General features: G+C 38.8%; 46 protein-coding genes and 2 tRNA genes (2 of these 48 cut by a window edge). 33 read left to right on the plus strand and 15 right to left on the minus strand.

Annotated features, from left to right (window positions below; translation table 11 throughout):
- The 6 genes from odhB to QNI15_RS12315 all read left to right on the plus strand — a co-directional run.
- Window positions 1–1,389, plus strand: partial view of a 2-oxoglutarate dehydrogenase complex dihydrolipoyllysine-residue succinyltransferase gene (gene odhB, locus QNI15_RS12290; RefSeq protein ID WP_314001187.1) — the 3' portion only. 165 nt of this gene lie to the left of the window's left edge; 1,389 of the gene's 1,554 nt are visible here — the last part of the coding sequence; its start codon lies beyond the left edge, outside the window; the stop codon is at window positions 1,387–1,389.
- An 83-nt stretch (window positions 1,390–1,472) separates the two neighbouring features.
- Window positions 1,473–2,345 carry a hypothetical protein gene (locus QNI15_RS12295; RefSeq protein ID WP_314001188.1) on the plus strand — a complete coding sequence of 291 codons (873 nt, stop codon included), beginning with the start codon at window positions 1,473–1,475 and terminating at the stop codon, window positions 2,343–2,345.
- A gap of 78 nt (window positions 2,346–2,423) precedes the next feature.
- On the plus strand, window positions 2,424–3,824 hold the full coding sequence (gene lpdA / locus QNI15_RS12300) for a dihydrolipoyl dehydrogenase (protein WP_314031961.1): 1,401 nt from the start codon (window positions 2,424–2,426) through the stop codon (window positions 3,822–3,824).
- A 440-nt stretch (window positions 3,825–4,264) separates the two neighbouring features.
- The gene (locus QNI15_RS12305) at window positions 4,265–5,911 is read left to right on the plus strand and encodes a GAF domain-containing protein (RefSeq protein WP_314001190.1); all 1,647 of its coding nucleotides are present in this window, start codon (window positions 4,265–4,267) and stop codon (window positions 5,909–5,911) included.
- Between the two features lie 126 nt (window positions 5,912–6,037).
- Window positions 6,038–6,700, plus strand: coding sequence for a c-type heme family protein (locus QNI15_RS12310; protein WP_314001191.1), 663 nt, complete (start codon window positions 6,038–6,040; stop codon window positions 6,698–6,700).
- A 148-nt stretch (window positions 6,701–6,848) separates the two neighbouring features.
- Window positions 6,849–7,457, plus strand: a complete 609-nt coding sequence (locus QNI15_RS12315; protein WP_313976921.1) for an OmpH family outer membrane protein — start codon at window positions 6,849–6,851, stop codon at window positions 7,455–7,457.
- 43 nt (window positions 7,458–7,500) lie between these two features.
- Here QNI15_RS12315 and QNI15_RS12320 read toward each other — a convergent pair whose 3' ends face one another.
- The gene (locus QNI15_RS12320) at window positions 7,501–9,948 is read right to left on the minus strand and encodes a DUF3536 domain-containing protein (RefSeq protein WP_314031962.1); all 2,448 of its coding nucleotides are present in this window, start codon (window positions 9,946–9,948) and stop codon (window positions 7,501–7,503) included.
- Between the two features lie 335 nt (window positions 9,949–10,283).
- On the opposite strand from QNI15_RS12320, the gene QNI15_RS12325 reads away from it, so the two are divergent.
- Window positions 10,284–11,132, plus strand: coding sequence for a hypothetical protein (locus QNI15_RS12325; protein ID WP_314001194.1), 849 nt, complete (start codon window positions 10,284–10,286; stop codon window positions 11,130–11,132).
- 68 nt (window positions 11,133–11,200) lie between these two features.
- Window positions 11,201–11,434 carry a LapA family protein gene (locus QNI15_RS12330; protein ID WP_314031964.1) on the plus strand — a complete coding sequence of 78 codons (234 nt, stop codon included), beginning with the start codon at window positions 11,201–11,203 and terminating at the stop codon, window positions 11,432–11,434.
- A gap of 37 nt (window positions 11,435–11,471) precedes the next feature.
- Here QNI15_RS12330 and glgB read toward each other — a convergent pair whose 3' ends face one another.
- The 4 genes from glgB to QNI15_RS12350 form a co-directional block, all read right to left on the minus strand.
- Window positions 11,472–13,424, minus strand: coding sequence for a 1,4-alpha-glucan branching protein GlgB (gene glgB / locus QNI15_RS12335; protein WP_314031965.1), 1,953 nt, complete (start codon window positions 13,422–13,424; stop codon window positions 11,472–11,474).
- Window positions 13,425–13,500: 76 nt separating this feature from the next.
- Window positions 13,501–14,415 (minus strand): DUF72 domain-containing protein, encoded by a 915-nt coding sequence (locus QNI15_RS12340; protein ID WP_314031966.1) that lies wholly within the window; start codon window positions 14,413–14,415, stop codon window positions 13,501–13,503.
- A gap of 149 nt (window positions 14,416–14,564) precedes the next feature.
- Window positions 14,565–17,495, minus strand: a complete 2,931-nt coding sequence (locus tag QNI15_RS12345; RefSeq protein ID WP_314001201.1) for a response regulator — start codon at window positions 17,493–17,495, stop codon at window positions 14,565–14,567.
- Between the two features lie 285 nt (window positions 17,496–17,780).
- On the minus strand, window positions 17,781–18,068 hold the full coding sequence (locus QNI15_RS12350; protein ID WP_314001203.1) for an HNH endonuclease: 288 nt from the start codon (window positions 18,066–18,068) through the stop codon (window positions 17,781–17,783).
- A 339-nt stretch (window positions 18,069–18,407) separates the two neighbouring features.
- On the opposite strand from QNI15_RS12350, the gene QNI15_RS12355 reads away from it, so the two are divergent.
- Both QNI15_RS12355 and QNI15_RS12360 read left to right on the plus strand, forming a co-directional pair.
- A complete protein-coding gene (locus QNI15_RS12355) occupies window positions 18,408–18,719 on the plus strand; it encodes a hypothetical protein (protein ID WP_314001204.1) in 312 nt (103 codons plus the stop codon).
- Window positions 18,720–18,899: 180 nt separating this feature from the next.
- Complete coding sequence (locus QNI15_RS12360; RefSeq protein WP_314001206.1) at window positions 18,900–19,247, plus strand: DUF4348 domain-containing protein; 348 nt, start codon at window positions 18,900–18,902, stop codon at window positions 19,245–19,247.
- Window positions 19,248–19,312: 65 nt separating this feature from the next.
- Here the strand turns inward: QNI15_RS12360 and QNI15_RS12365 are convergent, their stop codons facing one another.
- The 3 genes from QNI15_RS12365 to QNI15_RS12375 form a co-directional block, all read right to left on the minus strand.
- Window positions 19,313–19,849 (minus strand): YfiR family protein, encoded by a 537-nt coding sequence (locus tag QNI15_RS12365; RefSeq protein WP_314031968.1) that lies wholly within the window; start codon window positions 19,847–19,849, stop codon window positions 19,313–19,315.
- Window positions 19,850–19,882: 33 nt separating this feature from the next.
- Complete coding sequence (locus tag QNI15_RS12370; RefSeq protein WP_314031969.1) at window positions 19,883–21,061, minus strand: tetratricopeptide repeat protein; 1,179 nt, start codon at window positions 21,059–21,061, stop codon at window positions 19,883–19,885.
- Between the two features lie 413 nt (window positions 21,062–21,474).
- Window positions 21,475–23,550, minus strand: coding sequence for a carboxy terminal-processing peptidase (locus QNI15_RS12375; RefSeq protein ID WP_313976901.1), 2,076 nt, complete (start codon window positions 23,548–23,550; stop codon window positions 21,475–21,477).
- A gap of 472 nt (window positions 23,551–24,022) precedes the next feature.
- Between QNI15_RS12375 and QNI15_RS12380 the strand changes: the two genes are divergently transcribed.
- The 9 genes from QNI15_RS12380 (at window position 24,023) to QNI15_RS12420 (ending at window position 32,598) form a co-directional block, all read left to right on the plus strand.
- Window positions 24,023–24,544, plus strand: coding sequence for a hypothetical protein (locus QNI15_RS12380; protein ID WP_313976899.1), 522 nt, complete (start codon window positions 24,023–24,025; stop codon window positions 24,542–24,544).
- 29 nt (window positions 24,545–24,573) lie between these two features.
- Window positions 24,574–25,134 carry a GNAT family N-acetyltransferase gene (locus tag QNI15_RS12385; protein WP_314031970.1) on the plus strand — a complete coding sequence of 187 codons (561 nt, stop codon included), beginning with the start codon at window positions 24,574–24,576 and terminating at the stop codon, window positions 25,132–25,134.
- Window positions 25,135–25,172: 38 nt separating this feature from the next.
- A complete protein-coding gene (locus QNI15_RS12390) occupies window positions 25,173–25,613 on the plus strand; it encodes a PaaI family thioesterase (protein WP_314031971.1) in 441 nt (146 codons plus the stop codon).
- Between the two features lie 311 nt (window positions 25,614–25,924).
- Window positions 25,925–26,596 (plus strand): sister chromatid cohesion protein PDS5, encoded by a 672-nt coding sequence (locus tag QNI15_RS12395; protein ID WP_314031972.1) that lies wholly within the window; start codon window positions 25,925–25,927, stop codon window positions 26,594–26,596.
- A 135-nt stretch (window positions 26,597–26,731) separates the two neighbouring features.
- Window positions 26,732–27,751 carry a hypothetical protein gene (locus QNI15_RS12400; protein WP_314001221.1) on the plus strand — a complete coding sequence of 340 codons (1,020 nt, stop codon included), beginning with the start codon at window positions 26,732–26,734 and terminating at the stop codon, window positions 27,749–27,751.
- 119 nt (window positions 27,752–27,870) lie between these two features.
- Window positions 27,871–28,902, plus strand: a complete 1,032-nt coding sequence (locus QNI15_RS12405) for a Ppx/GppA phosphatase family protein (protein ID WP_314001223.1) — start codon at window positions 27,871–27,873, stop codon at window positions 28,900–28,902.
- A gap of 134 nt (window positions 28,903–29,036) precedes the next feature.
- Window positions 29,037–30,824 carry a phosphate ABC transporter substrate-binding/OmpA family protein gene (locus QNI15_RS12410; RefSeq protein ID WP_314001225.1) on the plus strand — a complete coding sequence of 596 codons (1,788 nt, stop codon included), beginning with the start codon at window positions 29,037–29,039 and terminating at the stop codon, window positions 30,822–30,824.
- Between the two features lie 128 nt (window positions 30,825–30,952).
- Entirely contained in the window at window positions 30,953–31,741 is a 789-nt protein-coding gene (locus QNI15_RS12415; RefSeq protein WP_314001227.1) for an ABC transporter permease, read from the plus strand.
- Between the two features lie 38 nt (window positions 31,742–31,779).
- A complete protein-coding gene (locus QNI15_RS12420; protein ID WP_314001229.1) occupies window positions 31,780–32,598 on the plus strand; it encodes an ATP-binding cassette domain-containing protein in 819 nt (272 codons plus the stop codon).
- A gap of 75 nt (window positions 32,599–32,673) precedes the next feature.
- Here QNI15_RS12420 and QNI15_RS12425 read toward each other — a convergent pair whose 3' ends face one another.
- The 4 genes from QNI15_RS12425 to QNI15_RS12440 form a co-directional block, all read right to left on the minus strand.
- Window positions 32,674–33,738, minus strand: a complete 1,065-nt coding sequence (locus tag QNI15_RS12425) for a branched-chain amino acid aminotransferase (RefSeq protein WP_314001231.1) — start codon at window positions 33,736–33,738, stop codon at window positions 32,674–32,676.
- A 303-nt stretch (window positions 33,739–34,041) separates the two neighbouring features.
- Window positions 34,042–34,884, minus strand: coding sequence for an acetyl-CoA carboxylase, carboxyltransferase subunit beta (gene accD / locus QNI15_RS12430; RefSeq protein WP_314001235.1), 843 nt, complete (start codon window positions 34,882–34,884; stop codon window positions 34,042–34,044).
- Between the two features lie 243 nt (window positions 34,885–35,127).
- A complete protein-coding gene (locus QNI15_RS12435; RefSeq protein ID WP_314001237.1) occupies window positions 35,128–36,198 on the minus strand; it encodes a class I fructose-bisphosphate aldolase in 1,071 nt (356 codons plus the stop codon).
- 169 nt (window positions 36,199–36,367) lie between these two features.
- The gene (locus tag QNI15_RS12440; protein WP_313976879.1) at window positions 36,368–36,625 is read right to left on the minus strand and encodes a hypothetical protein; all 258 of its coding nucleotides are present in this window, start codon (window positions 36,623–36,625) and stop codon (window positions 36,368–36,370) included.
- Window positions 36,626–37,035: 410 nt separating this feature from the next.
- Between QNI15_RS12440 and QNI15_RS12445 the strand changes: the two genes are divergently transcribed.
- Window positions 37,036–39,477, plus strand: coding sequence for an efflux RND transporter permease subunit (locus QNI15_RS12445; protein ID WP_314031973.1), 2,442 nt, complete (start codon window positions 37,036–37,038; stop codon window positions 39,475–39,477).
- Window positions 39,478–39,808: 331 nt separating this feature from the next.
- Window positions 39,809–40,876, plus strand: coding sequence for a mandelate racemase/muconate lactonizing enzyme family protein (locus QNI15_RS12450; RefSeq protein WP_314031974.1), 1,068 nt, complete (start codon window positions 39,809–39,811; stop codon window positions 40,874–40,876).
- Between the two features lie 457 nt (window positions 40,877–41,333).
- Here QNI15_RS12450 and QNI15_RS12455 read toward each other — a convergent pair whose 3' ends face one another.
- Window positions 41,334–42,875, minus strand: coding sequence for a YifB family Mg chelatase-like AAA ATPase (locus tag QNI15_RS12455; protein ID WP_314031976.1), 1,542 nt, complete (start codon window positions 42,873–42,875; stop codon window positions 41,334–41,336).
- 308 nt (window positions 42,876–43,183) lie between these two features.
- Here QNI15_RS12455 and QNI15_RS12460 point away from each other — a divergent pair, with 308 nt between their 5' ends.
- The 8 genes from QNI15_RS12460 (at window position 43,184) to QNI15_RS12495 (ending at window position 49,835) form a co-directional block, all read left to right on the plus strand.
- A complete protein-coding gene (locus QNI15_RS12460; RefSeq protein ID WP_313976875.1) occupies window positions 43,184–43,915 on the plus strand; it encodes an XRE family transcriptional regulator in 732 nt (243 codons plus the stop codon).
- Window positions 43,916–43,957: 42 nt separating this feature from the next.
- Window positions 43,958–45,322, plus strand: a complete 1,365-nt coding sequence (locus QNI15_RS12465; RefSeq protein ID WP_314031977.1) for a neutral/alkaline non-lysosomal ceramidase N-terminal domain-containing protein — start codon at window positions 43,958–43,960, stop codon at window positions 45,320–45,322.
- Window positions 45,323–45,481: 159 nt separating this feature from the next.
- A tRNA-Gln gene (locus QNI15_RS12470) sits at window positions 45,482–45,552 on the plus strand.
- Between the two features lie 172 nt (window positions 45,553–45,724).
- Window positions 45,725–46,051 (plus strand): superinfection immunity protein, encoded by a 327-nt coding sequence (locus tag QNI15_RS12475; RefSeq protein WP_314031978.1) that lies wholly within the window; start codon window positions 45,725–45,727, stop codon window positions 46,049–46,051.
- 263 nt (window positions 46,052–46,314) lie between these two features.
- Window positions 46,315–46,409, plus strand: a tRNA-Ala gene (locus tag QNI15_RS12480).
- Between the two features lie 221 nt (window positions 46,410–46,630).
- Entirely contained in the window at window positions 46,631–46,873 is a 243-nt protein-coding gene (locus tag QNI15_RS12485; protein WP_314031980.1) for a hypothetical protein, read from the plus strand.
- Between the two features lie 517 nt (window positions 46,874–47,390).
- Window positions 47,391–47,954 carry a hypothetical protein gene (locus QNI15_RS12490; RefSeq protein ID WP_314031982.1) on the plus strand — a complete coding sequence of 188 codons (564 nt, stop codon included), beginning with the start codon at window positions 47,391–47,393 and terminating at the stop codon, window positions 47,952–47,954.
- 1,482 nt (window positions 47,955–49,436) lie between these two features.
- Window positions 49,437–49,835: a nuclear transport factor 2 family protein gene (locus tag QNI15_RS12495; RefSeq protein WP_314031984.1), complete on the plus strand. Its 399-nt coding sequence runs from the start codon at window positions 49,437–49,439 to the stop codon at window positions 49,833–49,835.
- Between the two features lie 71 nt (window positions 49,836–49,906).
- Here QNI15_RS12495 and QNI15_RS12500 read toward each other — a convergent pair whose 3' ends face one another.
- Window positions 49,907–50,296: a hypothetical protein gene (locus QNI15_RS12500; RefSeq protein ID WP_313976816.1), complete on the minus strand. Its 390-nt coding sequence runs from the start codon at window positions 50,294–50,296 to the stop codon at window positions 49,907–49,909.
- A 22-nt stretch (window positions 50,297–50,318) separates the two neighbouring features.
- Window positions 50,319–53,372: an FAD-binding and (Fe-S)-binding domain-containing protein gene (locus QNI15_RS12505; protein WP_314031986.1), complete on the minus strand. Its 3,054-nt coding sequence runs from the start codon at window positions 53,370–53,372 to the stop codon at window positions 50,319–50,321.
- 257 nt (window positions 53,373–53,629) lie between these two features.
- Here QNI15_RS12505 and QNI15_RS12510 point away from each other — a divergent pair, with 257 nt between their 5' ends.
- The 4 genes from QNI15_RS12510 to QNI15_RS12525 form a co-directional block, all read left to right on the plus strand.
- Window positions 53,630–54,277, plus strand: coding sequence for a cysteine hydrolase (locus tag QNI15_RS12510; RefSeq protein ID WP_314031988.1), 648 nt, complete (start codon window positions 53,630–53,632; stop codon window positions 54,275–54,277).
- A gap of 339 nt (window positions 54,278–54,616) precedes the next feature.
- Window positions 54,617–55,792: a homogentisate 1,2-dioxygenase gene (locus QNI15_RS12515; RefSeq protein ID WP_314031990.1), complete on the plus strand. Its 1,176-nt coding sequence runs from the start codon at window positions 54,617–54,619 to the stop codon at window positions 55,790–55,792.
- Window positions 55,793–55,833: 41 nt separating this feature from the next.
- On the plus strand, window positions 55,834–56,973 hold the full coding sequence (gene hppD / locus QNI15_RS12520) for a 4-hydroxyphenylpyruvate dioxygenase (protein WP_314031992.1): 1,140 nt from the start codon (window positions 55,834–55,836) through the stop codon (window positions 56,971–56,973).
- 233 nt (window positions 56,974–57,206) lie between these two features.
- Window positions 57,207–57,671: the 5' portion of a T9SS type A sorting domain-containing protein gene (locus QNI15_RS12525; protein WP_314031993.1), read on the plus strand. The gene runs 1,905 nt beyond the window's last position; 465 of the gene's 2,370 nt are visible here — the first part of the coding sequence; its start codon is at window positions 57,207–57,209; its stop codon lies beyond the right edge, outside the window.

The raw sequence follows: 57,671 nt of genomic DNA on the forward strand, positions 1-57,671 counted from the left end.
TTACATATTGTAGTTCAGGAAGGTGAAACTATTTCGATTGATACCTTGATTGCCCGTATTGATGAAGCCAATGGACAGCCAAAAGCTTCTACACCTACTGCTCAGGCTACAGCTCCTGCTGAAGAAGCAAAGCCGGCAGCCGCTACAGGACAAACTGTAGAGATGAAGGTGCCTACCGTAGGAGAATCAATTACGGAAGTAACCATTGGTACATGGCATAAAAATGATGGAGATCAGGTACAGCTAAATGACCTGCTTTGTGAAATTGAGTCTGACAAAGCTACTTTCGAACTGACAGCTGAACAGGCAGGTATATTACGTATTGTTGCTACTCAGGGAACTACTTTGCCTATTGGTGGTCTGATCTGTAAGATTGAAGTAACTGCTGGCGGATCTCAGCCTGTAAGTCAGGCTACTGCTACTCCTTCACAACCAGTGCCTGCTGCTCAGACTACTCCTTCTGGAGATAAAACCTATGCAACAGGTACACCTTCACCAGCTGCTAATAAAATTCTGGCAGAAAAAGGTGTGAAACCCGAAGATGTTCAGGGTACAGGCGTAGATGGTCGCATTACAAAAAATGATGCAGTGAATGCACAGAAACCAGTAGCGGCCAACAATGCGCAACCTCCAGTATCCAAACCTGCTGAAAAAACTTCAGCTCCAAAACAACCTGTGGTAAGTGGTGAACGTACTGACCGTCGTGAGAAAATGACGTCTTTGCGTAAAACTGTAGCTCGTCGTCTGGTGGCTGTGAAAAATGAGACAGCTATGTTGACTACATTCAATGAAGTTGACATGAAGCCAATCATGGACTTACGTGCTAAATACAAAGATAAATTTAAAGAGAAACATAGTGTCGGTTTAGGCTTTATGTCATTCTTTACCAAAGCATGTTGTGTAGCTTTGCAGGAATGGCCAGCTGTAAACGCCATGATTGATGGAGATGAAATCGTATACCATCAGTATGCTGACATTTCAATTGCTGTATCCTCTCCCCGTGGGTTGGTAGTACCAATCATTCGGAATGCTGAACAAATGAGTTTTGCAGAGATCGAAGCGGAGATTGTACGTTTGGCTGGTAAAGCAAAAGAAAATAAACTGACGATTGATGATATGACAGGTGGAACATTTACCATCACCAACGGTGGTATCTTTGGCTCTATGTTGTCAACTCCAATCATCAATGCTCCTCAAACTGCTATTCTGGGTATGCACAACATTGTGGAACGTCCTGTAGTAGTAGAGGGACAAATCGTGATACGCCCTATCATGTATCTGGCACTGAGTTACGACCACCGTATCATCGATGGTCGTGAGGCTGTAAGCTTCCTGGTGCGTGTAAAACAACTCCTTGAAGATCCTACTCGCTTGTTATTAGAAGTCTAACAGATAGGCTGCTTTTGAGCCATACAAGGTTATCTGAATCTTGTATGGCTTAATTTTTCTATACTATCCCTCCTTTAAATAAGATGAAATATTTCTTATTGCTTTGTCTGGTACTACCTCTGTTTCTGATTACTTCCTGTAGTGATGATCGTAATACATTGAGTCGCTCCTGGCGAATCATGAAAGTAGAAATGAAAGATATAGAACTCAAGCGTAATAGTAAGAACCGTAATCTTATACAAGATGCGACTATTCAGGATAAGCTCGATTCCATCTTTAAAAACACGTATATCCGTTTATATGAAAGAGGAGACTACGCTATCCTTTTTCAGGGAGGAGATTATGTATCCAAGAACTGGACTTATGACTATAAAACAGAACAGATAACTCTTGTAGGGAATACACCTATGGAGGAATATGTTTTTAAAAAAATAGATTCAGGAAATAATTGGATGCAAGTAGAATTAACTCTACCCAGAGATTTCAATATATCTGCAGATTCTCCTGAGTTTATAATAGGAAAAGTAGCCTTGTTATTTTCTGAAGATCACAAGTATGAAGAAGGGGAGATGGATTTATTAGATCCTCATAGAAATGAATGGCGGAGAAAGCCCCATAAAAAAGCTACAAAGGAAGAGATTAGAAAGAGCCTCGTTGAGCAATTGTCTTATATACTGGATTACTTTCAACTGGTTGAGGATAAAAAGCAAAGTTATTTTGAGCCTCGTCTTTTCCAATCTCCATTAAAATTTTACAGTCATGGTTTGGGGGTGCCTTCTGTTAGCGCTTGGCCAGAGCGGTCTTTGAAAATATTTTATGATCAGGAAAACGCTCTTACTGCACAACAAATGTTGGGAGATGCGCTTAATAGTACAGGTGATTACCCCAGAGGAAAAAACTTTATAGAAGAATACAAGGCAGTTATAGAAAAAATGCGGCTGTATTTAGAAAACTGAAAGGATTTTTCTAATAAAAACATATTATTTTTACGAGATTTGTTCATTCTTACATTCTACATTTTTAATTAAAAACATATGGATTTTGATGTAATTGTTATCGGCTCCGGACCAGGAGGGTATATTGCGGCTATCCGTTGTGCTCAATTAGGCATGAAAACGGCTATTATTGAAAAGTACCCAGCACTAGGTGGTACCTGTTTAAATGTAGGATGTATTCCTTCCAAAGCATTACTTGATTCTTCAGAACATTATTATAATGCAGCTCATTCATTTGCTCAGCATGGAATCGCTATTAAAGACATGCAACTGGATTTTGGGCAAATGATCAAAAGAAAAGAAGAAGTGGTTGGACAGATGACCAAGGGAGTAGAGTTTCTGATGAACAAAAACAAAATTACTACTTATATAGGGTTTGGATCTTTTGTAGATAAGAATACTGTAAAAGTAAAATCTAATGATGGACAGGAGCAACAGATCTCGGCCAAAAATATCATCATTGCGACAGGGTCAAAACCATCGTCATTCCCAAGCATGCCAATTGATAAAAAGCGGGTTATCTCTTCTACCGAAGCATTGAAGTTACCTGAGGTTCCCAAACACCTGATTGTGATTGGTGCTGGTGTGATTGGTGCCGAGCTAGGCTCTGTATATGCTCGTTTGGGTGCTAAAGTGAGTTTTGTAGAGTTTGCTGCTTCCATGATTCCAACCATGGATGGCACAATGGGTAAAGAGTTACAGAAATCAATGCGTAAACTAGGTGCAGATTTCTACTTTAGTCACAAAGTAACCTCTGTAGAGAATAAAGGAGACAGTGTAGTTGTACGTGCAGAAAATAACAAGGGAGGATTGCTGGAGCTGGAAGGCGATTATTGCCTGGTGTCAGTAGGGCGCCGTCCTTATACAGATGGTCTGGAACTTGAAAAAGCAGGGTTGAAGACAGATGAAAGAGGCCGGATCGCTGTAAATGATCATCTTCAGACAGAAGTTTCCAATATCTATGCTATTGGAGATGTGATTCGTGGTGCTATGCTGGCACATAAAGCGGAAGAAGAAGGTGTGTTTGTGGCAGAAACAATTGCGGGACAGCATCCACATATCAATTATCTTCTGATACCTGGAGTCGTCTATACATGGCCAGAAGTGGCAGCAGTAGGCTATACTGAGGAAGAATTGAAAACAAACGGAACTCCTTATAAAGCAGGTACTTTCCCATTCAAGGCTTTAGGCAGAGCCCGTGCCAGTATGGATACCGATGGTTTGGTAAAAGTATTGGCTCATGCGGAGACTGACGAGATACTGGGTGTACACATGATAGGTGCTCGTGTAGCAGATATGATAGCAGAAGCTGTAGTAGCTATGGAGTTTAGAGCTGCTGCAGAAGATGTAGGTATCATGTCTCATGCTCACCCAACATACACAGAAGCATTCAAAGAAGCTTGTCTGGCTGCAACTGGAAATCGCGCACTAAATATTTGATTTCCAAAACTGTATCCTTTCTATGGATGATATTTTTCTTATAGTTTGAAACAGTTGTTAACAGTAGCAAAAAAGTTTTCCGTGTAAGAAACTTCTTCTTTTTAAAACAGGTAAGTTATTCTGATATAGCTTACCTGTTTTTTTATTTGTGTGTAGTGGCTTGTTTTTCAGTGGTTTATATTGATTGGTGCCAGTTGCTAACTTTGAGAGGTGCGATTAGCAGGAGTTAAGAATTTACTTTTTAATAAGCTGAGTTTGTTTGTTTTAGCATACAATAAGAGAGGCGTTTCACTTTTTGATGATATTGATAAGGCAAACTTACACGTTTCAAAACGTCTGATTTTAAGGACAGATTACTATTATCTAAATAATAATGATATTTCGGATAGGAAAGAAAATTATGAGCTATATAATATTAAAATCAACTGTTTCAGTCTGTCATGAATATTAGAGATTTGTCTATTCGGAAAAAGTTAATTGGAGGGTTCTCACTGCTTACAATCATGTTTGTTGTCAATGCAGTGATCAGTCTTTGGACATTAAACAAAAGCGCTTCTATTATTCAACATAATATTGAAGTAGCTGATCCTTCAACGTTGGCATTAAGAGATTTGCGGAATGTTATTATCAGTTCCAAAGGATACATTACCAACTGGATTTATCAGCAAAGTAACCAGGAAGATAAGGATGCACTGAAACAGTTGCAGGCAACAGCCTATCCGAAAGTAAAAGAAAGTATTAACGCTCTGAAAAAGCATTGGCCTAAAGCCCAGCAGGGTTTGGTTGATAGTGTATTAGCTCAATACGATACGGTTGAGATAAAAGAGAAACAAATCATGACAGATTTGGCTGATTTCGAAGATTATGAGAAGGATGGCGGTATTGTTAAATTTAATGCAACCACAATTCTTGAAACAGAAGTATTACCAATCTCTCAGAAAGCACTCGAAATGCTGAATCGGGTTATTGTTGATAAGGGGAAAGAAGCTGTATTGTCAGATGAAGACTTATTAGGAAACTTCTCTTCTGTAAGACAGGTAGTGATGATTTCAGCTCTGATCGTTATTCTTTTTGCTATAATTGCAACAATTGTATTAAGCCGTGATATAGTACTTCCTATCAATTATGTACGAGGGATTATACAAAAACTTAGCTTAGGTGAACTTCCCGATAAGCAAAATCGCAAATTTAATCGTGATGAAGTGGGCGAAATGGCTGATGCTGTAGAAAAGCTGGCAAATGGTCTGAGAGAAACTTCATTGTTCGCAGAAAATATCGGAAAAGGTAATTATAAAGTAGAACATCAACCTTTGAGTGACAAGGACGTACTAGGTAACTCTTTGATTAACATGAGAGATAACCTGAAACGTGTAGCTGAAGAAGATAAGCGTCGCAACTGGGCTACAGAAGGTTTGGCTAAATTCGGAGATGTATTACGTAAAAATACGTCTGACCTGGATGAGTTGTGTGATCAGATTATGTCTGGCCTGGTAAAATATACAAATGCGAATCAGGGAGGTCTTTATATTATCAATGACGAAATTCAGGGTGTAGAACCTTATCTGGAACTGAAAGCATGTTATGCCTGGGATAAAAAGAAATATCTTGAGCAGAAGATTTATCCAGGAGAAGGTTTAGCCGGACAAGTTTGGCAGGAAGCTGAGTATGTGTATATGACAGAAGTTCCTACAAATTATATTACCATTACTTCAGGTCTTGGCGAAGCTAATCCTCGTAGTATTCTGATTGTGCCTCTGAAAGTAAATGATCAGGTATATGGAGTATTAGAGATCGCATCATTCAATGATTTTGCTGATTTTGAAATTGAGTTTATCGAGAAGATGGCAGAAAGCATTGCTTCAACACTTTCATCAGCCAAAGTAAATATCCGTACACAAAAACTTCTTCAGGAATCAACTATCCTTACTGAGCAAATGCGTAGTCAGGAAGAGGAGATGCGCCAGAATATGGAAGAGCTTATGGCTACTCAGGAAGAAATGGAGCGGAAACAACATGAATCTGCTCAACGTGAAGAAGAATTACTGGCAGAGGTTCAGTCGCTTAAAACTGAAATGCAAAGAAGATAGAATTCTATATACCAATACTGAAAGCGTGGGAGTTATCTCACGCTTTTTTTGTTTTCACATATTCATGCATATGAGTGAGAAAACATACTAATTTTGCAGTCTATTTTTGTTAAACTGATCATGTATATGAAGTATATCTGTGGGATCTTTGTGGGCTTTTGTGTTGGTTTGGTAGCTTGTAACACCGGAACCAAACTAGATAATAAAAAAATTGCGGAAGAGATGAAGAGCAGGAAGGTACTACATATTACGCCTATCCAGCTGACAGAAAATACTTTTCGGGAAGGCAAGAAGACGGCAGATTGGTTAGATAAGCGATTAGTTAGCCAATTGGAAAGGTTCTCTGACAAAAAGAATCTTGTCGAATGGAGTTCTGTTTGTAATGTTCGGTCTCTTGGAGTAGATTCTTTGAAAAAACAATATGGTATCTCTATTCAACGGTTAGCCCTACGAAATAGTCCGGAAAAACTAGCTATAAGCAAAACTGCTCTGCAAGTGTGGGATGCCTATCGTTACAATGCAGAGAAAAAACTACCAATGGAAGCAAACGTACAGCAGGAAGACAATATATATATGCTATATTCACAGCCTATAGCCTTAGCTAGTGCAACCTGTCTTCAGTGTCATGGTGCAGTTGGGAAAGAACTAAGCAGAAAAGATTTTGAAGCATTAAGAGCTTCCTATCCCTCTATAGATAGCCTGACAAACTATACATTGAACGAACCTATTGGGATATGGAATGTTTTATTCCCCAAAAACAAGCTGGCACAGCCACTGGATATAAAATAATACCTTAGAAATAAGTTCCTCAACGAGTTCGTCTATTCAAATTCTGATATTTGAGTTTGTCTCTTTATCTTTGAACAGTTTTAACCTTTATTTCTTTCCTGTAGTGCATTTGCATGCAGATACTACACTATTCTAAAAAATATTGCTCATGAAAAATTTATCACTTGGATTAAACATTGTTTTGTTGGTTGCGGTAGCAGTCTTATATTTTTTACACTTTAAAAAATCAGATACTTCCGGAGGAGCTACTTTGGTAGATTTGAAGAAGGATACCCTCTCTTCTGCCGCTGCTGCTGAAATTGCGTATGTAAACACAGATACTCTGATGGCTAAATATGAGTACTACAAAACTACATTAGATAACCTGAAAAGCCGTAGAGAGAAAATGGAGCAGGAAGTAAGCGGAAGAGCACGTTCATTACAGAATGAAGTGGCTGCTTACCAGAGAAAAGGCAATTCTATGAGCGTAGAGCAGCTTCAGGCTGCTGAGCAGAACCTTCGGATGAAAGATGCTGAACTAAGACAATATAGCGAAAAGTTAGCCAATGACCTGGCTAAAGAAGAGCAACAAAAGACAGATGAATTACTTGAAACGATATCTGTGTATCTGAAAAAATATACTAAAGGCAAGCCTTACAAATATGTATTTGCGTATACCAAAGGTGCAAGTGCTATTTTGTATGCACAAAACAACCTTGACATTACACAGGAAGTACTGGATGGCTTAAATACAGAATACAAGGCAACACAAAAATAAAATGAAAAGAGGCTGTTTCATAAAAGGAACGGCCTCTTTTGTTTCAGACAATTCTAACATCCAGAAGCTCCCCCAGCTCTGTAAAGTATTTTATCCATCGCTGAGCTGACAAATCTCCCTTCCTTGCCAAATCCCTCATTTCGCCATAATAACGGTTGCCAACAAAGAAATAGATATTTTGTGATATCCAGAGGTCTAATGTCATCGGAAACTGTTTTAACTCTCGCATCCACTCCGCCAGATATTTTACCTGATCCAGACTAGGAGTAGACTCCAGCTCTTTCATAAGGAGATTTAATCGTTTTACGGCTGTAAAACCAACTGTATCCGGATTAGGTTTGATATGCCACCGTTTTACTTCCTTAGCTAGCCTTCTCATCTCATCCATATTGGGGCGCTCAGATTCAAACAAATCCCGCAGATTGGCTTGTACTACTACCTCAACAGTTGTTTTAAATACGCCTGGTAGGGACGAATCTGTCGTATTCATCAGATTCATCATATGATAATTATGCTCATAGATTTGTCTGAATGAGTTTTCGATAGATTCCAGTGTGTTTTGAGTAATCTTTTTTAATACTCTGTGTTGGTCATCTTTTGAGAGATAAGGAAGAGAAAATAGCTCCGTACCGAAAAACTGATCCATGGAATGAATGACTTCTCCTATGTGTCCAAGAGAAAAAAGCTCACGGACAACCCGATGCATTTCCATAAACTCCTCAGAGGGCATATTTTCCCGTGCATGGGCAATAATGGTTTGCTGGCCCAGATATAATACGGCAAAGCTCACTACACTTTCTTCCATTGTCAGTGTAGAGATTACTTTTGTTATTCCAAGTGCTAGCTTCTGAAGTCCAGCTTCCAGCCGATCGTATACTTCACTTTCAAAAATATAACTGTTGGCAGTTTGATGATCTGGCTCCTCTTCAAAAAGGGAAATGATAGCTTGCTGTGCACAAACCCGGGTCATTGTCAGTCGTGCAGGTTTTACTTTTCGTTCATAGATAACTGCTGCATTTCCAAGTTCAGATACATTACTCGGAACCAGTAAGAGCTTTTCCAGAAATTTCTGCTCCAATAAGGAAGGTGTATTTTTAGGCTGTATTTCTTCTGCCAACTGGATGGCTCTACTGGCATATTGTAAAATTTGTATAGTCTCAATTCCGGATACTTCATCAAAGAACCACCCACAACTGGTATACATCAGCATTGCCTGACGCTGCATTTCAAGTAGCTTTACAAATACTATTTTATCTGCCTGACTAGTGTTTGGGCTCAGATGTGTTGTGAGAAACTTGTGTAGTGACTCTTGTGATCGGTTGAGAATTACATTAATATATTTGTTTCGGATATCCCAGGGATCTTTGACAAAGGTTGCCATTGCCTTGGTATACAAAGGAATTAATTCATCGCGTAGCCAATCCAGTGCTTGTCGCAATGGTGCTCTCCATTCTTGGTTCCAGTGAGGATTTCCCCCTGAGTTACATCCACAATTGTTTCTCCACCGTTCAACCCCATGAACGCAGCTCCAAGAGCTGTTTTCGAAGATCTGTACTTCCTGTGTAGGAGGAAATTTATCCAAAAATTCGCCGTAGTTGGTAACTCTGGCCAGATTATGAGTTTCAATATGAGTCATGCAGTAAGCTAGTGCCATATCCCCATGTCGGTGATGATGGCCATAACTTTCACCATCTGTCGCAATATGCACTATCTGAGCCGACTCCTGGTCATGTTCAGGAAATGCCTGTACCAAACGATCTGCAAAATGTTTACCATTTTTGAGCAATCCCTTAAAGGCCACATCCTGGGATACCAATCCATCATAAAAGAATAGCACAATAGATTTTCCGGAAGGAAGACGATAGAGGTAAGGAATACGGGGATTGATTCGGTCTCCCGATACATCAGTCCAGTGTTCGGTACCTATAACTCGTACAGATTTGGCCTGGCGCGGTGCCAGAATGGTAAATCTGATATTATTTTCTGCAAGAATCTCAAGTGTTTTGGTATCAACTGCTGTTTCTGCAAGCCATATGCCCTCAGGCTTTCTCTGAAACCGATATTCAAAATCACGTATACCCCAGATTACCTGTGTGCGTTTATCCTCGTGATTGGCCAGAGGCATTATGATATGATTGTATACCTGTGCCAAGGCCGAGCCATGTCCTGAAAAATTATCTAAACTTTCTTTGTCTGCCTGGAGAATAGCCTGATATGCTTCCGGATCTTGTTGCTCCAGCCAGGAAAGTAGGGTAGGGCCAAAGTTGAAACTAATACGTGAGTAATTATTAATAATATCTACAATGTCCTGATCTTGTCCAAGTATACGGGAGGCTGTATTAGCGGCATAACACTCATACGTAATGCGTTCATTCCAGTCATGGAAAGGGAATGCGGAATCTTGAGTTTCTATTGCTTCCAGCCAGGGATTTTCACGGGGTGGCTGATAAAAATGGCCATGTATACAAATGTATTTTTGTTTGAGATTCATAAATACTACAATTCACTTAATTAATTTTACAGAAGTCCTATAAAGAAAGCAAAGTAACTGGTATTCTATTTAAAATATTGGCAGAGTTATAATATGAAATTGTAATGTTGATCAAAGTAAAAAGACTCTGCCTTGTTGTATCCTATATATTGGAAAGATTTCATTTGTCAATATATGGTCATTTATAGTAAAAATAACAATATCTAAATTCATTTTTGTTGCGATGAATGTAGTAAAACTTCATATTTAATTAGAAATGATATTGTCTGTACCATTTCAATCATCTACATTCGTAGTATACTGAACAAGCTTGAAATAGTAATAAATAGGGGTGTATGTTTAAATTTTTAGTAGGTTTTGTGGTGTTTGCACTATGGTCAGTGTGGGCCAGATCTATATACATCTGTGAGATAAGACATATGTGTCAACAGGAGATATTTGTAGATTCTTCATTGGGGACAACCGCTAGTCTTCGGATTAGCCGTCTGGGTGAGATTATAAGCGGAGAAGGACAATTTATGTACAGTCTGGCGAGTAATTATGTACCTTTTACTGCTACAAATCGTTTCTTTCTCCAGAAAGTGAGTAAATATATAAGGCCTAACTCTTATCTTCGGCTAACAATAGAAGGTAGATATACACATTCGGAAAAGAATGTACCCGCTGGAATGTATGAAAACCTTGGTTTGGCAAGAGCCGCTTTGATAAGAGATAGTCTGGTTCAATATTATCAGATTAAAGCAAAACAGATAATTATTACTTCAGCTCTGGTAGAAGATACAGATCTTGAAGCTTCTACAGCTCCTGAAGAGCCAGTACGTTTTCTATTAAGTAGGGATACCAAGGAAGATGTTGTTCGGTATGAATTTATGAACATGTCATTTGCTGAGAGCAACTTCAAAAACCATGGCAATGTATTTACACCCAGGCTTCCTTTCATAATTTATACCGATTCACTGAAAGGATATCTGAAAGCTTATCCGAATAGTTCTGTATTTATTTCTACCTATGTGACAAAAGAAAATGGAGGACAGAAGAAGGCGCAGAGTAGGGCACAGGCAGTACGAACATATCTGATGAGAACAAAAGGAGTAGCTGCTCCTATTGTAATTGAGACTGCTGTAATAAACACGAAAAAAACAGATAGCCAGAGTCTTACTGTCCGAATTTCAGAAGTCAGATAAAAAACTGACATTTTTTTGATTTTTCCTGTTGGTTCTGGCAATTATAGTATAGTACAAAAAATGTATATATGGAGTTTCCACATATTTTTGATGAGTTTTTTAGTGAGACTAGTGTCTGGTTTCTGATCTTTATGCTAGTCTCCTTTCTGATAGGCTATGTGACTGCATGGTGGATCTATCGTCTAAACATGCGGACTATGCGTAAACAATTGAGACGGCTGAAAGAAGAAATAATCGAAGGTCGATTACTGGAGAGTAAAAATCCAGAAGAAACACAAAACCAACATCCTTCAGCACGCTAATGCTGAAGGATGTTGGTTGAACAGGTAATAGAATAGCTTATTGTTCTTTTAAAAATACAACTCCTAATGGAGGTAGTGTAATTGTGATGGAAAATGGCTTTCCATGATGCATTATAAGTTCTGTTGTTGCAGAGTGCTTATTCAATGAATCGCTACCTGCATATTCTTTGGCATCACTGTTAAATATTTCTACCCAGGTTCCTTTTTCGGGTACACCTATTCGGTAGGATTGATGTGTCTGAGGAGTAAAGTTGCAGATAACTGCAATCTTTTCTTTGCCAGAACTATCTTTTCGTAAGAAGCTGATCACACTATTATCCGCATCTCCATAATCGAGCCACTCAAATCCATTGGTATCAAACGATAATTCATATAATGCCTTCTCTGTTTTAAACAGGTGATTGAGTTGTTTTAACTCATTCATAACTCCCTTATGAAGATCATATTGAGTAAGGTGCCAATCTAAACTTCTGTCGTGGTTCCATTCTCTTGTTTGGGCAAACTCATCTCCCATAAAGAGTAGTTTCATACCAGGGTGTGCAAACATGTATCCATATAATAATCTAAGGTTTGCGAACTTTTGCCACTCATCACCAGGCATCTTATAAATTAATGGATTTTTGCCATGTACCACCTCGTCATGAGACAATGGAAGCATAAAGTTTTCATGGAATGCATAGATAATACTAAAGGTAATTTGCCCTTGGTGATAACGTCTGTAAAGCGGATCAGTTGACATGTATTTGAGTGTATCATGCATCCAGCCCATCATCCATTTCATCCCAAATCCTAGTCCTCCTGTATAAACCGGACGTGATACGCCTGGATAGGCTGTAGATTCCTCGGCTATAGTGTGTACATCAGGATATTCCTGATAGACAGTAGTATTGAATTCTTGTATCAATGAGATTGCTTCCAGGTTTTCGCGTCCACCATATTGATTGGGTATCCATTCACCATGATTACGGGAATAATCCAGATAAAGCATAGAGGCTACTGCGTCAACCCGAAGTCCATCTGCATGGTACTTATCAAGCCAGAAAATGGCATTACTGATGAGGAAGGCTCGGACTTCATTTCGTCCATAATTGAATATCAGACTTTTCCAATCAGGGTGCCAGCCTTTACGGGGATCTGCATGTTCATATAGATTGGTCCCATCAAAATAGGCAAGTCCATGTCGGTCTTCCGGAAAATGAGAAGGTACCCAGTCAAGTATTACGCCTATGCCTGCCTGATGGAAGGATTCTATCAGGTGCATAAAATCCTGAGGCGTACCATAGCGGCTGCTTGGTGCAAAGTATCCCGTAATCTGATAACCCCACGATCCATAGAATGGATGCTCCATCACTGGTAAAAACTCGACATGTGTAAAACCAAGTTCTTTCACATAGGCCGGTAGCTCATCTGCCAGTTCACGATAGCTTAATGAACGATTTCCTCCTTCAGGGCTCCGTTTCCATGAGCCCAAATGCACTTCATATACTGAATAAGGCTGTACCTGTCCCGTTTTTGCACGACGTTGTTGTAACCATTCTGAGTCATTCCATTGATAGTTAATATCCCAGATAACAGAAGCTGTATTGGGCGGTGTTTCCCATAGCAATCCAAATGGATCTCCTTTCTCTACCTCATACCCTTGGTTATGTGAACGAATAAAATATTTGTATAACTCTCCCTGGCCTATATTAGGGACAAAGCCTTCCCAGATACCCGAACCATCCCAGCGGGGATATAGTGGGTGAGTAGTTCTGTTCCAGAAATTAAACGTACCTACAAGGGAAACACGTTCAGCATTAGGTGCCCATACGGCAAAGTAAGTCCCTTGAACCCCATTATGAGTAATTATATGTGCTCCTAATTTTTCATAGAGCTTAAAATGTTTACCAGAGCGGAATAGACTGATATCGAAGTCTGTAAATAAGCTTACACCTGAAATAGTATAAATCTCGGTAGAAGTGTAGGCGTCAGATGAATTTTCCAATGACATAAAAAATAGGATGTAAAATGTAGTAGTATAAATAGTATGCGTTCTTCAAAAAAATAAAAATTTCCTGCCCGGTTCTTCAAAATAAACTTCCTTGTATTACCTGAGGGAGAGGAGATGGTCCTTTTACATCCATCTGACAATGCTTCTCTAATTGTTTTGTCAGATATACTGCCAGTTCAGGAGCCAGTGTGTTTGGATCTGGTTCATGAACAAAAAAGTACAATGTATGCAGCCCTTGCTCAAACCAGGATTTTATACGTAGTACCCAGCTATCAATACGTTCATAATCAGTTGGATGTAGTCCATTGCCCACAAATCGAATCATGGCAGTCGGAGTAGTAAGATGCATATGTAATACATCCCTGCGTCCTGCAACATCTGATAGCACAGTACCTACATGGTTTTCCTGTAGCATGGCAAAAGTTTCTTCAACTTCTGGATTGCTTTTAAACCAGTCAGGATGGCGAAACTCTATAGCCAATGGTACTTTGGGAGTAAATGTCTTTATGAAATGTTCCAGGATATTTGCTTGCTGGGGAGAAAAGTGGGGCGGTAATTGTAAAAAAGAGACCCCCAGTTTTTCGTTCAGTGATGTGATATTTTCTCCAAATGCCTGGATTGCAGATTCTGTGTTCATCAATAATGCTTCATGGCTAATTTGCTGAGGCCATTTAGGGCAAAACTTAAATCCCGGCTCAGATGTCTCATACCAACGCTGAATAGTAGCTTGATCTGGAATGCGGTAATGAGTAGTATTCAATTCAATGGTATTGAACTGACGTGAGTAGTAATGTAAATAGTCTTTCTCTTTTGCTGTCAATGGGTACCACTTTCCAACCCATTCTTTTGTTGACCACACAGGACACCCTATATAGACTTGGGGTATATGGGCTTCATTTTTTGCCTTATTTAGTAAAGGCAAAGTTGCAGTATGATCGATTGGTAATGTAAAATCAACCTTTTCAATAGAAGGAAGTTTACCAAAATCCATGGTGTTAATGGGTTTGTTTCAATTTTAAATCAACACACTGAAAAATATGATGCCACTAAGACAAATCAGTTGGTTGTTGATTAGGGAGTTAGTTTCTCCTGATACATAGATAGATGAAAGTCCCTTCGTTTACAAGTATTTGCACAAGTTTAGATGAGTTTGGTTAGCATTAACTTTTCTTCTAGTTCCTGGCTCAGCATATCACAATATGACTGAACCCGTTCTATAGTACGCCTTATTATTTTACTGTCACTTACCGGATTTTCAACTAACCTCATTCCAAACATAATTTCTTCCTTTATCCCTGTTACTTCCAGAAATGTGAAAGGTGGTTCAATATAATTAAGAATAAAACGAAGCTGGCCCAGATCTGCTGACAGTAAGGTGGTTTCATAATCTACTTTCAATTGCTTGAACAGCCGTATATAAGAATGGGTTAACAAGCTTCTGTATTCTATATTTTCTTCGGTCAGGTCTACTATTTTCTGATAATTTAATGTGGGTCTATAAACCGATACAGTAGGTGTAATAACCGTTTCCTGAATGGCAATTGGTGGATTTTCTGTAAAGTCGGAATACTTGGAAAGTTTGGAGAAAAGATCCTCAGGCTGAAAAGGTTTTAATACATAATCATTCATTCCTGCTTCCTGTATTTTATCTTTAACCTCAGAGATTGGTGCTGCTGTCATAGCCAATACAGGTGCCTGACTATATTGCCTTATCTGACGTGTGGCTTCATAGCCATCCATTTCAGGCATTTGCAGATCCATTAAAATTAAATCATATTGCTCTGCTTTTACTTTTTCCAGGGCGGCTCTCCCATCTTCTGCATAATCGTATATCATATCCCATCTTTCCAGAAATTTAGCTGTTACCATACGATTGATGTCGTTATCTTCAACTATAAGGATACGGATACCATTTAATGACTGAGGTCCGGGTATAGTGATAGATGGTATTGAAGGTGATGGTAATGACTTCTGAGAGACAGATTTTCTTAATCGCAAAGTAAAATAAAATCCGGAACCAGAACCTACTTTACTCTTTACATAGATTATGCTGTTCTGCATTTCCAGTAATCGTTTGGTAATAGTAAGACCTAAACCCGTGCCACCATATTTTCGGGTGGTATCTGTGCTGGCCTGTGTAAAACTCTCGAAAATTACATCAAGCTTATCTTTGGGAATTCCAATACCCGAATCCTCAACTGAGAAATTAATATCCACAAAATTCTTTTCTTCATAATTAATTTTTGCATCAAGTTTTACCCATCCTTTTTCTGTAAACTTGACAGCATTACTAATCAGGTTATTGAGCACCTGAGCCAGGCGAACAGGGTCTCCAGATAATAATGTGGGAATAGCAGGGTCTATTTCGCAGATAAACTGAAGATTCTTTTCGGAAGCACTATATAAGTGGGTTTGCTGCACACGGTTAATGGCTTCCCGAAAGTTAAATTCAATCTCTTCAAACTCAATTCTTCCTGCCTCTATCTTATTCAAATCCAGTATGTCGTTGACTAGTAACAATAGATTCTCAGCTGAAAATTGTAGTATTTCCAGATTTTCTATTTGTTCGTCTCGTGGATCGTCCTGCAATAAATAATGAGACATACCCAGAATAGCATTGATAGGAGTGCGTATTTCATGACTCATGGTTGCGAGGAACTGTTCTTTGGCTATAGATGCTTGTTCTGCCTGATTCTTGGCCTTGATAAGTTCTATTTCCCGTAATTTTCTTTCTGTTATATCCTGAATAGTACCTACAATCCGACGAGGTTTGGCATTGAGTCCAAAAATAATTTTACCTATCAGTTGGATATAAATCAGGCTACCACTGTCTGCTTGAGTAGCTCTGTATTCCATTCTGAGAGTATCTGCTTCTGGTGTTGCCTGTTCCAGCATTTCCTGCAGAGTAAGGCTATAGCCAGGCTGCATACGTTCTTGGAAGCGTGAAAAAGTAAAGGGTTGCCCTGGTGCCAGATCAAATATCCTGTAAGTCTCCTCAGATACTTCACCTTGTTGAGTATGTAAATCAAACTCAAAGCTGCCGATTCGGGCGAGATTCTGAGCTTCACGTAAGGCCGCCTCTTTCTTACGCAGCTTTACATTGGCAATTCGTTTTTCAGTAACATCTGTGATCCGAATCAGATAGAGAGACTTTCGCTTGATGCTGATCCATGTAATACCTACATCACCCCAGAAAATCTTCCTGTTGGCTGTAATAAATTCACGTTCCTGTACCCAACGTCTGGAACGCCTTAATGTATTTAATATTTCCTGTCGTTCTTTTGATGTGAAAGGCTTCTTTTGAAAGAGATTACTGTCTTTTCCCACAAGTTGCTCTTTGTCTGATAAGTCAAATAACGCAATGGCTTTCTGATTACATGCTTGTATCTCATTGGTTCGTGGATCAACCAGAGCAATGGCATCATAGGAATTCTCAAATATTGCCTCTAATTGTTGTTGTGCAGTAACAGCAGATTCCTGTTCTCGTATGGTTAATGTGTTGAAATAGAAGGCAAACAATAGAGAAAGTGATATGCTAATAGTCAAAGACAGATAATACATAAAGTGCAGAAGCTTGGGTGATAGCTCCTGTACAACAAATAGAGAGTAGTTTGTAAACTCAAGTACAGCAATACATGAAAGTGGTACTGCCAGCCCCAATATAAGAAATACACCTCTCTTGTGCAGGTTGTAAAATAGCATAACTCCCAATAAGGCAGCATAATACAACAGATGAAATCCACTTTCATATCCAAGAGAAGAGGCTGTAAAAAATATGTTGGCATTGATCACCAGAAAAAGAACAGCCTTTGATACTCGATAAAACCACCACTGAGCTTCTCCTAAGAAGTTCAGACCTATAGATGCCAATAAAACTATAAAAGTGACATATTCAGTTATAAAGAGGCTAGTAATAGATAAGATGTAATAGAGAACAGCCAGAGGAATAGTAAATATTGCCGCTGTTATACTAATTTGATTAGTGAGAATTACACTTTTGTAATGTTTGGGTGAAAGTTTGTCGTGTGCTCCTTGTTGTGAAACAAACTCCCAAATGGCGACAAGCGTCATATGGATACAGGTTGCTGTATAAATGCCAGGACTTTATTTAAATTTATAAAAACACAAAAGGCTAATGGACCCGCTGGTAGTTTTTGTGTTATAGCTACTATATATTATGATTCTTTAAAGCTTGCTAAATTAATTCTCTTCAATTGTTGACTTTGATTTCAGAAATATAAATAAATCACTCCTTAGTTTATAAAATAGAATTTATTTAGATAGAGAATTTTACAAAAGTAGGGAATAAAATATGTTGGGAAAAGATTGTTTTACCATTGTAACTCTTGTCAATCGCTATTTTCTACGTCGTTTGCTTTTATTGGTAATCTGTTCAATTCTGGTATTTCTGATCCACTGTAAATAATCGTGTAATCTTTCAGAAGAACGTAATGCTTGTATTGTGTAAAAGGTTTTCTTCAATTCTTTATTGCTAAATATATTATGTATTGTAGAATGACAGGGTTGACATAGAGGAACTGTTTCTGTATATCTACCCCCTTCTTCTTTTGGTACCAAATGGTGTAAAGTGACCTTGCTTACTTTCCGTTCACATAATGCGCATATTTTTTCTGTATCTGACATAGTATAAGGTAACCCTGACTAACTAGATGTAAATGTAATGCTACAGTGAAAAAATGCATATACTAATTGCTTTTTTCAAGAATAAAGACCTATTTTTGAAGATGTTTGTTTTGATACAATGCATTATTTCTAGCCATATAATTATATGAACGTTCAAATCTACTGATTTTAAGACTCTTATATTATTGGGTTTTGTTTTTCGTAGATAGTTTAAAGAGTTTCGTCGAAAAAATAATGTGTGTAAGAAATAATATATTTAGCTTTGAGTTTATAGGTAGCGCATCTGCTGTCTTTTTATGAAATTGTTTTTATTTGACTATTTTTTTCTAATTTCTATACATGGAGCATGCCCCAATTAATAATGACTTAGTCAAAGCGTGGCAAGGAGAACAAACGATTCTTTACAACCAACAACAGGAATGGATTCATTATCGGACAATGAGTGATTTGTCTAATTCAAAATTTTATCTTAAAACATTGTCAGGGTTAGTTATTTGTGGTGAATTGGTTATTAACAATGCCCAACTGAAAGAGATAAATAAAAACAAGATTACAATGCTCCGTAAACGTATCAACGAAGTATCTGCAAGGGTTGAAGCGTTCAGAGATTTATTGAATGGATTTTACAAGCCTTTTGGCAAACAGAAATAGACACATTAAAAATAGAAGTTACAAGTACCAAACCACCTACAATCCTAAAATGCCACAGAAGCTGCCCTATACAGGGCAGCTTCTGTGGTTTTCTGATTTATGAGATACATCCTTGTTATCTGTTTCTGTTTGGCTTTCGTGCTTAAAAGCTGTAAGTCTGAAGACTCTTCAAATGAAAAGTTGACAAAATCTAAAAGTGTATTTGATCCTTTTTTTCAGAAATTCAGCAAGGACTCTATTTACCAAAAGCAGCATATCTCATTTCCTCTTCCCTATTATGAATGGGATATTGAGAATAAATTATCAGAAGAAATAATCAATAGGAATCAATGGAAATTTATTAATTTCTCAAAGGATAAATATATGTCGTCGAGAGAAATAGATGCTTATACACAAGTATCTGTGCAGAAAAAAGATACACTGATTTATATAAGAAATGGAATAGATAACGGAATTCGAATTGAGTATTTTTTTACTCAAAAAGACAAAATGTGGTATCTGGTTAAGATTATTGACAAATCAATGTAAGTGTATCACAGTATAGTAAATGCTCCTTGATACAAGGATAAGATAACAAATGGTTTTACTGAAGTCTAATTTACAGTGATCGCTACAGTTTTTAATTGTTGGGTATATTTCAGATGACTTTTTTCAAAGGCACTAAGATTCATTTCAAAGCGAGGTTTACCACCTTCCGATACAAAATTTATCAGGCTTCCAAATTTGGCCGCACCATCTTTGTTTGTAATGACAAGCATTGAAGATCCTTTAACTTTTTGCAAAACTGTGCTTAGTCCATCCGAATGTTCTGTTGCGAGATACAGGATATGGCATGTTTTATCTACTTCTGCGACACTTTTAAACTGCTTAATCGTTATTTTTCGACTGCTGGTTGTGCGAGCTGCTGCCATTTTCTTTAGTTCTGCTTCCATTTCCGGGCTACCCAATACGCCAATTACAATATTATTGTTGTTATAAGTATCAGGCCACTGAATTTCCTTAATAAAGTTATATATATAGATACTATGTACCCGATAAATTACCTCTCCTGGCCCATCCTGTTTATTGACAGAAATAGAGGGGACAAGCGAATGTAGTAGAATTGATATGGTTAGTAAAATTGTTTTCATTTTTTCACAAAGCACTATCTACCCAAAATATGCTTAATTCTTATTTTCCAGTAATTTGATCTTATTCTGTACCTGTTGGAATCGGTCTCTGTCATTCAGGTAATGATAAATGCCACTCAACGCCTTCAATGAATTGATGTTTTGTGGAGATAGTTGCGATGCTTTTTCGATATAAGGCCTTGATTCAACAATGAGTGAAGAAATTACTTCAATGCGTTGATTGAACTGAGTAATGGTTTCCTGATATACATCTGGTTTGTTGATCAGATCTACTGCGTGATTGTAAAATGCAATCCCCAGATTGTAGTTTGCAAGAAAATTATTGGGTTCCTTACCCAGAATCTTTTTGTATATCGATAATCTTTTCTGGAAATAAGCTTCTTCTTTGGTGGTATCCTTCTTGGCTATTGTCTCATATACACTACCAGCCACCATCATGGCATCTGTATCATAGGGATTAGCTTTCAGATAGTCTTCAATGAGTTTTTCTGCTTTGGCATATTCTTTCAGCTGGAGATACAGGTTTATTTCACTTGTTCGCAGATTCGGATCATCCGGAAAAGCCTTTCTACCTGCTGTAATAGCCTCTACCGCTTTAGTCTTATTGGCAGCTCCCAAGTAGATCTGAGCTAAATCATCATAAAGTAAAGGACTCTTATAGCCTTTTTGTAGAGCTTGTTCGTAGTATTGCTGAGCATCAGCTTTTTTGCTAAGGGAAAAAGAAATAAACCCTGCATGGTAAAGCGCTTCTGCATAAAACTCGTCTGGCTTGGTCTTAGCCCTGTAATCGATAAAAATCTTCAGATCTTTTAAGGCTTTCTCAAATTGTTTAGCATTGAGTAGGTCGATGCCTTCGTTATAATAAGTGCCATAAAGGTATTCGAGCGCAGTTTCGGAGGAGCTTATATATGTTTTCTTTAAATCCAGTGTGATGCTTTTACTGAGCGACTGAACAGCTATTTCCCGACTCTCACCTGCTGCAGGATTTTGTTTGTATAGTTCTTTGTATACGAATCCCTTGAGATACCAGGTTCTCGCATCGTTTTTTGTAGCTTCATTTTGAGAAGCCTGTTCGATGGTTTCCTTAGCTGACTGAAGATTATTCTGTTTGAGGTACTCAGCTGTTTTATCTAGTAGGGCGGTTTGGCCAAACCCATTGTAAAAAAACAGCGTAAGTAGAAAAATGAGGTAAAAACTTTTACGAAAGAACATTTGGCTTATACAGTTGAGACAAACCTATTTAATACTTCATGTTCTCACAAAGAACGTAGGTTCTCTCATTCAATGTGCCACATAAAAGGATAATTCGTTACAACGTAAGTTTTTTACTGGTAATGTAAAGTTCTAATATACAGATATATGTAGAGAGGTTATAAAAGAAAAAGACCTGCTTGGAAAAGCAGGTCTTTTAGTAAAACTTTATTATGGTCTGTTATTAGGCAACTTTTTTGTGTTTATACTTTCATTTGGAACAGTATACGCAGTTACAATTGTTGCTACTACCAGTACCCCAATAATAATAAGCCAAATCATAATTGTTGTATGTTAAAGTTTAGTACAAAACAGATTGATTCAATCCCCAAAAGTAGTAAAAAGCCAGTCTGTAGTACAATCGCCTGCCACAATTATTTTGCAGCATGCAGTAAATCTGCAATCAGACGTGTTGTTTCTTTTAGATAATCGTCTTTTTTCAGATTATATAACTTCTTTTTAGGCTCTTCACTATTAGTAGAAGCTGCTTCGGTATCTGATGGATTATCCTGTACTTCTTCTTCTGCAGCTGCCAGCATTTTATTTTTCTTTTCAGCCTCTTCTCTTTCTTTACGGCGTTTTGCTTCCTGTAAAGAAACCTTTGTATTAGAGCGTGCTTTCTGTGCGTCGTTAATTTGCTGTTGTAACTCTTTCAGGTCGGCATCAGATTGCAGGCGTTTTTCGTAGTTTTTCTCCAGTACAGATACCAGTTTCTCTGATATATTGTTTACAGGCTTAAAGTTAGAAGCCGGAATCTGATCCCACGCTAATGCATGTGGTTGTGAACTTTCTCCAAACTCAGCTGCACTAAATACGGATGGAAGCTGTACGTCAGGGGTCACACCTTTTAATTGTGTGCTGTTTCCTGTTACACGATAGAACTTCGCAATTGTCAGGTTAACCTGGCCTAGTTTATCTGTACCTTGCATATATCTGTTCAGGTCCAGCTGACTTTGTACTGTTCCTTTGCCATAGGACTGTTCTCCTACAATTACGCCTCTTTTGTAATCCTGAATAGCTCCTGCAAAAATTTCAGAGGCGGATGCACTGAAACGATTAATCAAAACGGCTAACGGACCAGTATATGCCTGAGATTTGTCATTGTCTTTTAATACATCTATTGACCCATTGCTGTTACGTACTTGTACCACTGGTCCATCAGGAATGAATAAACCTGTCAGATCAATGGCTTCAGAAAGTAGTCCACCTCCATTGTTACGAAGGTCAAGCACCAGTGCATCCATTTTCTGAGTTTGTAGCTCGCCAATAATACGTTTTACATCATTGGTAGTACTTTTATAATTGGTTTCGCCCTTCTGACGATCTTCATAATTTGCATAAAAAGCTGGAATTTGGATTACACCTAAACGGAAAGGCTTTCCATTGTGTGTGATGGGTACAATTTCACCTTTAGCAGAAGATTCTTCCAGTTTGATTTTATCTCTTACCAGACGTAGTTCACGAGGTGGAGCAGTTACATCAGCATTGGATGATAATAGTTGCAGACGTACGATAGTACCTTTTGCACCTCTGATAAGTTTTACTACTTCATCTACTCTCCAGCCAATTACATCAACCATTTTGCCATCATCTCCTTGTGCTACTGCTACAATACGATCCCCTTTCTGTACTTGTTTGCTTTTAAATGCAGGTCCACCAGGAATCACTTCAGTGACTGTAGTATAGTCATTCTGCTCTCTTAATGAAGCCCCAATTCCTTCCAGAGAACGTGTCATATCAATTTTAAAATTGGCTGAACGTGCTGGTGATAAATAGCTTGTATGTGGATCAATGTTTTCTGCGAACGCATTCATGTAAGCTTCAAATACATCTTCACTCGTTGTTTGCGAAATGATCTTATCTATATTTTTGTAACGCTCACCTACTACTTTTGAAATTTCGTCCCACTTCTTGTTGTTAAGTTTTAAACGTAGAGCTTGCTCTTTAATATTTTTGCGCCAGAGATCGTTTAATTCATCTGGGTTTTTTGCCCAGGAAGCTTTTTCACGATTTGTTTCATAATACTCATCTACAGTGAAATCCATTTCTTTCTCGAGAAGCTTCGCCACATAGGTATCACGCTCCAATGCTCTGTTTTTATATACCTGATAAATTTCGTAGGCGGCTGCCAGATTTCCGTCTTTCAGATCATTATCCAACTGATAACGGTACTTTTCAAAGCCTTGTACATCAGAGGCAAGGAAGTACATCCGATTGTAGTCCAGGTTCTTTAAATAATTATCCAGCAACTGAGAGGATAACGTGTCATTAAGAGTTGTTTTTTGATAATGTCCCTGAGAGAGAATTTGAGCAATTAATACGCTTACCTTGCTCTGGTCACTTGTAGGCGTCAGATCAGTCTTTGGCTGATTATCGAATGTTTGCGTATAAATAAAGTTGGCGCCTACTAACAAAGGTAATAACACCAACAATGACTTTTTCACGATCATACTCTATAAGATAACAGATGATTAATAAAAAATAAAAACAGAGGATTTAGAAAACCTGATATTTACTACCCGCTCAATAAGTGTATCAGAATAACGTATTTTCCTGTAAAAGAGTTGTATTTTGTTTTATCTAATTCATTCTTAGTGAAATATAATTTTATCGTAAAGTAAAAATATTTCCGGTTTTAATCTACTACAATTTCTATGCGAAGCTATATGTGTATGTAAGAAATTATTTCTGTTTAAGACGAAAATAGGGAATTACACGATAGAATACCTGTAAATTATGACAAGTGGCTCACAAACCGGGAAAAGCAGATTTTTGAATGTGAGAGTAAAGAGAGATAGTTTTAGATAGGCAAAAAAAGATAATTTAAAAAATCAATTCTGAAAATTTGTATAATTGGGCACAGTATTAAAATTCCCGCAGAACGTAATCTTATTGGAGAACATTTTTATTCCTTATACAATTATGCCTTTACATCCCAGATACATAATTACACTCTGTCTTTTTTGTTTATGTGCATTTGTTCAGATTGCAGATGCACAGGATGCATTAGTATTGACTAAACGCAAGAACAAACGATTGGAAAAATATTTTTTTGTAGGAGATCGAATAACTTTTCGATTGAACAATTCCTCATTATTTGAAACGGGTGTTATAACACAGATTACCAAAAATACTTTCCTTACTAATGGGCATGCTGTAATCATAGACAGTCTGGCTGTTGTTAGTGAGAATGGGAGAGGTCTGAAGTTTGCGTTGGGGATGATTTCTGCCACTGTAGGTGGAGTGATTTTATTTGCGGGAATTTTTCAGGGTGCATGGGTCTTCCCTTTGGGTGCTGCATTTTTTGGTTCTGGCTTGGTTCAGGCAGGTATTTATGGAACCAGGCTGTTGATGCATAACAGATACAATGTAAGAGGCAAATGGCGATTTGATGCCAAGCAACTTGAGAAAGAGCCAGAAGATGAGGTAGAGGATGAAAAATAAACCATCAAAACCAATACATAGTTAACTATATGTCTGTTATCATCACTAAGTTAAGCACAGATGATGAAATTGAGCAATTACTAAAGCTTCAACATAAAAATCTTGCCCGGAATAACTCTCCTCAGACCATCGAAAGTCAGGGCTTCGTAACGGTAGAACATACATTTGATCTGCTAAAACAGATGAATCAGGCAGAACCACAGATTGTAGCCAGAGATGGAGAAAAGATCGTTGGCTATGCCTTGGTTATGCTCAAAGAGTTTAGACAATCCATTCCTGTGCTGGAGCCCATGTTTGCCATGTTGTCTGAGATATATCTTTCGAATAAGGTATTATCAGATTACCACTATTATGTAATGGGACAAATCTGTATTGATGAACAATATCGTGGGCAGGGACTTTTTGACCAGCTTTATCTGGGGCAGAAAGAACAATTAAAAGATCGCTATGAACTATGCATTACAGAGGTGGCTACCCGTAATCAACGTTCTATGAATGCACATCGCAGAGTGGGTTTTGAATCCATTCACGAATATACAGCTCCCAATGGTGAAACCTGGTCTGTTGTTGTGTGGGAGATACGTAAATAAATTCCAATATATAAACTCTGGATTTTAATCAATACTTTATGCCTGATTCGATCCTCAAATACTTTCAGTCTCAGATAGGAAAGTCTATCGAAAAATCTTCTGCCAGTTTAGGAAACTGGCTTAATGGAACTTTTGTGGAAGTAAAGGAAGGTGAGATGACAGTCTCGTTTGTGGTACGTAAAGATATGACCAATCCTTTGGGAATATTGCATGGTGGGGCCGCCTCTGCTATTATTGATGATGTAATGGGTATGACAGTCTATGCATTAGGAAAGGAATTTGTTTATGTAACGGTTAGTCTTACTGTCGATTTTCTGAATAATGCTAAAGAAGGAGAAACCATTTATGCAAAGACCAGAGTGGTACGCAATGGAAAAACATTGATTAATGTAGAATGCCAACTGATTAATGAGCAGAATAAATTACTTGCAAAAGGAACCTCTAATTTTGTCGCGACATCAATTAAAACAACTCTGTAAATTTTTTGTGCCAATACTATTCATAAAAGCAATCACATACATTCGGCTGATTATAGGGTTGTTTTATCCTGATTAACTCTGAACTTACATCTGCTATAAGACAAATTTTACAAATTGGCAAAGCCTAAATGCTTTATTTGTAGTATAAATAGCATAACTTTCCCCAACTTTGTTTTTCAAATAAAGAATATTTACCTTAATGTCAGGTATTTAAGAAAAACGTTGTAAATGCATTCAATAGCATTTCTTTATATTTACCAAGTGGATTCCAAAAGAATCAGAGTTATTCTTTTAAACGCGAAAAAAATTGTATGAGTGTATTCAAGAATATTAAGTCGCTTTTTATTGTAGATGAAACCAATACAGACAATCAGTCTGTTCAGCAGCAACCTCAGGAAGCACAACAAAAAACAACGTCTAATCAAACACCTCCACCAATACCACAAAATACACCAGCAGTACCTGGAGGGGTTGATCAGCGAATCTTTGACTCTTTGCTGAAAGCATTGGAGGATAATAATCAACCAGGATTTGATTTTCTGGAGTTTAAGAATTCATTACAAACTTTGGCTACTATTATTCCTGATGAATCTACACGATATAAATCTGCCTATGCTACTGCTGCGACTATGGGATTAACAGTTGAAAAGCTGGTAGATAGTGCAAAATTTTATCAGGGAATATTATCGAGGGAAAAAGATAATTTTGATAAGGCTGTTGTACAACAGGTAGATTTGAATGTAACTGCAAAGCAAAAGGAAGCAGAGCGTTTGCAAACTCTTATTCAACAGAAAGCAGAGCAGATAAAGAAGCTAACAGAAGAGATTACTGCTCATCAGGAAGAAATGAATAAAGCTCAGAGTGTAATAACTGAAGCTGCTACTAAAATTGAAACTACCAAAAACAACTTCTATGTTACTCTTGAGGCTGTAATGGGACAAATTCAGAATGATATTGCCAATATTGAGCGATTCCTGAAATGATAAAGTAATGGCATAATCTCAAGTACTGATTATCTGCAATCTGGAGATGATAGTTGGATAATAACAAGTTTTATCTGTATATAAGGTTACCTGACAGGATTTTATCCATTAATAGTAAAAATAGCACATTCAACGATGAACTCATTAGACTCAATGAAACCCAAATCATTTTGGGAAAAACCAGAAGGTACGACCGGAAAGTTATTCATGGCAGCCATAATAGGTGGAGGAGGATATCTGTTATATAAAGCACTTCCTTATATTATTACACTGCTTGAGAATACATTGTATACTATTTTCCTGTTAGCAGGTTTAGCGGTAGTGCTATATATTCTTTTTGATCCGAAGTTTCGGACATTAGTATGGTACTTATACAAAAGTATTATGCGGTTTATTACAGGTTTGTTTGTTCAAATAGATCCTATTGGAATCCTGGAATCATATATTGATAGCCTGAGAGGAAACCTGAGCAAAATGGATCGTCAGATTCAGAGTCTACGTGGACAAATGCGGAAACTGAAAGATCTGATGACTCAGAATGAGCGAACCATGAATGATAGTCTGGCACTTGCCAATAAAGCTAAACAGAAAGGTAGTCAGGCTCAGATGATTCTGAAAACCCGTAAAGCAGGCCGTTTGCAAGAGTCTAATATGAAGCTTGGAGATTTGTATAAGAAGATGGAGATCTTATACCGGGTACTGACAAAGATGTTTGAAAACTCAGGTATTCTGTTGGAAGATATTGAAGATCAGGTACAGGTAAAGAAAATAGAGCGTGAAGCCATTCGAAATAGTCACTCAGCCATGAAATCTGCTCTTAACATTATCTCAGGAGATAAAGATAAGCGATTAATGTTTGATCAGGCAATGGAGGCTATTGCAGATGATGTGAGCCGTAAGGTAGGGGAGATGGAACGTTTCATGGAACTGTCTGCCAACTTCATGGAATCTATCGACTTACAAAATGGTGTATACGAAGAGAAAGGTCTGGAAATGTTGGATCAATGGGAAAAAGAAGGTATTTCCTTCCTGTTGGGTGACCAGAAGCAAGTTCTTATTGCAGAAGGAAACAATCCAAACAAGTATATTGATCTGGATGCACCCGTTAATCGTCCTCCTCATAACACCAATCAGTATAACAAATTATTTGATTAAGATAATGAAATTTAAAGAAAACGTCCCTGTCTTGTTTTGGGCAGGGCTTTTCTTTAAAAGAGAAATTAATAGACTATTATATTTCTGAGTATCCTATTGCAAACCTAATTTAACCTAACATGGCTCAATTAACTTCTTTTGGAAGATTTACAATCGTGGCTATCATCATTGCAGCTATTGCTGGTGGCTACATAGCATTAAAAAATAAAGGAATTATTGGAGGTGGAACAAAAACAGAACAGGTAACAACTTCTTCTGATGCTAATCCTGCAGATGGAACAGCAACAGAAAAAGAGCCGGAATCTTCTGGTAGTACTGAAGCAACGTCTGCTTCTTCTGGGGCTTCTTCGTTTTCGTATGAGCCTCCTGCGCCTACCAATGGTAAGCTGAAAGGTGTCGTAGAAATGGGTGCAAGCGGATTTAATTCTTTTATTGTGAAAGCAGATGCAGACAAAAATTGGAAATTGGAGAAAGCTGAATTTGGGAATAGTTTAGTTACTGAGAATATGGCTTCTCAGGAAGATATACGAAGTGGCTTAAAGAAATACATTGGTACAATGTTAGATTATGGGGTAAGTCCTAAAGATATTCACTTTGTGGTAAGTTCCGGAGCTGCTAAAGCAGAGGTAACCCAAAAGATCACAAAGGAATTGAAAAGTCTGAATTATTATGTGAATGTAGTGACAGCAGAAGAAGAAGGAACTATGGGTTTGCAGGCTGTATTACCTCCAGTATATGAAGACAGAGCTTTTGTAGTAGATATCGGATCTGGCAATACAAAAATCTCATGGAAAGAAAACGGAAAAATTAAATCGCTGGAAAGCTATGGTGCCAAATATTTTCAGAATGGCGTTGATGACCAGAAAGTATATGATGAAATAGTCGCAAAAGCGAAACAAGTGCCAGAAGGATACCGAAAAACATGCTTTATTATTGGAGGCGCTCCTTTTAAACTGGCCAAAGAAGTACGAAATGGAAAAGAAAGATATACCGTATTAAAAGCTCCTGGCGATTATAATCCTAGCGAAGCTAAAGATAAAGCTGGTGTAAATATCTATAAAGCCATTGCGGATGCCACTGAATGTAAGCAATTTGTATTTGACTGGGATGCTAACTTTACTATAGGTTTCCTTTTATCAAATACCAAATAATAAATCATTACAAATGATAACCTCACCCCAAATTTTTCACATTATTTTTGAAAAGTTTGGGGTTTTTTACCGAATGAATTTTAAAAATCTATTGCCTATACATAATCTATACTGTTTAACTCTTTTCATACAAGATGAAACGCTTAACACCTCTAGGTAGAATTACCATTGTTGCCCTAATTCTGGCTGGTCTTTGGGGCCTTAAATGGCTTATCATGGATAGTGGCTATGTAATGACAAAACAACTAACAACCTCTCAGGATGTTGGTAAAGTTGATTTGCCAACAGCTCCTAAAAACGCCTCCAGTACTGTGCAAGCAATGTCTCTACCCGGAGAAAAACCTGCTAATCTAAACTCACCACAAGTACGCTGGCTCATGTGGGCATGGAATGCACAGATGGGAGCTATTCTGGCAAATGGAGGTTCTGAGACCACAGAAGGGTCTATTATGGCTAAAAAAGGAGTAAACCTGAAAATTACTCGTCAGGATGATGTTCCCCAAATGCAGGCGTCGTTGATCAAATTTGCCAATGAATATAAAAGCAATCCGAGTACTCCAGAAGGAGCACACTTTGTAACTATTATGGGAGACGGAGCTGCAGCATTCTTGTCCGGAGTGAATCCTGAGCTGGAAAAGATAGGTCCTGATTACCGTGCCCAGATTATCTATACGTGTGGAAAATCGCTGGGTGAAGACAAGTTTATGGGTCTTCCTTCCTGGAGAGATAATCCTCAATCTGCTAAAGGCGGATTAACGGCTGCTGTACTTCGTGATGGTGACTGGAATATTGTAGTAAAATGGTGTGGGGACAATGGCATTCGTATCAATCCGGATGAAACTACTTATGATCCGGACGCTATGAACTTTGTGGCAGCCGATAACTACCTGGATGCCGCTGAAAAATATATTGCAGGCTACTCAGAAGATCGTGAAGTAGTACAAAATGGCAAACGCACCGGAGAGAAGAAACGTGTATCTGTCAATGGGGTAGCAACCTGGACTCCTGGCGATGTCAACATTGCCGAGAAAAAAGGTGGGCTGGTTTCAATTGTATCTACTAAAGAATACCGCAGCCAGATGCCGTGTGTGTTGATTGGTATTAAGAAATATATGGAAGATAACCGTCCAACAGTAGAGAAAATGATCGAAGGGATTGCAGAAGGTGGAGATCAGGTAAAGTCTTACTCTGCGGCATTAGATAAAGCGGGGGAACTATCTGCTAAAGTATATAATGAAGCCGATAAAGCGTATTGGGTAAAATATTATAAAGGTACACAGTCTGCAGATAAGCAGGGTTTGGTGGTAGACCTGGGTGGATCTGCTGTACATAACCTGGGTGATAATGCAGAAATCTTCGGATTAAATTCGGGAAGTACCAATGTGGTGAAGATTGTGTATGATTTGTTTGGTGGGGTAGCATCTAAACTTTATCCAAAGTTAATGCCTTCTTATCCTAAATCTGATGATGTAATAGAAGTAAGCTATCTGAAAGATGTTATTGCTAAAGCTGGAAGCAATGTTTCTGCTGCTGAAACAGTGGCATTCACGAATGATGCAAATATTAAAGAGAAAGTATCAGAGAAGTCATGGAGTATTGAGTTTGAGAGTGGAAAGGCCTCATTTACTCCTCAGACTGAAAAAACATTAAATGAATTGTTTAATGATCTGGTTGTGGCTAACAATTTGCGGGTAGAAATTCATGGGCATACAGATAACACTGGCGATCCTAGTAAGAATATGAATCTGTCTGAAGAACGCGCCTTTGCTGTAAAACAGTGGATGGAACAAAAATCTCCTAATAACTTCCCACAAGGACGTGTACAGGTTTTTGCACATGGGCAGACTCAGCCTATTGTACCTAATAACTCGCCTGAGAATAAAGCTAAAAACCGCCGTGTGACTATTGTCATGGGTAAATAAAGTTTCAGTATCCTATCTGAGTAAATTTTTATATCCTCAGATAGGATACTACAAGCCTCCTATCTATACCTTCTTCTTTTGCTCTTTCAGTGTTGTGTCATACACTATTACAATACAAATCTGAAAATATGCTTACTCAAATAAAACCTTTGTTTATTCCTAACTCCAGGAATAACAGGTCTGTTATTACCCTAATGATTGTACTACAAGTGGTTGTTTTTTTGGTAATCTGGTTTGTTAGTCAATCAACCATTTTTCCAACTCCTGTAGAGATTATAAAAGCTTTGGGACGATTGTTCGAGGAACAAAATCTGGCGTATGAGTTGTGGACGAGTACATGGTTATGTATCAAAGCGATGGGTATTGCTATTATTATCTCGCTTCTGATTGCCTATGCTACTGTAATTCCATTTTTCAAACCTATTGGTTTTCTTATTTCAAAAGGTCGTTTCTTAACACTGGTAGGTTTGTCCTTTGTTTTTACCCAGATGACGAGTGGAAGCAGCAGCCTGAAAACATCTTTAATGGTGTTTGGTATCACTGTATTTTTTGTCACGGCAATGGTATCAATCATTCAGTCTGTGCCCAAGTATGAATTTTATCATGCACGTACATTGCGCATGAATGAGTGGCAAGTAGTATGGGAGATAATAGTTTTAGGACGGCTGGATCAGGTTTTTGAAGTAATCCGACAGACTTTTGCCATTAGCTGGACTATGCTGACATTAGTAGAAGGAATCTCTCGTTCTGAGGGTGGGATTGGACCTTTATTACTTAATCAACAAAAGTACTTACACCTGGATGCTGTTTTTGCTATTCAGTTTGTCATCCTGCTAATAGGTATCTTACTGGATTGGGGAATTGGACAAATGAAAGATTTTTTCTTGCCTTATAGTTCACTTACTGTGGAGAAATAAAAGTTCCACTGCTAGTTACCATACTAACATTTGACAGAATGGAATACTCTAAGAATGAATGCATTTTAAAGATAGATAATGTAAGTCTTACATTGGACAACAAGATAATACTCCAGAATGTAAATACTGAAATTAAGAATATTGTTCGGCCAGGTATGACACAGGGACAGGTAGTCGGCTTTCTGGGACCTTCAGGTGTAGGAAAGACAAAGTTGTTTGAAATTATGGCAGGTTTGCTGAAACCTACGTCTGGTAATGTATTTGTTGGAGAGGCTCAAAAGCCGGTAGCTCCTGGCCGGATGGGTGTTGTGCAGCAAAACTACCCTCTTTTTCATCACAGAACAGTGATGGGCAATCTGGAGATTGCCGCAAAGAAAACTATTTCAGATTCACAGAAACGGAAAGATAAGATTTTTGAGATGCTGGATCGGTTTCATCTCAGACAGCATGCCAATATGTATCCGGCTCAGTTATCAGGAGGACAGAAGCAACGTATAGCTATTGCTCAGCAATTGTTGTGCTCAGATAACTTCTTACTGATGGATGAGCCATTCTCAGGATTAGACATCAATATGGTAGATGAAGTGAGTGAGATGATTTGTGAGATATCCAACGCACATGAGCATAATACCATTATCATTGTATCGCATGACATTGTTTCAACCGCTGCTATATCTGATACGCTCTGGATTATGGGGAGAGACAGAGATGCCCAGAATAATATTATTCCCGGAGCAAAGATCAAACACACGTTTGATCTGATTGAACGTGGACTGGCATGGCAACCCGATATCAAGAAAATACCTGCCTTTAATGAGTTAATTAACGAGGTTCGAGATCTTTTCTTGTATTTGTAAATCCACTATATGTAAATAAAAACGCCTCTGATTTATATAGTAGTCAGAGGCGTTTTATTTATAAGCACAGATCTATCAGACTTTCAGAATCCATCCGAATGGATCTGCTGCTTTTCCAGTTTTAATATCATCCAGTGCAGTTTGAATGCGAGGAGCAATCGTTCTGTTTTCTACTGCTGGTAACGTATAGTCAGTTCCTTCATGCCCAATCACTGCAATAGGTGCGATAGTTGCCGCTGTTCCTACGCCAAATGCTTCTTGTAGGTTTCCGTTTTTCGCGGCGTCAATAACTTCTTTCACACTTACTGCCCGCTCTTCCGTAGGGATACCTAACTTTTGAGCTACCTTTAATACACTGTCACGTGTAATGCCTTTCAGAATAGAGTCAGACGTTGCTGGAGTGATCAGTTTGCCATCAATCACAAACATAACGTTCATCGTTCCTGATTCTTCAAAGTATTCGTGTGTTTTAGCATCTGTCCACAAAAGCTGGTCATATCCTGCTTTTTGTGCCAGCGTTGCAGGTAACAAAGAAGCGGCATAGTTACCGGCTGCTTTAGCTGCCCCTGTACCTCCCTTAGCTGCACGGGTAAATTCTGTTTCTACTTTTACACGAACAGGCTTATTGTAATATACTCCTACAGGGCAGGTAAATATAATAAAGTAATAGGTTTCAGAAGGGCGAACACCTGTATAGGCGTCAGTAGCGAACATAAATGGACGAATGTATAGAGAGTGCCCTGCTGCTGCCGGAACCCAATCCTTATCCAGAGTCAGCAGTTGCTGCAGACCATTGATAAAAATATCTTCAGGAAGTGCTGGCATAGCCAGACGTTCAGCAGATGCATTTAACCGTTGTGCATTAGCCTCCGGACGAAAAATAAGGACTTCTCCCTCTGCATTTTTATAGGCTTTGAGTCCTTCAAAGACAGCTTGTCCATAATGCAGAGCAGATGTTGCAGGACTAAGGCTTAGATCGCCATAAGGAATAATTCGTGGGCTATGCCATTTTCCCTCTGCATACTCTGCAATAAACATATGATCGGAATAGTACTTACCAAAACCAAGATTGGTAAAATCTACCTGTGACAACCTGGATTGTGTTGTCTTTTCTATCGGGAATGCGAGCGTGTCAACCATACGCTGTCTATTATTTAAACATGAAAAATAGAGAATGTTCCAAATATACTGATTTCGTCGCGGAATTGTTCACTCAACGCGGTATATTTTTTAAGTTCTTCAGGCTTGTAGCGAATATTATTTTGTTTTTGGAATTTTATAGCCCTTGTTTTAGTTATTGCAAAATATTGTTTTGTTTTTGGGGGCAATAGTGAATTTGCAAAACTTTTAGCTACTTCATATTCTATGCATCTCAGTTGGTATATAAAAGAAAAGGCAATGAAAGATGCTTTCATCGCCTTTTCTTTTATATTGGCAGTTGTCTTACTTCAACATCTCAAGTAATGATGTTAATCGGTTCTTTAACTCTTTGCGATGTACAATAAAATCAAGGAAGCCATGTTCCAGAACGAATTCTGCACTCTGGAAGTCTTTGGGAAGATCTTTGCCTATTGTTTCACGAATAACACGAGGTCCTGCAAAACCAATCATTGCACCCGGCTCTGCGATGTTAAAATCACCTAGCATGGCAAAAGAAGCGGTAACACCTCCGGTAGTCGGATCAGTTAACAAGGAGATGTAAGGCACCCCTGCTTCGTTTAACAAGGCTAGTTTGGCAGAGGTTTTGGCCATCTGCATAAGTGAATACCCTGCTTCCATCATGCGGGCACCTCCTGAACGGGAAATCATCAGGAACGGAATCTTGTGCTCTAATGAATAATCAATAGCCCGTGCAATCTTCTCACCCACTACAGAACCCATAGATCCGCCAATAAAAGCAAAGTCCATACAGGCTACTACCACATCTACATTATTCATTTTTCCATATCCCGAACGAAGAGCATCTTTTAAACCTGTTTTCTTTTGGGAAGCTACTACACGTTCAGGATATTTCTTGGTATCCGTAAACTGTAATGGATCGCCTGAGGTCATTTGCGTATCCAGTTCTGTAAACTCATTGTTATCAAACAGAAGTTCAAAGTATTCCACCGAACCAACTTTCTCATGATAGTTGCAATGAATACATGTGTAAGCATTCACTTTAAGCTCACGGGTATGCATTACTTTTTTACACTCAGGACATTTGTACCAGATTCCATCTGGTGTTTCTTTTTTTAACTCTGTAGGCGTATTGATGCCTTTTTCTTTTCTGATAAACCAGGACATGTTCTTTCGTAGGGAGTAAAAGTCGGATTTGAATATAAGACACTATACGAGTATACTGATAATTACAAAACCTCAGCACGTATACATATTCAGAGATCTTATCTTTTTGTTTCTAAACTGATTTTTCTGTTGAACAAAAATAAACACACAGAAGTTTATATACTTCTATTGATAATCAATACAATAACTATTATAAGTCAAGGCTAAATACATAATTCAGAGACAATGACCCAGAACAAAATGTCAGGCTATTGTTATTTCCGGGGTCAAATATACATCCTGAATGGCATTAAGCAATGCCACCCCCTCATTCATTGGGCGTTGAAATGCTTTTCTGCCTGATATTAACCCCATACCACCTGCTCGTTTATTGATGACAGCAGTTTTTACAGCATCCTCAAAATCAGATACACCAGATGCCCCACCTGAGTTAATCAATCCGGCACGTCCCATGTAGCAATTCGCTACCTGATAGCGACACAAATCGATAGGATGATCGGACGTTAGCTGGGTATAAATGCGTTCATCAAGTTTGCCATAACTGCTGACTCCTGTATTTAACGCTTTGTATCCACCGTTATTTTCCGGCAATTTCTGTTTGATGATATCTGCCTGGATAGTTACTCCCAGATGATTTGCCTGTCCGGTCAGGTCTGCTGAAACATGATAGTCCGTACCCTCTTTTTTAAAGGCTGAGTTGCGGGTATAACACCACAGAATAGTTGCCATTCCAAGCGAATGTGCTTCTTCAAAAGCTTTTGCTATTTCGACAATTTCGCGTGTGGCATCATCTGAACCAAAGTATACTGTGGCTCCAATGGCTACTGCTCCCAGATTCCACGCTTCCCGAACACTTCCAAACAAAATCTGCTCAGATTTATTGGGATAGGTTAGCAATTCGTTATGATTGATCTTGACAATAAAGGGTATTTTGTGAGCATACTTTCTGGACATCATACCCAATACACCAAATGTGGTGGCTACCCCGTTACATCCTCCTTCTACTGCCAGCTTGACAATATTTTCAGGATCGAAGTAAATAGGATTCTTAGCAAACGAAGCTCCTGCACTGTGTTCAATCCCCTGATCAATAGGGAGAATAGATAAATATCCTGTTCCAGCTAATCTGCCTGACTGAAACAGTTGTCCCAAGCTTCTCAAGACCTGTGGAGAACGATTGGACTGAACAAAGATTTTGTCTATAAAGTCAGGAGAGGGCAAGTGAAGCGTTTCTTTGGGAATGGTCTGACTGGTATGTTCCAGTAAATAAGATGCCTCAGTTCCCAGATAGTTAACAATTTTCTGATAAGTCATGGCAGAAAGTCGGGGTTAAAATGAACCTGCCTAATGGCAGAAAAATACAATCTCCTGAAAAAAGGTACCTTTCTGGTGTATTAAAAAACTTATACCGGATGAAAATTGGGTAATAGTCTAAAAGCAAAAAAGGTGCAGGGATGCACCTTTTTTGCTGTATATTTTTTTCTTAGTTGCCTGCTTCTGCCTGAGCTGCTCCACCAAAGAATTTCTCCCGGATTTGAGTAGCTTTTTTGTCTTGCTCAGGATCAGCCTCATATTTGTTGGACAACTGTTTAGCCGGGCCGTCTATTGTACCATAAACGTAGTCGCTCTCTGCATTAGGATCTTTCTGCTGAATGGTGTTATATAAAGAACCACACTGTGTAGCTCTGAAAGCCATGAAAAGAAATACCAAAACGCCTACGAAAACTTTTAAATCACGCATATGAGTAAATGTGTTTATAAATTCAAGTCCCTAATACTCAGTATAAAAGCTCCTTTGTTAGAAAGCTTGTACTTAAAATCTTGTATTCTTTCAATTTTAAGCAGCGCAAATTTAATAGACAATTCGAATTTCCTTACAAAATTTTGGTTTAATTTTTATGATAATCTGTCAAGGCAGGTTAAGTCCAAATTTAGCACGCTTTTTTACTGTAGTGTAAGTTTTTAAGAAAGCTTGATTTGATTTTTCATGAAATAACTCATTTGTATTCTGTACCTTTGATGCGCCTTTTTGATTTGATAGCCATATTTGATAGGGATGCACTTTTGTAAGATGGCTTCTTATACGCTACAGCCTCGGGTTTACGTTTTTGTAAATATTTGACTATTGTTTCTATTTTATTGAATTAAGTGATGTGGACTAGCATTGCAAAATTTATTATTAAGAACCGGACACTGCTGATTATTTTTCTGGTTATATCTACTGCGTTTATGGGATACCAGATGCGTAATCTGGAGATGAGTTATGATTATACAGCGGTGGTTCCTGTCAATGATCCGGAGATGGTTTATTTTCGGGACTTTAAAAAAACATTTGGAGAGGATGCAAATATCATTGCCATTGGATTGCAGGATAGTGCCTTGTATGAATTAAAGAATTTTCAGCACCTGCAGGAATTCACCAAGGGATTATCTGAGATTCCAGGTATCGCTAATGTTACAGCCTTGCCCGGTTTGCAGTATCTGGCAAAGGATAGTGCTCAGAAAAAACTTTACCCGGAAAAAATCTTTAAAAAACAACCTTCTTCACAGGCAGAACTGGATAGTCTGTTACGTTTCGTGAATCAGTTGCAGTTTTATAAAGATCAGATTATCAATTCGGAAAATGGAGCAACGGGTATTCTGGTTTCCATTGATAAAACGATCCTGAATTCTCCCAAACGTTTGCCACTTACCAAGACGATGATGGAACTGGGCGACAAATTTTCTGCCCAAACAGGTGTAAAGTTGCATTATGCCGGAGTTCCTTTTGTCCGGTCTGTTATGTCAACCAAAGTGAAGAAGGAACTTCAACTGTTTTTGATTCTGTCTGTTGTAGTAACTATTGTAACCATTTTTGCCTTTTTTAAGGCCTGGGATGCCGTCATTGGTTGTACACTGGCAGTAATGGTGGTTTTGCTTTGGACAGTTGGTACTATGGGCTTGTTTGGCTATAAAATAAACCTGTTGACAGCTTTACTACCTGCCATTATCATTGTCATGACAGTTCCTACATGTATTTATTTGTTAAATAAGTACCATCAGGAATATGTTGAACATGGAGATAAGACTCAGGCTCTGATACGGACAATTGCCAAACTGGGATTAGCTGCTTTCATGATCAATGCTACTACCGCTGCTGGTTTTATTGGTTCTGTTTTTACAGATGTTGCTATACTTGAAGAGTTTGGTATTGTTGCTGGTATCAATGTGTTTGTTGCCTTTTTTATCTGTCTGGTTGTGATTCCGATTTTCTTCTCCTATATGCCTGCTCCTAATGAGAAGAAACTACGTTACCTGTATTCAAAACCTGTTAATTCTGCGCTAACATGGGTTGATAAACGGATTAATACCCATCCTAACTGGATTTATGGTATTACTATAGTAGCTACCTTGTTGTCTTTCTGGGGAATCTATCAGATAAAGGCCGTTAGTTACATGGTAGATGATCTTCCTGAAGACAGTGACGTAGTACAAGACCTGCGATTCTTTGAACGGAACTTTCAGGGCATTATGCCACTGGAAATTGTGATTAACACAGGCGAAAAACGGGGGGTGTTTAAATTGAAGAATCTGGAAAAGATTGAAGAGTTTGAGCAAATTCTTTCCGGACATCACAACATTACAAAGCCTGTATCTGTTGTAGAGTTTCTAAAAGCAGCAAGACAGGCGTATTATAATAACAATCCTGAGTTTTATGGCTTGCCAACCAAAATGGACCGGAACTTTGTATTGTTGTATCTGAAAAACATGCTGGGTAAGAGTTCTACCAAAGATACCTCCAATATTGGTAGCCGATTGATAAACTCTTTTGTGGACTCTACTGGTCAGTATGTACGTATCTCTATGAAGATTGCTGACCTGGGATCTTATTCTATGGATACGACCTTGAGTAATATGATCCGACCTGCTATTGAGAAAACATTTGCGTCAACCAAATTGAAGGCAAATGTAACAGGTACAACTGTGTTGTTTGCCAAAGGGAATGCATATCTGAATGACAGTCTGGCATCCAGCCTTATAACTGCCTTTGTCGTAATTGTGCTCATGATCGGGGTTTTGTTCCTTAACCTGCGTGTTGTCATCATTTCACTAATCCCTAACTTTGTTGCTCTGCTAATTACAGGTGGATTGATGGGATTCATGGGAATAGCTCTAAAGCCCAGCACCTCTCTGATCTTTAGTATTTCTTTTGGTATTATTGTGGACAGTTCCATACATTATCTGGCTCACTACCGGCAAGAGATATTCTATAAGAAAATAGCAATTAAACAGGCTGTGAGTGACACACTGATGGAAACAGGCCCTAGCATTATCTATACATCGATCATTCTTTTTGTCGGCTTTGTAATTTTTGTTTGGTCAAGTTTTGGAGGGACAAAATCACTGGGAATCCTCATGTCAGCCTCTATGCTTATCTCAATGGTGACAAATCTGACATTATTACCTACATTGTTGAATTCATTTGATACAGGTAAAGTTTCGAAAGATGAGACCTATATGCTGGAAGATTTTGACAACTTCTATCTGGAACATGAGGATGAAGAAATAGATCTTAACCGGATTGCCATCCGAAAAATTAATCCTATTGATTAATGGACTGGTTTTATCTGTGGAAATCTTACATACTATCTTGAAATACGTTGAGTGTGAGTAAGGTTACATTATCTGAAATGCCCTCATAAAGAGTAGATGATAAACGTCTACAACTATGACAAGGATTATTTTCAATCTGTGTAAACTAGGAATATTGTTAGTGATTGGTTTAGCTCTATGGTAGCTGCCATCTTAATAAAAATATCAGGGACAGGTTTCAAAACTTGTCCCTTTTTTATTTTTTTTCTTTCTTACCAGAGTTGATTTGCAAAGTGAGAATATAACCCGCTGAAACTGTCTACAAACACCAAAACAACCTCCAAGAAACCCAATGAAGATCAAACACATATATGTTAGTCGTCCTAATCTGGAATTAACCCGACCTTATACCATAGCCTATAAAACAGTATCCTCAGTTGAGAATTGTATTGTCGAGATTGTTACTGAAAACGAGTTGTATGGGTTAGGAGCTGCCAATCCAAGTCCTTACGTAGTAGGAGAGTCGCTGGATGATATGTGGAAGGCTGTACAGTCTCCTCAACTGGATTGGTTACTGGGGAGAGATATCCGTCACATTGGAACATTGTGCCGGGAAGTACAGGAATGGTATCCTAAAAATCCAGGTGTCCGGATTGCATTGGAAACAGCTTTGCTGGATGTATTTACCAAGTATCTGGGAGTACCATTAACATCTTTCCTGGGGCAGAAGATAACATCTTTACCTACTTCTATTACTATCGGTATTAAAGATGTAGAAGCTACACTTGCTGAAGCAGAAGAGTATGTGGGACGTGGCTTTCGGGTATTGAAGGTAAAGTTGGGAAAATCACTGGAGGAGGACATTGAACGATTGGTAAAGTTGCGTGAAGTATATGGAAGCAGTATTGTAATCCGTATTGATGCCAATCAGGGGTATACAGTACAGGATTTGAGCAAATTTTATCAGCAGATTGGCGCCTTGGATATCGAATTGGTAGAACAGCCACTACCAGCCAATCAGATACTGGAAATGAAAAATCTGCCAGAAGAGCAAAAGCGACCTATTGCTGCCGATGAATCACTGGTAACCCCTCAGGATGCTTTTCGTTTGGCTGAGGCACCTGCAGCCTGTGGGATTTTTAATATCAAACTTATGAAGTGTGGTGGGATTACTCAGGCGATGGAGATAGCTCAGATTGCCAGAAAAGCGAATATTGATCTGATGTGGGGCTGCAATGATGAAAGTATTATCAGTATTACGGCTGCACTTCATACGGCACTGGCATGTCCCAATACAAAGTATCTGGATCTGGATGGAAGCCTGGACCTGGCAAAGGATGTGGTTTCAGGCGGGTTTATTCTGAAAGATGGAATTCTCTCTGTGAATGGTGAACCAGGATTGGGTGTGAAAAAGATATAAGTTTTAACTATAATGTAATTCATCAGAGTTGTAGATTTTGCCAGACTTGCCTTACTCTTTTGTAGTGTTTGCCATACTCAGTGTCATGATCAGAATTTACGGTTAAAGTTTGTTTTGTGCCTGGTCATATGCAAGTAAAGGCTTTGCGGTGAATTCCGATCACTTTTTGATTTTGCGGTGGCTTATGCGCAAGACGAAAAAGTGATCGGAATTCTAGTCAAAAATAAAAGTGATCAGAGTTCTGATCAGAACTTTCTTTCATGATGGTGCACTCACATAGACCCTTATAGGAGCCGTGCCATGAACTATGCACAAATCAGAAATTTTCGCTAAAAACAGGCGTATCTTTTCCCGTCATTGGTGTTCTCACCAACGACCTCTTTCCCACTGTTCAGGTTAGTGATAATACACAATCTGGGAGGGAAGATTCTTTCATTTATGGTCTATTACTACATACTTACTCCCCAGCCCAATTCTCACGGTCCAGACTACGATATTGAATCGCTTCTGCAATGTGTTCTGTCAGTATGTCTTCACTGTTGGCAAGGTCTGCAATGGTTCTTGCCACTTTAAGAATACGATCGTACGCTCTGGCAGATAAGTTAAGACGTTCCATTGCACGTTTCAGGAGATTTTTACCTACTGTATCAATCTCACACATTTGTTTCACTATTTCAGGTGGCATCATAGCATTGGCATGTATGCCCTTGTAGGATTCAAAACGTTGTGTTTGAATATTACGAGCCCTGATTACTCTTTCCCGAATCTGAGCGCTACTTTCAGACTTGCGGTTCGCAGTCATTTCATCAAAGGACACCGGAGTTACTTCTACATGCAGATCAATTCGGTCTAACAGTGGACCACTAATCTTACTGAGATACCGATGTACAACTCCCGGACCACAAACACAGTCTTTTTCCGGATGATTATAATAGCCACACGGACAGGGATTCATACTGGCGATCAACATAAAGTTGGCTGGAAACTCTACTGTCTGACGAGTTCTCGAAATCACCACTTTGCGTTCTTCCAGAGGTTGTCGCATCACTTCCAGAACCGTACGTTTAAACTCGGGTAGTTCATCCAGAAACAGAACGCCGTTATGTGACAATGATATTTCACCTGGCTGAGGAATTCCACCCCCTCCAACCAAGGCCGCATCACTAATGGTATGATGTGGACTACGAAATGGCCTTCTGGATACCAGTGCTGCCAAACTACCTAACTTGCCTGCCACGGAATGTATCTTGGTTGTTTCCAATGCCTCCGGTAAAGTAAGTGGAGGGAGAATAGAAGGCAACCGTTTTGCCAGCATTGTTTTTCCAGCTCCAGGAGGGCCAATCATGATTACATTATGCCCACCTGCTGCTGCAATCTCCAATGCCCGTTTGATATTTTCCTGTCCCTGTACATTCGAGAAATCTGCTTCATATTCATTTTGTGTATTGAAGAATATTTCCCGTGTGTCAGACACTAAAGGTTCAATCGTAAACTTTCCTTCCAGAAATTCTACGGCATCATTAAGATTCTCTACACCGATCACATCCAGATTATTGACAATAGCTGCTTCGGCTGCATTCTCTTTGGGTAAAATAAAACCTTTGTATCCATTTTTACGAGCTTCGATAGCAATCGGAAGTACTCCTTTGATAGGACGTAAGGTACCGTCCAGTGCCAGTTCACCCATAATAATGTACTGGTCCAATATTTGTGTAGAGAGTTGTTCAGAAGCGACAAGTATACCCAGTGCAATAGGTAAGTCATAGGCAGAACCTTCTTTCCGGATATCAGCAGGAGCCAGGTTAACAACCACTTTGGTACGTGGCATGCGAAAGCCAATATGTTTAATGGCTGTTTCAACACGTTGTTGACTTTCCTTGACAGCACTGTCTGGTAAACCTACCAGAAAAAAATGTTGCCCCTGACCAACACTTACTTCAATAGTGATAGGAAAGGCATTCACTCCATAAACGGCGCAGCCGTATGTTTTGGATAGCATAGCTAAAAAATAGGTAATAAGTAAAAAGAATATATAAGTCTCTGATTAGTGAGACCACAATAAACAGAAATACATTTCAGAGATGAAAAAGTAACATATTTCGTTATTTGTTTAAAGTGCGTGAAAATAAGAGTACTTGCATGAAGCGAAAAGAGAAACCTGTTCCAGAAAGCAGTTATGTAATAAAAAAAATGAAAGGTGTAAAAGGTTCGTTTCCCGAACAAAGTACTATCTTTGTAAGTTTAAAAGATTTTAGAGACCAAATACATATTACCATTTTCTCCGATTCATTTCTTTCCTAACGAATCATGTCCAACCAAGCTGAACGTCTGAAATCGCTACGTCAGAAAACCAATCTGAACCAGCAGGAAGTTGCCGATAAAATTGGCAAGTCCCGGTCTCGTATTGCTATTTATGAAACCCAGTCTCAAGTTCAGATTCCTTCAGATGTACTTCAAAAGTTATCACAGATATATCATACCACACCTGAATTTATTTTATATGGTACAGTACAGCCAGTAGTGCAACCTGTTACACAACCTGTGAACGGAAATCCCCGTATCACTGGTGGCGACATGCGCATTCTGGTAGTTACTACAGACAAAGCAGGAGAAGAAAATGCAGCATTTGTTCCAGTAAAAGCCCGGGCAGGCTATCTGGTGGGATATGGTGATCCTGAATTTATTCAAACCCTGCCGACTTACTCTATTCCTGGCTTTTCAGAAGGAACCTACCGTGTATTTGAAGTAGAAGGAGATAGCATGCAGGAAACGTTACGCCCTGGTGATTTAGTGGTTACCCAATTTGTCGAGAACTGGAGAAACCTGAAAAATGATAAAATGTATGTAATTGTCTCAATAGATGGAATTATCATAAAACGCATTCATAACCTGCTGGATAAGTCAGGAGGGATTGTCATTGTCTCAGATAATCCACAATTCAATCCGGATTTCTTACATTCAGATCAGATTATGGAAATCTGGGAAGTGAGAGCAACTATCAGCCGTAATCTGGATCGCAAAAAACTTAATTATATATAATTACGATACATTTTATCGTATTTTCCTGTAAACTGGTTTCCCATGAGTTTCTTTACTAAAAAACGCGTGAAGCGTTTTTTTCTTTTTATAGCCATTTTCTTAGTAGTTGCTGGAGTAGCCTTATTTCGTCCGGTAGATCGTACCCCATACAAGGAGATGCCCTACTACCAGCAATTCAAAGAAAAGGTGGCACAGCTGCCTTCAGTCAAAGAATATCCAAATGCAGATACATTGCAGGTAGGGTGGGCTAAGGTGAGTATTACACCCAATCATCCGATGCCAACAGCCGGTTATGGACAGCGAAGAGGTAAGCTCTATACTGCCATTCATGACTCTATCTGGGTTCGGACATTCGTATTTGATAATGGAGTTCAAAAGACTGCTTTGCTAAGCGCTGATCTGCTCATCATCGCCCCAGAGGTTACCAATGCTTTGGCAAAGCGTCTACCTGAAATAGGGATGTCCATAGACCAGGTATATCTGTGTGCTACACATTCACACAACAGCATAGGTGGCTGGGCTGATAAGATAGTGGGACTGCTGATCTCCGGTGAATACGATCCAGCTATTGTAACTTTTATTGCTGACCGTTTTTTGGAGTCTATTCGTCTGGCCAATCAGAATAAAGAAAAAGCAGCCATTGGGGCTATCGCTATTCCTGCTGGAGAATTGGTTGAAAATCGTTTGCGAGAAAGTAATCCTACAGACTCATTGCTTCGGGTAATGGAAATACGTAAAAAATCCGGAGCAAGAGCCATAGTAGCTTCTTTTTCTGCACATCCCACTATTATCTCTGATAAAGACATCCGTCTGTCTCGTGATTATCCAGGTGTATTGGTAGATACACTGGAAAGCGACTCCCTTATTGACTTTGCTGCATTCTGTGCAGGAACAGTTGGAAGTCATCGGGCGGAAATAGATGGTCCAACGGAATGGAAGATGCTTGAAATGGAAGCTAGTCTGCTTGCCCAAAAAATTACTGCCGGGTTATCCACTATACCATTGACGTACCATAAAGAGCTACGGATAGTATCCTTGCCATTGCCTTTGCGGGACCCACATTTTCGTATTACGGAAGATTGGCGTATCCGTCCGTGGGTATTTTATTCATTATATGGCGATTATCCTTCTGTAGTAAAAGGGTTACGGGTAGGTAATGTGATTTGGGTAGGTGGTCCCTGCGATTTTTCCGGTGAACTTACGCCTCTGGTGCAACCCTTTGACCAATGGCAGCAACATCCTCTGTTTATTACGAGCTTTAACGGCGGATACATCGGCTATGTAACTCCCGATGCATACTACGATTGGACCGCCTCTGAAACGCGTGATATGAATTGGTTCGGCCCTTATAATGGATCCTATATTTCGGAAGCAATGCATGAGGTAGTAAAGTACATGGAGCAATAAAAACGATTTTCGATAAAAAAGTTGTTCGATTTTATGTCTGGTTATCAGTTTGTTGAGAGCTTTTTAATTAGTTTTTATAAATATTTTTTGCGCAGACCATTGACAGATATATTTTTTTTAATACTTTTGCAATCCAATTCAAGCACAACAAGCTGGTATTGACCCATGGTGTAATGGTAACACTACTGATTTTGGTTCAGTCATTCTAGGTTCGAATCCTAGTGGGTCAACAAAATAAAAAAGCCTTAAAACATTGTTTTTAAGGCTTTTTTTTATGCCCTTTCTCTTCCAAGTTTGCTTATAAATGAAAAAGTTATCTTGCTTGATAAACTGATAATAGCTTACCTGTCAAAGTATTGATAGTATTAAAGGGAAGATGAAGCACAATTAATTACTATACATATGGTATATCAATTCTTATATTGGATCGGTGGGATCCTATTTCTGTTCATTTATTTTTTGCCTACCATTGTTGGCTTAATTAGACGTAATCTTATGCCTATTGCGTTGATTAATCTGTTTATGGGTTGGACTGTGATTGGTTGGGTGATTGCTATTGTTTGGGCTAATAGCCCCGATCATAAAACAGCAATTGTTCCACAAAGCCCAGAAACGCCTAAACCTTCTCTTACAGATGAACTAGAGAAACTGGCACAACTGAAAGAAAGAGGGATCTTGACAGATAGCGAATTTGAAGAGCAAAAAAGAAAGATATTAAATGCCGCTTGATTTGTAGAATGATCCTATTTGGAAGGAGGTAAATAGCAAGTTAGTTTAGCTTATTCAACGCCCTTCCTTGTAGGAGATTCAGAAATTCATAATGGTTAAAAATTGAAATAAAACAGCCCGGTATATGTTCAGGGTTGTTTATCTATCTGAATGTAGGTCAGCCCAATGCCTCCATGGCAATAGACAGGATTAACTCAACCCTCTTTGTTGCCATTACAGAAGTACATTAGTTAAGCATGCACTTTTCTTAGTATATTTACCTGACAGAAGTGGTGGAATTGGAATACACGCCTCCGAGCACGAGGAGTTGATAGGGGAAACCACTATCATATTGCAGGTTCAAATCCTGCCTTCTGTCCTGATGTTTTCCTGCAAATTGGTATCTTATATTAAGTAATTTCCCTTCCTGATCCCACTTAACCACATTAATCAACCTCGAACGTTTTCTGCATAGTGGTTAGCTTATAGGTAATTACCTGTTTTGTCTTTCAGCAAAGTTTTAAAATAGGCAGAATGCGTCCATTTACCTTGTATCTAATTCCATTATAAATGGCATTAGACAGCTAGACTATATACAGTATGAGTCAAAATCCACGAAAAGAAATCCTAAAAGGTTTTCTCACAAAGAATACACCACAAACAGGAGAATTGATTGCCTTTGTCGATCAGGATTTGCGTGATGAGGATGTTGAAGAGGAGACTTATCTTTTTACAAAACTAAGTAGGCAGGAGAATACTAGACTATTACTACACTTCATTATTACGACTTTACAGGATCTAAAATGCCTGTTGGTGATAGAATACAGGAGAAGCATGGTTTAAGTGTGAATGTGACAAGGTCTGTATCTCTTGTTGTTTCAGATCCCTTGTTTAGGATTTTCATTAGGATAGTGGCATTTACTTTGATGATCCATCCATATTAATAGAACATTTTTGTACTATGGTCAATAAATATATAGTAATACTTCTGCATATACCTGTTTTAGTAGTTTGCCTTACTTGTTTGCCATTGTTTATAGACTGGGCAATGCAAAAGGACATACTAATTATTTCATCGCCCTATTTCAAACAATGGCTATCTTATTTATTCTTTTCAGACGGTTCAATAATTGTGTTTATTGCTGAATTTGTTTCATATAGCATCTTATTGAAAAAATAAAACAGTGGCATCCTGTAGTAATAATCTTGATGGTTTTCTATACTATATCCTTATTTGCTCAATCATTAGTTCTCATCCCACTCTTTATATTATTTGTGATAGTTGGGTTGTCTGGTGGATCTATGTTTAATGGTTTTAGGTGATAGGAAGATTTGATTTTCAAACATTAACTACCAAACTATGGGACTTGATATTTTTATTCACACCAAACCATTCATTGATCCAACAGCCCCCACACAGGAAGATCATCGCTTGAGCAGATACTTTTGCAATCTAATGTGTCTATGGGATATAAACTCAGATCTTAAACAAATTGAAGATATTTCAGGTATTGACTTACTTCCTCTCTATCATATGTTGCAATATGTGTATTTAGAAGAAGATGAAATAGAATTCTATTTGGAGGAGGAAGCTGTCTCCAAAAGTGATCGGAGAGGAGTGCTGAGAGACATCAGAAAAGGAAAAAAAATATTGGAGAATAACATTGATAAGGTGTTACAAACTGTAACTGAACTTATCGAAAAGTTAAACCAGGTCGAAAATTTGCCCTGGTCATTGGCATCTACCTATTCGGAATATATGGCTACGAAGGAGAATAGTTATTTCTCTCATTTTACAATAGACACAGAAGATATCGATAAAGGTAAAGACAATAATTTTGGTCAGGATTTGCGAAATCTTAAACGATTTCTGGAGTATGCAAAGAAATGTGGTGTGACCACAGTCTGGTTTGACTTTGGTTGATTATATACGTTTTCTTGCCTTCTTTGATAAAGTCCAATAATCCCGAAAATATATACAGGACCTCTGCTTCGTAACTTTCAAGCAGCAACTCTGCTTATATCTGACTAAGTAGATCACTATATGGCGAAATTGTCAGAAAGGAGTAATATTAGAAAGGACAAGGAAATAAACAGATATATAGCACTTACTTTTAATAGAATTAGGATATCAATGTATATAATTGGTTGTAAGAAAATTAGCTTGATTTTTTCAATGAGCAAATTCTATCTATATAAAGTTTGGTTTACTAGTGCTTTTATTAATCCTCTTATACTTCTATTATACTGTGGAGTTTCTTGGGAAAATCTAATAAATGATATAATAAATATCACTATTGAAGATATACAGAATGTCTCTTTTAGGTCGGTTATGGTGGGCATTTTGGGATTCATTGGTGGGCTGTTTTTGTTTTTTGTCTTGGCATTACTGATTTCCTTACCTGTATTAATGATATGCAAGGTTGTCCACTATTTTCTGGTTCAGAAAACGGATTCGGAAATTTTGGTCAGGATTGGTATTGTACTTGCTGTTGCAATACCCTCATTTGTTATAGGTAGCTGTATAAATGGAGCTATTTTAGAAGGGTTAGGTTGCGCTGTACTTTGCTCTGGTAGCGTTATTGTTGCAAGTATATACCATAGTGTCAGAGATAAATTAAACAGTTACGCATGAATACCTATTCTGAAATTCTTACTACAGTTTTCTCTGCAATGCTAAAGCATGTAAAAGAAGCATTTGCTACAAAAGAAGATAAAAGAATAGTTCTGATTTTTGTGTATTTCTTGTTAAAGTTATTTATTCAGTCCTTACTTCACTACATCAATATACCTTTTTACCTATCACTATCTATTTACCTTATATTGACGACTATAGGAATATTTCTTACTTTTTTATTAGATTACTATCTATTGTTTAAAACGAAGAATAGAACGTTGAGATGGATTGCCATACTTCCATGTATTTATCTGAATATGTGGGCAATATTTGATTTGCAGGATATTTTCTTTTACCTGTGCATGATAATGCTAAAGATGGGGATTGTAAATGATCCAATCCTTAGGTTTTTTAGAGTAACCGGATTGGCTGCATTATAAGAATCAACTATTGTTGATAGGGCTAATTAGTAGACTATTTTTTAATTAAAGGTCGCTTTAGCAATCATCTTCATACTCCGCCTGAACTTATTTTGCCATAGACTATTCGGCCTGATTACTTACAATTTTACGGTTACTGTGATGACATAGCTGGTTTTATAGAGATTTATAAAATATATATAATCTCTAAAAGAGGGCAAACCTTCCTTTGTCGTAAAGCGCCTCCATTTTGTCATAATCGCATCCTATCTGACAAATTCTTTTGATATACATTTGATTTATAAAATCCAATAGCAATTGGAAGAGTATAAAATGTATTTATAGAAAATAGCTAGACATAAATGGCAACATGAACGCAAGTGACAACAAAAAGTTGATGCAGTATATATTTGATCAGCTTTCTCAAGGAAACGACCAACCATTTATAGATAGCATGGCTGATACTATGCGTTGGACATGGATGGGATCTGGGCAATGGTCCAAAACATTTGATGGGAAGCAAGCTGTATTGGGCGAGTTATGGGCAGCTGTAAGAACTACCTTAAAACCACCTTATAAAGTTATTGCTAATCGTTTTATTGCAGATGATGAATATGTGGTAGTAGAAGCCACAGGGCAAAACACTACTCCGGATGGTAAGTTATACAATAATAAATATTGTTGGGTATGCCATATTACAGAAGGTAAGCTACAGGAACTAAATGAGTATATGGATACTCAACTTGTGACTGAAACATTTCAGGGATAAAGTATTTGTGTCAGGATGCCAAAAATCCATTGGTGATATAGATACTACTAGATACAAGAAAGAATCATCTACTATCGCAAATCCAGGCGGTCCGAGAACTTATAAGATTTAATCAGCTTGTCTACCTGGTCAATGGCTTGTTGCAGGTAGTGATTGTTAAAGTTGTGAATAACCTGTTTATGTAACAGATAGAGATAGCTTATAGGTAGGCTCATGCTTACCTTCCTTCGGTTATTAAGATAGGACGATTCCAGCTTGCGTGTAAACTGATGATGTAGCCAATGCAGATCCCGCAACATAGCAATTTCAGTGTATGAACTCTTGGTGGCATAGTGTTCATACCGATAGTCTATGTTTGTGTCCAGATTGTCGGCTACATCTTTGATGGCATCTGTCAGTGCCAGCAGCACATCATGCTCCAGTGTTAACTTTAACTTGTCTTCCTGAAAAAGGAATGGCATAGAGTTGATAATAAAATAGCTGTTAGACTAAGGCGTCAAATAATACCTCAACCGGATGAAGTGCCTTGCGATGGGTACCATCATGAATCTGGTGCCGGCAACTGGTACCCGGTGCGGCGATAATAACCTCCTCGGGTTGTTTACGTACAGTCGGAAATAAAACCAGTTCACCAATCTTCATAGATACCTCATAGTGCTCTCTCTCATACCCAAAAGATCCCGCCATGCCACAACAACCCGAAGGAATAAGTTGTACTTCATAATTAGCTGGTAACGCTAACATTTTCTTTGTAGGAACTACAGAAGCCAGTGCTTTCTGGTGGCAATGTCCATGCAATTTGATCAGGCGTTTTTCCTGGTTAAACTGCTCTTTTCGGATATTGCCTGCATTGATTTCCCTTTCAAAGAACTCTTCGATCAACAATGCATTCTTAGCAAGTTTTATCGCTGTTTGCTGTAAGGATTCGGGTACGAGATCAATGTATTCATCCCGAAAGCTTAAGATTGCCGAAGGTTCAATACCAATGAGAGGTGTCTCTTCTGTGATCAGATCTTTTAACAACTCTACATTTTTAACTGCCAACGTTTGTGCATCCCGCACCATCCCTTTAGAAAGATAGGACCTGCCACTTTCATGGTGTTCCGGAATAATTACTGTGTAACCTAGCTTCTCCAGTAAGAAAATGGTTTTCTTACCAATTTCCACATCATTGAAGTTCGTAAACTCATCACAAAACAGATAGACAATCTTGGATGTGTTCGTTTTGACCGAGTGGCTATCAGCCGTTGTATGACTTGCCTGTTCCAGTACTCTGGCATCATACCATTTCCTCAACGGTGTTTTAGCCAGTAATGGCATGCTGCGGTCAGGATGAAAACCTGCAAACCGATTAGCGATTTTTCGGATGGCTGTTGTACCAAAGATGGTATTATAGACCCAGGGAGTCATAGAAGCTACTTGCATCTGTTTGGCAAAGTTTCCAACCAGCCAGCTTCTGAGAGGAATACCATTTACATCATGGTAATGCTGCAGGAATTCAGCCTTCAGCTTAGCTATATCTACATTGGATGGGCATTCAGATTTGCAGCCTTTACAGCTCAGACACAAGTCCATTACTTCTTTTACGACTCTGGCCCGACGGGCTACACCTTGTCCAGCCTTATCCATAAAAGCTGCTTTGCCTGCTTCTGATCTTTCATAGGAGGAAGGGAGCTTGGTTAAAAAGTCCCGCAGACTATTGGCACGGGCACGGGTAGTATCTTTTTCGTCACGGGTAGCCATGTAGCTTGGGCACATGGTCCCTCCTGTAAGATGCGTTTTGCGACAATCTCCAGACCCACTACACTTTTCTGTAAGACGAAGTACATTTTCCTGTCGGCTAAAACTAAAGACGGTATCTACATTGGCATAAGCCTGATCTGGCTTATACCGCAAAAAGGCATTCATAGGAGGAGTATCTACAATCTTGCCTGCATTGAAAACGCCATTGGGATCAAAGATCCGTTTTACTTCCTTAAAAAGCTGATACACTTTATCTCCCATCATAAAAGGGATAAATTCACCCCGCAAACGACCATCACCGTGTTCACCACTCAATGCTCCTCCATATTTTTTTACCAGCGCGGCTGTCTGTGCTAAAATCTCTCTGAAAAGTGCATTGCCTTCTGTCGTCTTGAGATTGATCATCGGCTCTACGTGCAACTCACCTGCTCCTGCATGGGCATACATCGAATAGGTGAGATTGTATCGCTGAAGCAATTGTTCCAGTTCACGTATATAGGCTGGCAGATCTGTTACATCGACGGCACAATCTTCGATCAGATTTACAGGTTGGGTATCGCCTGGAAGATTTCGTATCAGTCCCAGGCCTGCTTTTCTCACATCCCAGACTTGTTTGGTAGGCTCTCCATAGATAACCGGATAGGCGTAACCTAATCCTGCCTGTTTCAAGTCTGCTACCAATTTCTCTGCTCTCTGTGCTACGGCTTCCTGAGTTTCCTCCATAAATTCTACCATCAGTATAGCCTGAGGATCTCCTTCAATAAAGAAACGATTTTTATGGTATTCCGGATGTCCGTTGGTAAAATCCAGTATATACTTATCTACCAGTTCAGAGGCCATAGGAGCATGGTAATGCATGACAAGCTGATTCACGCGTAAGGCCTCATCAATGGAGTTGGCATGAATGCATACTATCGCTGTTTCTTTTGGTGGAAGGGGTAGGAGATTTAGTTTGATCTCAGTAAGGAACATCAGTGTGCCTTCCGACCCTGCAATAAGCTTCGAAAGATTAAATCTGTTTGGAGAACTTCCTTTATAATAAGGCAGGAATGCATCTAATGCATACCCGCTGTTTCTTCGCCGAATAGTAGGTTTAGGGAAATTATCGGTAATAGCAGTTTGGTTCTCCGTATTGGAAAGTAGCTGATCCAGTCGATTGTAAATACGATGTTCAAACTTTCGGTTGGCAGGTATCTGTTCAATGAAGTTAGAAACGCCAAAGTCGAGTGGATTGAATTTCTTCTGCTCAAACTCTTTGTCTGTCAGTTCGCGGAATTCTACTTCTGAGCCATCACTAAGATATCCTTTTACTGCCAGTAGATGATCTCTGGTAGTGCCCCAGACAATAGAGTGAAGACCACAGGAGTTGTTTCCTACCATACCGCCAATCATTGCCCTGCTGGCAGTAGATGTTTCCGGGCCAAAAAACAAACCATAAGGCAATAGCACTTTATTTAAATCGTCTCGAATAACACCTGGCTGCACACGTACCCATCGTTCTGTTTCGTTGATCTCCAGAATCTGGGTCATATGTTTGGATATATCCACTACCAATCCCTTTCCTACTACTTGCCCTGCGAGTGAGGTTCCGGCTGCTCTGGGGATAAGGGTAATCTGATTTTCATCCGCAAAGCGAATGAGTGTTTGTATATCATGATTGGTTTTGGGATGTGCCACAGCCAGCGGGGTTTCCTGATAGGCGGATGCATCTGTTGCATAAACGGTACGCATAGCGTTGTCCCAGTAGAGTTCGCCGATTAATTTTTGAGCCAGTAATTGAAAACGATCTTCCATGCAGGTAAACAATTTGTGCAAATGTAATGACTACACCGATAAATTCTGACAGAATTGCACTGGGTTTTTGCAAAAGTGATAACACATGGATGTTTGTAACACTGTCATTCAGAATGCGATAAGATCACTACTAAAGGAAGTTCTATCAGATTAGGGAGCCAGTTTACAATAAATTAATCCCAATTTTTATCAATTATTTTCAACAAATAGGTAACTTAAAACGTTTTTGTTGTGTGTTTAATTTAACCCTTACTGCTATGAATCTCACTCCTGAAAAAACTGCAGTTGTTCTTATCGAATTCCAAAATGATTTTACAAGTCCGGGCGGAAGTCTGCATGATGCTGTAAAAGGCGTGATGCAATCCAATAATACGTTGGCAAACACTGTCAATATGGTAACCAAAGCCCGCGAGATGGGTGCACAGATTGTGCATGTCCCTATTTCGTTTGCAGACGGCTATCACGAACTTCGTCGTCAGCCTTATGGTATCCTAAAGGGTGTGGTAGATAGCAAATCTTTCCGTAAGGGGACATGGGGAGTGGAAATTGTAGATGTACTAAAACCTCAGGCAGAAGATATAATTATTGAGGGTAAAAGAGGACTGGATGGGTTTGTCAGTACTAATTTGGATTTTATACTACGTAGCCGGGGCATTCAAACCATTGCCTTGGCTGGATTTCTGACAAACTGTTGTGTAGAGTCTACCATGCGTACCGGATATGAGCTTGGCTATGAAGTAATCACACTGACAGATTGTACGGCTACTCTAAGCGAAGAAGAACAAAAGATGGCTTGCGAAAAAGATTATCCTATGTTTTCACAACCCATGAAAGGAGCCGACTTTATTGGAGAGTTGGAAGGAAAGCTGGTGGTTGAGTCTACAGGTGGAAGAGGATATAATTAATGAACTATATAGAAATATGAGTCATCTCAAATTTGAGATGTGAGTTTACCAGCACCTATGCTTTTAGAGAGAGTATAGGTGCTGGTTTTGTTTTGGTAAATTCATATTCATAGTTTGTTATCCCAATCATCATTCTTCCACTGACTCTCTACTTTTACCAGGTTTTGCCGCACTAAACTGTATCTGATTTATTAAAAATCTCTTAGTAGTGTAATCTGGTCTGGAAAAATAATATTCTCTCAAATAGGATATGTTTCTCTGAAAAAATAATTATTTTTGTTTTGAATTGAAATATTTTTAGAGGAATTCTTGAAGTTATTGCTTTTAACCAAAGATTCTATGCCTATTTATCACAAACTAGGAAAGCTACCCACCAAACGGCATACACAGTTTGAGAAGCCAGATGGAGGATTGTACTATGAAGAATTATTTGGGACTGTAGGGTTTGAAGGTATGTCTTCCTTGCTCTATCATCTGCATCGTCCTACACAGGTCAAACAGGTAGGAGAGTCAAAAGATGTTACACCTAAGGTAGCAGTGGACCGTAATATGAAAGCCCGTAAACTGATTGGATTTCAGGTGCCGCCTGCTGATGATTTCCTTGAGTCACGAGTACCACTGCTGGTCAATACGGATCTGATTTTTGGATTGGCCGCTCCCCGTAAATCGTTGCGTGATTATTTCTACAAGAATGCAGATTCCGATGAGTTGTTATTCATTCACAAGGGGAGTGGAGTATTACGTACAATGCTTGGTAATATTTCTTTTGAATACGGTGACTATCTGATTATTCCCAGAGGAATGATTTACCAGATTGACTTTGCTACAGAAGACAATCGGTTACTATATCTTGAGAGTCATCATCCTATCTATACTCCCAAGAAATACCGGAACTGGTTTGGACAGCTACTTGAGCATTCCCCGTATTGTGAACGGGATTATAAGCTGCCTGAACAGCTGGAAACCTATAATGAAAAGGGCGACTTTCTATTAAAAATAAAGAAACAAGGATATTTACACGAACTGATGTATGGTTATCATCCGTTTGATGTGGTTGGATACGATGGATACAATTATCCCTGGGGCTTTTCGATCCATAATTTTGAACCTATTACAGGCAGAGTGCATCAGCCACCTCCTGTACATCTTACGTTTGAGACCAGTGCCTTTGTTGTATGTTCATTTTGTCCGCGATTATACGACTATCACCCGAAGGCGGTACCCGCACCCTATAATCATAGCAACATTGATTCGGATGAGGTGTTGTATTATGTAGACGGGGATTTTATGAGTCGCAATGATATTGCTCAAGGTCATATTACGCTCCATCCGGGAGGGATTCCCCATGGGCCGCATCCAGGTGCGATGGAGCGTAGCCTTGGCAAAACACGTACCGACGAACTGGCTGTGATGGTAGATACCTTTCGTCCATTGATGCTGACAGAAGAGGCATTAAAACTTGACGATGGTAAATATTATCTGTCGTGGCTTAGTGAGAATGAAGCAATCAACTGATTTTTATCAGACACTTATATCAACAAACTAATCATAATCGTATGGATGTTTCAGTAACTTCTCCTGCTATTGAGAAGATTTTTCCGGATGCGGAAGACTTTCTGCCTCTCAATGGTACCGACTATATTGAGCTGTATGTTAGCAACTCAAAACAGGCTGCACATTTTTATAAAACAGCTTTTGGATTTCAGTCATTAGCGTATGCAGGTCTCTCTACCGGATCAAAAGACTGTGAGAGTTACGTAGTACAACAAGGAAAGATTCGATTGGTACTAACTTCTCCATTAAAACCCGGCACTCTCATAGGAAAACACATTGATGATCATGGCGATGGAGTGAAATCAGTGGCCTTATGGGTAGATGATGCCGAAAAGTCATTTTATGAAACGGTAAAGCGGGGGGCTATACCGTATATAGAGCCTATTACTCAAAAAGATGAATTTGGAGAGACAAAGAAGAGTGGCATTAAGGTGTTTGGTGATACAGCCTATCTGTTTATAGAAAGGAAAAACTATCAGGGAACTTTCTTACCAGGTTTTGTCAAATGGGAATCAAACTATAATCCCGCTCCATTAGGGCTGGAGTATGTAGACCATATGGTTTGCAATGTAGGCTGGAATGAAATGAACAAGTGGGTTGAGTTTTATGCCAAGGTGATGGGCTTTACGCAGTTGGTATCTTTTGATGACAAAGACATTTCTACCGAATACACAGCCTTGATGAGTAAAGTGATGAGTAATGGAAACGGACGAATTAAGTTTCCGGTAAATGAACCTGCTGAAGGGAAAAAGAAATCACAGGTAGAAGAGTATCTGGACTTTTATCATGGACCTGGTATCCAACACATTGCAGTGGCTACAAATAACATCATCGAGACTGTAACAGCCCTGCAAAGCAGAGGAGTAGAATTTCTTTCAGTACCCGCTAGCTATTATGAAGATCTGCTGGATCGGGTTGGGGAGATTGACGAAGACTTGACACCAATCAAGGAACTGGGAATACTGGTAGATCGGGATGATGAAGGGTACCTGCTACAGATTTTTACAAAGCCCATAGAGCCACGGCCAACGTTATTTTTTGAGATTATTCAGCGGAAAGGAGCTAAGTCTTTTGGGAAAGGAAACTTTAAAGCTTTGTTTGAAGCGATAGAACGCGAACAGGAACTCAGAGGTACTTTGTAAGGTTATTTTAAACATTTTTCTTGTATAAGTAAAAACACTCGCCATCGAAAATGTGGCGAGTGTTTTTATTTTGTGAAAAATAGTAAAAATATTTCATAAACAGATGTTAACAATAGAGACTTATAGTTATAAAGAGACAGGAAAGACATTCTGAAAATACACAGTTTAGTAAAATGTATTCTAAAGCTTGTATTTCCTTTTATTTTTTATTCATCTCTTTTACTATTTACACTATGAAGTATTTTTATGTCTTGCTGATCTTGGTCAGCAGCCTTTTCTCAACCAGCTATGCAGCCAATTCTCCAGAGCTGCTTTCGCCACAACCTAATACAACAGTCGATCTCAGTAACTTTTCGGGATTTGTTGTCAATGCCAATGACAGTGCTGCCCGAAAAATTTCTATCAAGGTATGGGTCAATGATCCTAGAACACTTGTATATGAGACTTACAAACTATTTAACTATGAGTGGGATGCTGTTTACCCTGTCACGTTCTCAGATGTTACTACACTTTTGCCTAAACAACAATATTTGGTTGAGGTAAAAACACAACGTGTGGATGGCAGTATGATTGGTCAGCAATACTTTACATTCTTTACTGGTACCCAGAACGCAGTGCCGTTGTTGGTGAGCCCTGTCGAAACAGCAAAATGGTATGTGTGTCAGAATGAGCGACAAATTATAAACGATGTCATTACA

Source organism: Xanthocytophaga flava (assembly GCF_030068545.1).
In the GTDB taxonomy this organism is placed as follows: Bacteria; Bacteroidota; Bacteroidia; order Cytophagales; family 172606-1; genus Xanthocytophaga; species Xanthocytophaga flava.

Coding starts and splice junctions, on each gene's coding strand:
- QNI15_RS12295 (WP_314001188.1), top strand. CDS start 1,473: ATGAAATATTTCTTATTGCTTTGTCTGGTACTACCTCTGTTTCTGATT.
- lpdA (WP_314031961.1), top strand. CDS start 2,424: ATGGATTTTGATGTAATTGTTATCGGCTCCGGACCAGGAGGGTATATT.
- QNI15_RS12305 (WP_314001190.1), top strand. CDS start 4,265: ATGAATATTAGAGATTTGTCTATTCGGAAAAAGTTAATTGGAGGGTTC.
- QNI15_RS12310 (WP_314001191.1), top strand. CDS start 6,038: ATGAAGTATATCTGTGGGATCTTTGTGGGCTTTTGTGTTGGTTTGGTA.
- QNI15_RS12315 (WP_313976921.1), top strand. CDS start 6,849: ATGAAAAATTTATCACTTGGATTAAACATTGTTTTGTTGGTTGCGGTA.
- QNI15_RS12320 (WP_314031962.1), bottom strand. CDS start 9,948: ATGAATCTCAAACAAAAATACATTTGTATACATGGCCATTTTTATCAG.
- QNI15_RS12325 (WP_314001194.1), top strand. CDS start 10,284: ATGTTTAAATTTTTAGTAGGTTTTGTGGTGTTTGCACTATGGTCAGTG.
- QNI15_RS12330 (WP_314031964.1), top strand. CDS start 11,201: ATGGAGTTTCCACATATTTTTGATGAGTTTTTTAGTGAGACTAGTGTC.
- glgB (WP_314031965.1), bottom strand. CDS start 13,424: ATGTCATTGGAAAATTCATCTGACGCCTACACTTCTACCGAGATTTAT.
- QNI15_RS12340 (WP_314031966.1), bottom strand. CDS start 14,415: ATGGATTTTGGTAAACTTCCTTCTATTGAAAAGGTTGATTTTACATTA.
- QNI15_RS12345 (WP_314001201.1), bottom strand. CDS start 17,495: ATGACGCTTGTCGCCATTTGGGAGTTTGTTTCACAACAAGGAGCACAC.
- QNI15_RS12350 (WP_314001203.1), bottom strand. CDS start 18,068: ATGTCAGATACAGAAAAAATATGCGCATTATGTGAACGGAAAGTAAGC.
- QNI15_RS12355 (WP_314001204.1), top strand. CDS start 18,408: ATGGAGCATGCCCCAATTAATAATGACTTAGTCAAAGCGTGGCAAGGA.
- QNI15_RS12365 (WP_314031968.1), bottom strand. CDS start 19,849: ATGAAAACAATTTTACTAACCATATCAATTCTACTACATTCGCTTGTC.
- QNI15_RS12370 (WP_314031969.1), bottom strand. CDS start 21,061: ATGTTCTTTCGTAAAAGTTTTTACCTCATTTTTCTACTTACGCTGTTT.
- QNI15_RS12375 (WP_313976901.1), bottom strand. CDS start 23,550: ATGATCGTGAAAAAGTCATTGTTGGTGTTATTACCTTTGTTAGTAGGC.
- QNI15_RS12380 (WP_313976899.1), top strand. CDS start 24,023: ATGCCTTTACATCCCAGATACATAATTACACTCTGTCTTTTTTGTTTA.
- QNI15_RS12385 (WP_314031970.1), top strand. CDS start 24,574: ATGTCTGTTATCATCACTAAGTTAAGCACAGATGATGAAATTGAGCAA.
- QNI15_RS12390 (WP_314031971.1), top strand. CDS start 25,173: ATGCCTGATTCGATCCTCAAATACTTTCAGTCTCAGATAGGAAAGTCT.
- QNI15_RS12395 (WP_314031972.1), top strand. CDS start 25,925: ATGAGTGTATTCAAGAATATTAAGTCGCTTTTTATTGTAGATGAAACC.
- QNI15_RS12400 (WP_314001221.1), top strand. CDS start 26,732: ATGAACTCATTAGACTCAATGAAACCCAAATCATTTTGGGAAAAACCA.
- QNI15_RS12405 (WP_314001223.1), top strand. CDS start 27,871: ATGGCTCAATTAACTTCTTTTGGAAGATTTACAATCGTGGCTATCATC.
- QNI15_RS12410 (WP_314001225.1), top strand. CDS start 29,037: ATGAAACGCTTAACACCTCTAGGTAGAATTACCATTGTTGCCCTAATT.
- QNI15_RS12415 (WP_314001227.1), top strand. CDS start 30,953: ATGCTTACTCAAATAAAACCTTTGTTTATTCCTAACTCCAGGAATAAC.
- QNI15_RS12420 (WP_314001229.1), top strand. CDS start 31,780: ATGGAATACTCTAAGAATGAATGCATTTTAAAGATAGATAATGTAAGT.
- QNI15_RS12425 (WP_314001231.1), bottom strand. CDS start 33,738: ATGGTTGACACGCTCGCATTCCCGATAGAAAAGACAACACAATCCAGG.
- accD (WP_314001235.1), bottom strand. CDS start 34,884: ATGTCCTGGTTTATCAGAAAAGAAAAAGGCATCAATACGCCTACAGAG.
- QNI15_RS12435 (WP_314001237.1), bottom strand. CDS start 36,198: ATGACTTATCAGAAAATTGTTAACTATCTGGGAACTGAGGCATCTTAT.
- QNI15_RS12440 (WP_313976879.1), bottom strand. CDS start 36,625: ATGCGTGATTTAAAAGTTTTCGTAGGCGTTTTGGTATTTCTTTTCATG.
- QNI15_RS12445 (WP_314031973.1), top strand. CDS start 37,036: ATGTGGACTAGCATTGCAAAATTTATTATTAAGAACCGGACACTGCTG.
- QNI15_RS12450 (WP_314031974.1), top strand. CDS start 39,809: ATGAAGATCAAACACATATATGTTAGTCGTCCTAATCTGGAATTAACC.
- QNI15_RS12455 (WP_314031976.1), bottom strand. CDS start 42,875: ATGCTATCCAAAACATACGGCTGCGCCGTTTATGGAGTGAATGCCTTT.
- QNI15_RS12460 (WP_313976875.1), top strand. CDS start 43,184: ATGTCCAACCAAGCTGAACGTCTGAAATCGCTACGTCAGAAAACCAAT.
- QNI15_RS12465 (WP_314031977.1), top strand. CDS start 43,958: ATGAGTTTCTTTACTAAAAAACGCGTGAAGCGTTTTTTTCTTTTTATA.
- QNI15_RS12475 (WP_314031978.1), top strand. CDS start 45,725: ATGGTATATCAATTCTTATATTGGATCGGTGGGATCCTATTTCTGTTC.
- QNI15_RS12485 (WP_314031980.1), top strand. CDS start 46,631: ATGAGTCAAAATCCACGAAAAGAAATCCTAAAAGGTTTTCTCACAAAG.
- QNI15_RS12490 (WP_314031982.1), top strand. CDS start 47,391: ATGGGACTTGATATTTTTATTCACACCAAACCATTCATTGATCCAACA.
- QNI15_RS12495 (WP_314031984.1), top strand. CDS start 49,437: ATGAACGCAAGTGACAACAAAAAGTTGATGCAGTATATATTTGATCAG.
- QNI15_RS12500 (WP_313976816.1), bottom strand. CDS start 50,296: ATGCCATTCCTTTTTCAGGAAGACAAGTTAAAGTTAACACTGGAGCAT.
- QNI15_RS12505 (WP_314031986.1), bottom strand. CDS start 53,372: ATGGAAGATCGTTTTCAATTACTGGCTCAAAAATTAATCGGCGAACTC.
- QNI15_RS12510 (WP_314031988.1), top strand. CDS start 53,630: ATGAATCTCACTCCTGAAAAAACTGCAGTTGTTCTTATCGAATTCCAA.
- QNI15_RS12515 (WP_314031990.1), top strand. CDS start 54,617: ATGCCTATTTATCACAAACTAGGAAAGCTACCCACCAAACGGCATACA.
- hppD (WP_314031992.1), top strand. CDS start 55,834: ATGGATGTTTCAGTAACTTCTCCTGCTATTGAGAAGATTTTTCCGGAT.